At 42.7% G+C, this 57,671-nt stretch carries 51 protein-coding genes, 1 tRNA gene and 1 riboswitch (2 of these 53 running past the window's edge); of the genes, 26 read left to right on the top strand and 26 right to left on the bottom strand.

Features of this window, described 5'->3' with window-relative positions; translation table 11 throughout:
• From CVU62_06895 to CVU62_06875, 5 genes are all read right to left on the bottom strand, one after another.
• Positions 1-1,130, bottom strand: partial view of a peptidase U32 gene (locus CVU62_06895; GenBank protein PKN38554.1) — the 5' portion only. The gene continues 94 nt to the left of window position 1, outside the view; only the first 1,130 of its 1,224 coding nucleotides appear in the window; it begins with the start codon at positions 1,128-1,130; the stop codon falls past the left edge of the window.
• Positions 1,131-1,373: 243 nt separating this feature from the next.
• Complete coding sequence (recO, locus tag CVU62_06890; GenBank protein ID PKN38553.1) at positions 1,374-2,147, bottom strand: DNA repair protein RecO; 774 nt, start codon at positions 2,145-2,147, stop codon at positions 1,374-1,376.
• The gene (locus CVU62_06885) at positions 2,137-3,435 is read right to left on the bottom strand and encodes a dihydroorotase (GenBank protein ID PKN38552.1); all 1,299 of its coding nucleotides are present in this window, start codon (positions 3,433-3,435) and stop codon (positions 2,137-2,139) included. Before CVU62_06885 ends, recO begins: the two co-directional genes overlap by 11 nt.
• Positions 3,432-4,358 (bottom strand): aspartate carbamoyltransferase, encoded by a 927-nt coding sequence (locus tag CVU62_06880; protein ID PKN38551.1) that lies wholly within the window; start codon positions 4,356-4,358, stop codon positions 3,432-3,434. Before CVU62_06880 ends, CVU62_06885 begins: the two co-directional genes overlap by 4 nt.
• 24 nt (positions 4,359-4,382) lie before the next feature.
• Positions 4,383-4,931: a bifunctional pyr operon transcriptional regulator/uracil phosphoribosyltransferase PyrR gene (locus CVU62_06875; protein PKN38550.1), complete on the bottom strand. Its 549-nt coding sequence runs from the start codon at positions 4,929-4,931 to the stop codon at positions 4,383-4,385.
• A 239-nt stretch (positions 4,932-5,170) separates the two neighbouring features.
• Between CVU62_06875 and CVU62_06870 the strand changes: the two genes are divergently transcribed.
• Both CVU62_06870 and CVU62_06865 read left to right on the top strand, forming a co-directional pair.
• On the top strand, positions 5,171-6,433 hold the full coding sequence (locus tag CVU62_06870) for a hypothetical protein (GenBank protein PKN38549.1): 1,263 nt from the start codon (positions 5,171-5,173) through the stop codon (positions 6,431-6,433).
• A gap of 29 nt (positions 6,434-6,462) precedes the next feature.
• Positions 6,463-7,725 (top strand): Mn transporter, encoded by a 1,263-nt coding sequence (locus tag CVU62_06865; protein PKN38548.1) that lies wholly within the window; start codon positions 6,463-6,465, stop codon positions 7,723-7,725.
• Between the two features lie 229 nt (positions 7,726-7,954).
• Here CVU62_06865 and lepB read toward each other — a convergent pair whose 3' ends face one another.
• From lepB to CVU62_06820, 9 genes are all read right to left on the bottom strand, one after another.
• A complete protein-coding gene (gene lepB / locus CVU62_06860) occupies positions 7,955-8,587 on the bottom strand; it encodes a signal peptidase I (GenBank protein ID PKN38547.1) in 633 nt (210 codons plus the stop codon).
• Between the two features lie 15 nt (positions 8,588-8,602).
• Positions 8,603-9,121: a hypothetical protein gene (locus tag CVU62_06855; GenBank protein ID PKN38546.1), complete on the bottom strand. Its 519-nt coding sequence runs from the start codon at positions 9,119-9,121 to the stop codon at positions 8,603-8,605.
• Positions 9,117-10,025 carry a protein translocase subunit SecF gene (gene secF / locus CVU62_06850; GenBank protein PKN38596.1) on the bottom strand — a complete coding sequence of 303 codons (909 nt, stop codon included), beginning with the start codon at positions 10,023-10,025 and terminating at the stop codon, positions 9,117-9,119. Before secF ends, CVU62_06855 begins: the two co-directional genes overlap by 5 nt.
• 33 nt (positions 10,026-10,058) lie before the next feature.
• Positions 10,059-11,660 carry a protein translocase subunit SecD gene (gene secD, locus CVU62_06845; GenBank protein ID PKN38545.1) on the bottom strand — a complete coding sequence of 534 codons (1,602 nt, stop codon included), beginning with the start codon at positions 11,658-11,660 and terminating at the stop codon, positions 10,059-10,061.
• Between the two features lie 18 nt (positions 11,661-11,678).
• Positions 11,679-12,026: a preprotein translocase subunit YajC gene (gene yajC, locus CVU62_06840; protein PKN38544.1), complete on the bottom strand. Its 348-nt coding sequence runs from the start codon at positions 12,024-12,026 to the stop codon at positions 11,679-11,681.
• 181 nt (positions 12,027-12,207) lie between these two features.
• Positions 12,208-13,320 carry a tRNA guanosine(34) transglycosylase Tgt gene (locus CVU62_06835; GenBank protein ID PKN38543.1) on the bottom strand — a complete coding sequence of 371 codons (1,113 nt, stop codon included), beginning with the start codon at positions 13,318-13,320 and terminating at the stop codon, positions 12,208-12,210.
• 12 nt (positions 13,321-13,332) lie between these two features.
• A complete protein-coding gene (locus CVU62_06830) occupies positions 13,333-14,370 on the bottom strand; it encodes a tRNA preQ1(34) S-adenosylmethionine ribosyltransferase-isomerase QueA (protein ID PKN38542.1) in 1,038 nt (345 codons plus the stop codon).
• Positions 14,371-14,437: 67 nt separating this feature from the next.
• Positions 14,438-14,629, bottom strand: coding sequence for a DUF2065 domain-containing protein (locus tag CVU62_06825; protein PKN38541.1), 192 nt, complete (start codon positions 14,627-14,629; stop codon positions 14,438-14,440).
• A gap of 132 nt (positions 14,630-14,761) precedes the next feature.
• Positions 14,762-15,562: a nucleoside triphosphate pyrophosphohydrolase gene (locus CVU62_06820; GenBank protein ID PKN38540.1), complete on the bottom strand. Its 801-nt coding sequence runs from the start codon at positions 15,560-15,562 to the stop codon at positions 14,762-14,764.
• A 213-nt stretch (positions 15,563-15,775) separates the two neighbouring features.
• Between CVU62_06820 and CVU62_06815 the strand changes: the two genes are divergently transcribed.
• The 4 genes from CVU62_06815 to CVU62_06800 all read left to right on the top strand — a co-directional run bounded on the left by CVU62_06815 (position 15,776) and on the right by CVU62_06800 (position 17,530).
• Entirely contained in the window at positions 15,776-15,964 is a 189-nt protein-coding gene (locus tag CVU62_06815) for a hypothetical protein (GenBank protein PKN38539.1), read from the top strand.
• A gap of 237 nt (positions 15,965-16,201) precedes the next feature.
• A complete protein-coding gene (locus CVU62_06810) occupies positions 16,202-16,585 on the top strand; it encodes a hypothetical protein (GenBank protein PKN38538.1) in 384 nt (127 codons plus the stop codon).
• A gap of 63 nt (positions 16,586-16,648) precedes the next feature.
• On the top strand, positions 16,649-17,044 hold the full coding sequence (locus CVU62_06805) for a hypothetical protein (GenBank protein ID PKN38537.1): 396 nt from the start codon (positions 16,649-16,651) through the stop codon (positions 17,042-17,044).
• A gap of 123 nt (positions 17,045-17,167) precedes the next feature.
• Positions 17,168-17,530 (top strand): HNH endonuclease, encoded by a 363-nt coding sequence (locus CVU62_06800; protein PKN38595.1) that lies wholly within the window; start codon positions 17,168-17,170, stop codon positions 17,528-17,530.
• Positions 17,531-17,532: 2 nt separating this feature from the next.
• Here the strand turns inward: CVU62_06800 and CVU62_06795 are convergent, their stop codons facing one another.
• Genes CVU62_06795 through queD form a run of 4 tightly spaced genes read right to left on the bottom strand, consistent with a single transcriptional unit; the run spans position 17,533 to position 20,986 of the window.
• The gene (locus CVU62_06795; GenBank protein ID PKN38594.1) at positions 17,533-17,730 is read right to left on the bottom strand and encodes a cytoplasmic protein; all 198 of its coding nucleotides are present in this window, start codon (positions 17,728-17,730) and stop codon (positions 17,533-17,535) included.
• 9 nt (positions 17,731-17,739) lie between these two features.
• Complete coding sequence (locus tag CVU62_06790) at positions 17,740-19,809, bottom strand: NAD(+) synthase (protein PKN38536.1); 2,070 nt, start codon at positions 19,807-19,809, stop codon at positions 17,740-17,742.
• Between the two features lie 4 nt (positions 19,810-19,813).
• Positions 19,814-20,581, bottom strand: a complete 768-nt coding sequence (locus CVU62_06785; GenBank protein ID PKN38535.1) for a GTP cyclohydrolase I FolE2 — start codon at positions 20,579-20,581, stop codon at positions 19,814-19,816.
• A gap of 33 nt (positions 20,582-20,614) precedes the next feature.
• Positions 20,615-20,986, bottom strand: a complete 372-nt coding sequence (queD, locus tag CVU62_06780) for a 6-carboxytetrahydropterin synthase QueD (GenBank protein ID PKN38534.1) — start codon at positions 20,984-20,986, stop codon at positions 20,615-20,617.
• 350 nt (positions 20,987-21,336) lie between these two features.
• Between queD and CVU62_06775 the strand changes: the two genes are divergently transcribed.
• Positions 21,337-21,738 carry a pilus assembly protein gene (locus tag CVU62_06775; protein ID PKN38533.1) on the top strand — a complete coding sequence of 134 codons (402 nt, stop codon included), beginning with the start codon at positions 21,337-21,339 and terminating at the stop codon, positions 21,736-21,738.
• A 167-nt stretch (positions 21,739-21,905) separates the two neighbouring features.
• Positions 21,906-22,349 carry a hypothetical protein gene (locus tag CVU62_06770; GenBank protein ID PKN38532.1) on the top strand — a complete coding sequence of 148 codons (444 nt, stop codon included), beginning with the start codon at positions 21,906-21,908 and terminating at the stop codon, positions 22,347-22,349.
• 214 nt (positions 22,350-22,563) lie between these two features.
• Here CVU62_06770 and CVU62_06765 read toward each other — a convergent pair whose 3' ends face one another.
• Positions 22,564-24,234, bottom strand: coding sequence for a hypothetical protein (locus tag CVU62_06765; protein ID PKN38531.1), 1,671 nt, complete (start codon positions 24,232-24,234; stop codon positions 22,564-22,566).
• Between the two features lie 393 nt (positions 24,235-24,627).
• Here CVU62_06765 and CVU62_06760 point away from each other — a divergent pair, with 393 nt between their 5' ends.
• The 8 genes from CVU62_06760 (at position 24,628) to CVU62_06725 (ending at position 34,887) form a co-directional block, all read left to right on the top strand.
• Positions 24,628-25,341 (top strand): hypothetical protein, encoded by a 714-nt coding sequence (locus CVU62_06760; GenBank protein ID PKN38530.1) that lies wholly within the window; start codon positions 24,628-24,630, stop codon positions 25,339-25,341.
• A gap of 56 nt (positions 25,342-25,397) precedes the next feature.
• On the top strand, positions 25,398-27,824 hold the full coding sequence (locus tag CVU62_06755) for a 3-hydroxyacyl-CoA dehydrogenase (GenBank protein ID PKN38529.1): 2,427 nt from the start codon (positions 25,398-25,400) through the stop codon (positions 27,822-27,824).
• Between the two features lie 87 nt (positions 27,825-27,911).
• Entirely contained in the window at positions 27,912-29,105 is a 1,194-nt protein-coding gene (locus CVU62_06750) for an acetyl-CoA C-acyltransferase (GenBank protein ID PKN38528.1), read from the top strand.
• Positions 29,106-29,355: 250 nt separating this feature from the next.
• Positions 29,356-29,430, top strand: a tRNA-Val gene (locus tag CVU62_06745).
• Positions 29,431-29,571: 141 nt separating this feature from the next.
• A complete protein-coding gene (locus CVU62_06740; protein ID PKN38527.1) occupies positions 29,572-30,357 on the top strand; it encodes a gluconate 5-dehydrogenase in 786 nt (261 codons plus the stop codon).
• A 40-nt stretch (positions 30,358-30,397) separates the two neighbouring features.
• Positions 30,398-30,835, top strand: a complete 438-nt coding sequence (locus CVU62_06735; GenBank protein ID PKN38526.1) for a hypothetical protein — start codon at positions 30,398-30,400, stop codon at positions 30,833-30,835.
• 129 nt (positions 30,836-30,964) lie between these two features.
• A complete protein-coding gene (locus CVU62_06730) occupies positions 30,965-33,958 on the top strand; it encodes a formate acetyltransferase (GenBank protein PKN38525.1) in 2,994 nt (997 codons plus the stop codon).
• 104 nt (positions 33,959-34,062) lie between these two features.
• A complete protein-coding gene (locus tag CVU62_06725) occupies positions 34,063-34,887 on the top strand; it encodes a short-chain dehydrogenase (GenBank protein PKN38524.1) in 825 nt (274 codons plus the stop codon).
• Between the two features lie 3 nt (positions 34,888-34,890).
• Here the strand turns inward: CVU62_06725 and CVU62_06720 are convergent, their stop codons facing one another.
• The 7 genes from CVU62_06720 to CVU62_06690 all read right to left on the bottom strand — a co-directional run bounded on the left by CVU62_06720 (position 34,891) and on the right by CVU62_06690 (position 43,820).
• Positions 34,891-36,030: an enoyl-ACP reductase gene (locus CVU62_06720; protein PKN38523.1), complete on the bottom strand. Its 1,140-nt coding sequence runs from the start codon at positions 36,028-36,030 to the stop codon at positions 34,891-34,893.
• Positions 36,031-36,403: 373 nt separating this feature from the next.
• On the bottom strand, positions 36,404-39,484 hold the full coding sequence (locus tag CVU62_06715) for a hypothetical protein (GenBank protein ID PKN38522.1): 3,081 nt from the start codon (positions 39,482-39,484) through the stop codon (positions 36,404-36,406).
• 11 nt (positions 39,485-39,495) lie between these two features.
• A complete protein-coding gene (locus CVU62_06710; protein PKN38521.1) occupies positions 39,496-39,897 on the bottom strand; it encodes a hypothetical protein in 402 nt (133 codons plus the stop codon).
• A 67-nt stretch (positions 39,898-39,964) separates the two neighbouring features.
• Positions 39,965-40,663, bottom strand: a complete 699-nt coding sequence (locus tag CVU62_06705; protein ID PKN38520.1) for a hypothetical protein — start codon at positions 40,661-40,663, stop codon at positions 39,965-39,967.
• Entirely contained in the window at positions 40,654-41,094 is a 441-nt protein-coding gene (locus CVU62_06700; GenBank protein PKN38519.1) for a hypothetical protein, read from the bottom strand. The genes CVU62_06705 and CVU62_06700 overlap by 10 nt, the downstream gene beginning before the upstream one ends.
• The gene (locus CVU62_06695; protein ID PKN38518.1) at positions 41,069-41,539 is read right to left on the bottom strand and encodes a hypothetical protein; all 471 of its coding nucleotides are present in this window, start codon (positions 41,537-41,539) and stop codon (positions 41,069-41,071) included. The genes CVU62_06700 and CVU62_06695 overlap by 26 nt, the downstream gene beginning before the upstream one ends.
• A gap of 145 nt (positions 41,540-41,684) precedes the next feature.
• Positions 41,685-41,774: riboswitch (cyclic di-GMP riboswitch) on the bottom strand.
• A 252-nt stretch (positions 41,775-42,026) separates the two neighbouring features.
• Positions 42,027-43,820, bottom strand: a complete 1,794-nt coding sequence (locus CVU62_06690) for a hypothetical protein (protein ID PKN38517.1) — start codon at positions 43,818-43,820, stop codon at positions 42,027-42,029.
• 579 nt (positions 43,821-44,399) lie between these two features.
• Here CVU62_06690 and CVU62_06685 point away from each other — a divergent pair.
• From CVU62_06685 to CVU62_06640, 10 genes are all read left to right on the top strand, one after another.
• Positions 44,400-45,521 carry a hypothetical protein gene (locus CVU62_06685; protein ID PKN38516.1) on the top strand — a complete coding sequence of 374 codons (1,122 nt, stop codon included), beginning with the start codon at positions 44,400-44,402 and terminating at the stop codon, positions 45,519-45,521.
• Between the two features lie 113 nt (positions 45,522-45,634).
• Positions 45,635-46,123 (top strand): hypothetical protein, encoded by a 489-nt coding sequence (locus CVU62_06680; GenBank protein PKN38515.1) that lies wholly within the window; start codon positions 45,635-45,637, stop codon positions 46,121-46,123.
• A gap of 394 nt (positions 46,124-46,517) precedes the next feature.
• A complete protein-coding gene (locus CVU62_06675) occupies positions 46,518-47,000 on the top strand; it encodes a hypothetical protein (GenBank protein ID PKN38514.1) in 483 nt (160 codons plus the stop codon).
• Between the two features lie 179 nt (positions 47,001-47,179).
• Positions 47,180-47,581, top strand: a complete 402-nt coding sequence (locus CVU62_06670; protein PKN38513.1) for a hypothetical protein — start codon at positions 47,180-47,182, stop codon at positions 47,579-47,581.
• A gap of 97 nt (positions 47,582-47,678) precedes the next feature.
• Positions 47,679-48,701, top strand: coding sequence for a hypothetical protein (locus CVU62_06665; GenBank protein ID PKN38512.1), 1,023 nt, complete (start codon positions 47,679-47,681; stop codon positions 48,699-48,701).
• A 68-nt stretch (positions 48,702-48,769) separates the two neighbouring features.
• Positions 48,770-49,570 carry a hypothetical protein gene (locus tag CVU62_06660; GenBank protein PKN38511.1) on the top strand — a complete coding sequence of 267 codons (801 nt, stop codon included), beginning with the start codon at positions 48,770-48,772 and terminating at the stop codon, positions 49,568-49,570.
• Between the two features lie 3 nt (positions 49,571-49,573).
• On the top strand, positions 49,574-52,522 hold the full coding sequence (locus CVU62_06655; protein PKN38510.1) for a hypothetical protein: 2,949 nt from the start codon (positions 49,574-49,576) through the stop codon (positions 52,520-52,522).
• A 440-nt stretch (positions 52,523-52,962) separates the two neighbouring features.
• Entirely contained in the window at positions 52,963-56,799 is a 3,837-nt protein-coding gene (locus CVU62_06650; protein ID PKN38509.1) for a hypothetical protein, read from the top strand.
• A 126-nt stretch (positions 56,800-56,925) separates the two neighbouring features.
• Positions 56,926-57,405 carry a hypothetical protein gene (locus CVU62_06645; protein ID PKN38508.1) on the top strand — a complete coding sequence of 160 codons (480 nt, stop codon included), beginning with the start codon at positions 56,926-56,928 and terminating at the stop codon, positions 57,403-57,405.
• Positions 57,406-57,567: 162 nt separating this feature from the next.
• Positions 57,568-57,671: the 5' end (the start) of a hypothetical protein gene (locus CVU62_06640; protein PKN38507.1), read on the top strand. 1,060 nt of this gene lie beyond the right edge of the window; the window shows 104 of its 1,164 coding nt (coding positions 1-104); the start codon lies at positions 57,568-57,570; the stop codon falls past the right edge of the window.

Below are 57,671 nucleotides of genomic sequence, written 5' to 3'. Positions count from 1 at the left end.
GAAAAATTATTCCCGTTCCTGTCAGTTATGGAAATGATTTTTATGGTAACAATATCTGCGGGCAGTAGAATTTCCAGACAGTCACCTATTTTTATGCGATTTCTAACGCTAAACAAAATTCTTTTATTCTCTCTGTCATAATTTAGCACTTTCCCCGCCGGTTCATAAGTTTGAATATATTTAATCTCCGGATTGGTTTCGTTTATTTTTTCTTCAGTGAACGCGAAGCCGGTGGTATAGCCGCGGTTGGATATTTTTGTAAGCTCGTCAATCCATTCGTGTCGACATTTGTATTTTTTTGTTTGGCGCATTAACGTGTTAAGTGCCTGCCGGTATGTCCGGGTAACTACCGCCACATAATAAGCCGATTTCATCCGGCCCTCGATTTTAAGACTGGTAACGCCGGATGCCAGTACTTCGGACAGATATTCGATGAGGCATAGATCTTTGGAACTAAGAAGATAACTGTAGCGTTCGTCCTCTTCAATAATAAACGGATCGGATGGTCTTGTTGATTCGTAAAGTAAATATTCCCATCGGCATGGTTGACTGCAATCGCCTTCATTGGCGCTCCTGCGGTTGCGGAATGCCGATAAATAACATCGTCCGGAATAGGCCATGCACATCGCGCCGTGGATAAAAATCTCCAACTCCATTTCGGGAACAGCCGCGGCAATTTCTCTGACTTCATTTAAATTAAGTTCCCGAGCCAGAATAATTCTCCGCACTCCCTGGTCTTGCCAGAAACGGACAGCTTCGATATTTGTGGTGTTAGCCTGCGTGCTCAAGTGAATCGGCAACTGCGGCGCTAAACTTTTAATCAGCCTCAGCATTCCCGGTTCGCTGATAATCAGAGCGTCAACTCCAATTGCCGTAAGTTCGGGAATAATTTTCTTTGCCTGTTCCAAATCAGTATTGCGGGCGAACGTATTGGCTGCCGCGTAAACCTTTACGCCTTTGGCGTGTGCTTCATTCACGCCTGAGGCTAAATCGGCCATAGATATTTCAGACGAACTTGCCCTCAAGCTCAAACCTTCCACGCCAACGTATACAGCGTCAGCTCCATAGAGCAGGGCGGTTCGTAATTTTTCCAGATTACCTGCGGGAATCAGTAACTCCGGTTTGCGCATTTAAAACCTCATCAAAATATTTTCGTTAAAATATATTAACAAAAAAATTGACCTTACACAAATAAAGGTCTGCATCCTGTTATTTTATAATATGTTATGAATAACTTATTCAAATACATTGTTAACATTTTTTACATAAATATATATTTATATATTGAAATAAACATATAAAATCGAATACCGAAATTCAACCGGTAATCTTAAATTCTGAAAACTGCCCACTACTGAGACTTTGTGAAAGTATTATGTGCAGAGCTTCCTGACCTGTTCCATGACCTTCAGCGATTTGACTTCTCGTCCCAGCACATGAGCAATAAAATCAATGAGAAGACTGCGCGATTCCATGGCTAGAGAATTAGTAAACGAGATTAGTTTAATTTTATCAATATCCACATCTTTGCCCAGAAGCAGGGTGCGCACTGTGCCGGCGGAAATCGGCTGTTCAAATCTTTGAGGCTTGGCGCAGGCACTGCATTTGATTCCACCCTCATGAGCATGAAAATAATAAGAGTTGCCGTTGGTCACCGGTGTTTTGCAGACGATGCAACGATCAATGGTCGGTTCGAATCCCGCTAATTTCAGCAAACGCATTTCGAAAAAGCGCACGACCGCATCGGATGCTTTTTCTCTACCCAGCAACAGTAGAAAATCATGCAATAGCTGAAATACACACTCATTCTTTTTTCCTTCCGGGCTGAAGTGATCTGTGAGGTCGATAAAATAAGACGCCATCAATGTTTTTTCCATATCCTGACGAATGGCGTGATGATGGTCGATGATATCGCAGGATTCGATGAAAGCCAGCATGTCACGGCTTTTACGGGTAAAGATGATGTTGGTCAGAGAAAAAGGTTCAAAAACGTTGGCAAATCTTTTCTTGCTTCTCTTGGCGCCTTTGGCAATTCCCTTGAGCTTGCCGAAATCAGAGCTGTAGAATGTTACGATTAAATCCGATTCACTGTAGTTTAACGTACGCAGAACGAATCCGGTGGTTTTTATTTGTTCTCTAGCGACCATCAAATTTTATTTCACCGCCTACGATCGTAAGGATAGCTTTGCCCTGCATCTGGCGTCCATGAAACGGAGAGTTTTTCCCGCGCGAGCGAAACGCCTGCACATCAACAGTCCATTTGAGTTGGGGATCGATTACGGTGATATCGGCATCCGCGCCTGTCTCCAGCGTTCCTTTCGGCAAATTCAAGATGCGCGCCGGATTTAAGCTCATCTTGGCAATTAATTCCGGCCAATTAAGAATTTTGCTGTTGATTAGATTTAAGCTTAATCCCAGCGATGTTTCCAAACCGCTGATTCCGTTGGCAGCGTATTCGAATTCCACTTCTTTATCTGTACGTCCGTGGGGAGCATGGTCGCAGGCAATGACATCAATCGTTCCGTCGGCAAGACCTTCTTTAATTGCCGCGATGTCCTTTTCACTTCTTAACGGGGGATTGATTTTGAAGTTGGTATCATAGCCCTGAAGTGATTCTTCGGTCAGAGTGAAATAGTGGGGTGCGGTCTCCGCCGTTACTTTCAGACCTCTTTTTTTGGCATCGCGAATCAGGCGAACGGAACCGGCCGTGCTGACATGCGCTATGTGAACACAAGTCTTGGTAAATTCGGCAATTAGAATATCACGGGCAATCATTGCTTCTTCCGCGATGCCGGGGATACCGCGCAGTCCCAGGATGGTTGAATAATAACCTTCGTTCATCAACCCATCCGCAGAGAGGTTTGTGTCTTCGCAGTGCGAAATAACCGGTAATTGCAGGGAGAAGGCATATTCCATAGCCCTGCGCATCAGGGCGGCGTTCATTACCGGATTGCCGTCGTCGGAAAGCGCGACAATGCCCGCTTCTTTGAGGTCCCAGAATTCTGTAAGCTTTGAACCTGCTGAATCCATGCTGATGGCGCCAATCGGATAAACATTAACCAGCGCGGCCTCCGCTGCTTTTCTTTTGATAAATTCTGTAATGGAACGATTATCGTTAATCGGATTGGTGTTGGGCATGCAGGCAATAGAGGTAAATCCACCGGCAATTGCGGCAGCGGCTCCTGATGCTATTGTTTCTTTGTATTCAAAACCAGGTTCGCGCAGATGTGTGTGCATATCAATCAGCCCGGGAACGATAATCATTCCGGCCAAATCAATAATCTTCGATGTTTTTTCTGAATCTTTTGATTTTAATGACTTGGAAAGATTTGCGCCAATCTTGGCAATTTTACCGTCTTCCAGAAAAATATCCATTCGGGAGTCTATGTTTTGCGCGGGATCTATTATTCTCGCGCCGGTTAATAATAGTTTCATTCACTACCTCCGGTGAGCAGGTAAAGCAGTGCCATTCTTACGGCCACGCCTTTGTTCACCTGATCAAGAATTACAGAATAAGAAGAATCGTCGGCAATGTCGGGCGATATTTCCACGCCACGGTTAATCGGTCCCGGATGCATAACGATGACATCTTTTTGGGCTAGTTTAATGTTGTTGCGGTTAAGGCAGTAATGCTGGGAATATTCGCGCAGTGACGGGAAGATGCTTTGTTTTTGCCTTTCCAACTGAATGCGCAGCATCATTACTACGTCCGCGCCTTCAATAGCTTCTTCCATCTTGTTAAAAACTTTTACACCCATTTGTTCGATATCGCGCGGCAGCATGGTCGCCGGACCGGCCAGGACAACATCAGCGCCCATTTTGGACAGGCCGTAAATATTGGAACGGGCGACACGGCTGTGTTCGATATCGCCGATTATCGCCACCTTCAATCCGGCGATTTTACTTTTGTGTTCTTTAATAGTCATCATATCCAGCAGAGCCTGCGTTGGGTGTTCATGCGCGCCATCGCCGGCATTGATGATAGATTGTTTAACCAGTGAGGCCAGCATTTGCGGAGCTCCGGAAGCGCTGTGGCGGATGACAATGACGTCGGGATTCATGGCTTCCAGATTGCGGGCGGTGTCAATAAGAGTTTCTCCCTTGACCACGGAACTGGTTGAAGCTGAAATGTTGATAGTGTCGGCGCTTAATCGTTTGCCGGCGATTTCGAAAGATGTTCTGGTGCGCGTACTTGCTTCATAAAAAAGATTGATGATTGTTTTACCGCGCAGTGTGGGCACTTTCTTTATTTTACGGGTGGATACTTCCAAAAAAGATTCCGCTGTCTCCAGAATGAAATTTATCTCATCAACGGATAAGTCTTTTATTCCCAGAATATCTTTTCTTTCAAATTTCATAACAAGCCTTAAAAAGTTTTTAATTTATGGTCCTTCTTCTATGACAACCTCATCCACACCGTTTTTTTCCACCAGGTCGACACGGACGGCTTCCCAAAGAGAAGAGGGGAGATTTTTGCCGACAAAATCGGCTCTTATCGGGAGTTCGCGATGGCCGCGGTCGATTAAAACGGCAAGCTGAATCATCCTGGGGCGTCCGAAATCAATCAGTGCGTCCATTGCCGCTCGGATGGTTCGACCGGTAAAGAGGACATCATCAACGAGTATGACTATTTTATCATCAAGAGAGAAATTTATTTTTGTTTCCCCGAGGCGAGGTTTCTTGTTGGACGCGGAAATATCATCACGATAGAGAGTTATATCAAGTATTCCCAGAGGAATCTTTCCGTGTTCGATATCGGACATTTTCTTCTGTAGTCTTTGGGCCAGATAAACTCCACCGGTTCTTATGCCGACGAGTACAAGGTTTTCCATGCCTTTATTTTTTTCCAGAATTTCATAAGCGATTCGGGTGAGGCATCTTTCAATCCCGTCCTTATCCATTACTGTTTTGATGTTTTTATTGTTCGACATACGTGTCAACCTCGGGTAATGTTATAAAAAAAGCCTTCCCCCGAAAGGAGAAAGGCTTGATAATATCTTGATAAACATTTCATTATGTTTTCCTTTTTCAATCTCACCGGATTAAATTAAAAGGGTAAAATCTGATTTTTAATACAACTAAGGTGTTAAAATGTCAAGATGAAAAAATAATTCAAAAAAACTTTTGTTAAAAAAGAATAACTGATATAAATGAAAATTCGGAGGGGAAAATGGATATAAATCAGGATCCCGAAATTTTTTTATTTTTAAGCAGAATTCTGGGGAAAAAAATTATCGGAGCCGGAGGCGAAACCCTGGGCAAAGTTTATGATTTAGCCGCGGAGTTTATTGATCCTTTTCCTATAGTTACCGGAATAATATTCAGTTCCGCGCAAAAAGAAAATCCCGTTTTTCTTCCTTGGGGAAACGTAGTTGATTTTAATGGAGATGTATCCGTTTCCATACATTCAACAAGTGAGTTGCTTACTCTTAATTTGCGGCAGGGGGAACTGCTACTCAAGGACGCCTTATTGGATAAGCAGGTTGTGGATACTGATGGAGCCAAGATCAGAAGGGTTAATGATCTTCAGTTTTTAAAAACAAGCCAGGGGATGCATCTCGTCCACGTTGATGTAGGTTTTCGTGGTGTGATCCGCCGCATGGGTTTGATAAAACCTTTTGATATAATTTTTCAGGGGCTATTCGACTACAAATTACCCAATCAGTTTATTTCGTGGAAATTCGTACAGCCGGTGCATTCGCCGGATTTGCTGCGCTTGAATATAACTCAGAACAGGCTCGGTAAAATTCATCCGGCTGACTTGGCGGATATTCTCGAAGAAATGGACATTAAGCAGCGTGCTGCTGTATTTCAGGCTCTTGATGTCGAGACTGCGGCGGAAACTCTTGAAGAAACTGATCCCAAGGTTCAGGTCAGTCTGATTAATGATCTTAACTCGGAAAAAGCCTCAGATATTATCGAAGAAATGTCTTTATCTGAAGCCGCCGACCTTATTGCTGATTTGCCCAAAGCCAAGGCCGAGGGAATTTTAAACGAAATGGAAAAGGATATTGCCGATGATGTCAAGGAGCTCTTAACCCATCCGGAAAGAGAAGCCGGTGGTATGATGACAACGTCTTACTTAAGTTTCCGTCCATCAATGACTGTACAAGAAACACTGGAAAGATTTCGCCAGGAAGCGGCGGATATTGAAATGGTTTATTATGTGTACGTTACTGACGACGAAGAACATCTTTTGGGGGTAGTAACTTTACGTGATTTAATTCTGGCCGATCAGGACAAAAAACTCGAAGAGCTGATGGATGAGCGTGTCATTTCGGTAAAACTTGATGATAATGATGATACGATTGCCGAACATTTTGCTAAATACGGAGTAACAGCTATTCCTGTTGTTGATGAAAATGACCGGATGCATGGGACCATTATATTTAAGAATCTTTTGGAAGTTGTCGCTCCTCAGTTGGAAAAATAACAACTTAAGCTGAATTTGCAAGAAGAACTATGAATAAAATAAAACAGCTTTGGGAAAAAATATTACAAAAAGGCTTCTGGAAAATCGGTCTTTTTTTTGCATTGATTGGCCCGGGAATAATCACGTCCAATGTGGACAACGATGCCGGCGGTATTACCACTTATTCTTTGGCCGGTGCTCATTATGGCTTGAAATTAATTTGGATACTTATCCCCGTAACCGTTGCCTTAATAATTATTCAGGAAATGTGCGCCCGCATGGGCGTTGTTTCCGGCAAGGGTCTTTCGGATTTAATTCGCGAACGTTTCGGGGCAAAAATCACTTTCTATTTGATGATTGTTCTTTTCCTGGCTAATTTAGGAAATACATTATCCGAGTTTGCCGGAATTGCCGCCAGTATGGAAATATTCGGTGTTAGTAAACATATCTCGGTTCCGGTTGGCGCTATTCTTGTGTGGTGGATGGTGGTAAAAGGAAATTATAAATCAGTGGAAAAGGTTTTTCTAATCGCCTGTGTTTTTTATCTTTCCTATATTATTTCCGGATTTATTGTGCATCCCGACTGGTCGGCAATCAGTAAAGCTGCCTTTACACCAACCATGAACTTCGATACCGGAATGCTTACTATGGCCATAGGTATCGTTGGAACAACGATCGCACCATGGATGCAGTTTTACCTTCAATCATCCATCGTAGACAAGGGTTTAAAAGCAGAGAGTTATAAATATTCGCGAATGGATGTTATCTTCGGTTCGATAACCGTTAATGTGGTGGCGTTTTTTATTATAATGCTTTGTGCTGTTACGTTGTTTCAACACGGGTTTAAAATTGAAACAGCCAAGGATGCGGCTTTGGCGCTGGTTCCTCTGGCAGGGTCATACGCTGCTTCTTTATTCGCCTTCGGTTTGCTTAATGCCTCTCTTTTTGCCGCTTCCATTCTGCCGCTTTCCACAGCTTATACAATTTGTGAGGCGTTTGGATGGGAATCAAGCTTAAACAGCAAATTCGCCGAAGCGCCGCAGTTTTACGGCATGTATTCGTTAATGATTTTTCTGGGTGCAGGGTTTATTCTTCTGCCCAATGTGCCTTTGATCGGCATCATGTATTATTCGCAGGTTATTAACGGAATGCTGCTTCCCTTTATTCTGATTTTTATGCTTCTTTTGATCAATGATAAACGAATTATGGGTAATTATGTAAATGGCCGGTTGATGAATATTGTTTCCTGGGCAACAGTTGTTATTCTGAATTGTCTTTCCGTGGCTATGGTAATATCGGCATTCTTTGACTAAATATCTACTGATTACCATTTCTAAATCAGAGATGATATTAAGGCGGATGGGCAAAGACGACGAGGCGTATTTTATATACGTTGAGGAAGCTGACAATCCCGATGAATCGGGACCAACAAAAATAGCGCCTTGATCGGGAGCGCATTTCCGCAAGGCGTGCGTAATAAATAGAATCTTACATTACCGAGAATTTTCGCCAACAGGGCGAAAATTTCCTTTAGAATTGGTATTAATGTAACAAATTGCCCAGCCTTTGCCAACGGAGATTATGATCTTCGCGGTTCCACGACCAGTATATTATAAAAGCTTTTCCTTCAACATCTTTTAAATTGACAAATCCCCAGAAACGGCTGTCCAGACTTTCGTCGCGGTTATCACCCATGACAAAAATAGATTTTTCAGGAACTGTAACCGGTCCGAAATTATCGCGGTTCTGGATAGAAGCCGGATAAATTACGCTATCGCTGTATATACCATAAGAATCTTTATATTCTTTATCATTGATGAATATTTTTTTATTTTTTATTTCAATTTTGTCACCGGCCATGCCGATCACCCTCTTGATGAAATCTTTCGACCGGTCGTTGGGGTAAATGAAAACTACAATATCACCTCTTTGCGGGTTGCTAATAGGGACAATAGTTTTTCTTAAAAGAGGAATTTTAATGCCATAAATAAATTTACTGACTAAAATATGATCTCCAACCAACAGAGTCGGTACCATGGAGCGGGAAGGTATCTTGTATGCACAGATTATAAATGTGCGGATAAAAAGAGCGATCAAAATCGCTATGATGATTGATTCAACGTATTCTTTAACTTTCGATTTTCTTTTTTCTTTTGTTTTATTATTTTCAGCCATATTAACTAGAAACCCCTAAGAGTAAATATTGGATAGAGAAAAGGCGATCATAGAAAGGGCAATTATTCCTTTAAATATCTTTCCTCCTATCATAGTAAAAATAACGCGACCAGGCATTCGGAAAGGAGCCTTTAATTTTGATTGATGGATAAATTCTATTATCAATGTTCCGGCAAGGCCTCCTAAAAAAAATCCTATCCATATTCCTGGTCCTCCACAAAATGGCGTAAGCAAAAATATTCCCCCCAAAGCTCCTAATGCCGCCGCTCCAAAAGATTTTTTTGAAGCAACCGGTTGAAATGCCCCGCCTATAACAAAAAATAAGTCGATTGTTTCGGCAATTATAGTGAAAATGAGCAGAAACAGGATAATTTTTAACCCAATGTGATCAAAGCCGGTAAAAATTGCATAAAACAAAACATCAAAAAAAACAACTACAGTTCCGGGTAATCCAAACAAATTCAGGAAAATACCCGCGAATAATATTAAAATAAAAACCGTAAATCCTGCTGCTGCGAAAAAAGACAACTTAATTTTTCCTCTTCATTTTTGAAAGCTGCAGATTTTCAAAAAGCAGCACACTGGTGCAGGCAATATAAATAGTGGAATAGGTTCCAATAACGGTGCCGATCAGCATGGCAAAAGCAAAATCGCGGATAACCGCTCCGCCAAAAATGTACAGGGCTAAAACAGTAAAGAAAACAGTCAGAGACGTCAAGATGGTTCTGCTGAGGGTTTCATTAATTGCCAAATTGATGATATCGCCTAACTTCTGTTTGGGGTTCCGTTTTACAATTTCCCGAATTCGATCCAACGTAACAATGGTGTCATTAATAGAAAAACCGATAACAAATATGAGTACCGCGAGAATGTTTATGGTGAATTCCATGTTCATAACGGCGACAGCTCCGGTTACAATCAACGTATCGTGAACCAGAGCAAGAATTCCTCCTGCGGCGTAGCGGAACTCGAAGCGCCAGGTTACATAAATCAAGATAGCCAGCCAGGAAAAAATAACAGCAATAATAGCTTTTCTGGTAAAATCAGCACTGACTTTAGAACCGACAACTTCCACGCGCCGGATTTCGTAATCCTTGTTGAAAGCCGCAGAGAGCGGTTGTTCCACATTGGCGGCCAGTATCTTTTGATCTGAGAAAGATTCCGATGTGCGGATCAAAAATTCATTGGCGCCGAACTGTTGAATAGTGCTGTTTTCCAGCTTTGTTGACTTTAAAGCAGTACGAATTTGATCGGCGGAAATATTTTTTGAAAATTTTACCTGAATGATTGATCCGCCGGCGAAATCAATACCCAGATTAAACCCTCCATGATAGATAATCGATCCGATGCCGATGAGAATCAGGATGGCTGAAAAAGCAATCGCGTAATTCATTTTTCCGACAAAATCTATGTTAACACCTGGTTTTATCAACTCCATGCTCATTTTATATCTCCTGCCTGCGCTTTAATTTTAAATGCTCAATTTTTTAATATTGTAGTTCCCCATAACATAATCGAAGATTACCCGCGTGATAAAAATGGAGGTAAAAAGACTGGCCAGAAGGCCAATGATTGTTGTTACCGCGAATCCTTTGATCGGGCCTGTCCCGAAAAAGATCAGAACAACGGCAGCGACAATACCTGTGATATGCGTGTCAATGATAGTAATGAATGCCCTGTCATAGCCTGTATCAAGAGCCAGGCGAACGGTTTTCCCCGTCCGTAATTCCTCCCGTATTCTTTCAAATATCAGAATATTCGCGTCCACGGCAACGCCGACCGTGAGAAGCATACCGGCAATCCCCGGCAGAGTCAGGGTTGCCCGGAAGGCTGCGAGTACCGCCATAATCAACAATATATTAACGATGAGCGCAATATCGGCAACAGCGCCGGAAAGGCGGTAATAAACAATCATGAATAAAATAACCAAAAGCGAACCGATAATGGTTGCAAGAATGCCCTGCCTAATGGAGTCACTGCCCAGTGATGGACCGACGGTTCTTTCTTCCAGAATATTAACAGGTGCGGGCAGAGCTCCGGCGCGTAAAACAATAGCCAAGTCGCGTGCTTCCTCCATAGTGAAGTTGCCGGTAATCTGAGCTTGACCACCCGAGATACGTTCCTGAATGACGGGAGCGGAGTGAACGACGCCGTCCAAAACAATTGCCAATCTTTTGCGAACATTTTCTCCCGTTATTCTTTCAAAATCAACCGATCCCTGAGAGTTGAATGTCAAACTAACAGTAACATCACCGAAACGGTCAGCAATCTGAACCTTGGCGGTTTCCAGTGAAGCACCGGTCAACAATGATTTGTCTTTTAGCAAATACGGAGATGAGCCTCTCTCTCCTGTTGATTTATCAGCACGCAATCCGTAAGCAACAATATCTCCTTCCGGGAGATTGCCCCGGAGAGCTTCTTCCAGTGAATTTTCGTCGTCAACAATTTTAAATTCCAAAAGAGCTGTTTTACCGATGAGATTTTTGGCCCTCTCCGGGTCTTTAATACCAGGGAGTTGAATAAGAATACGATTATCGCCTTCCGGTATAATCTCCGGCTCCGCTATTCCGAATTGATCGACTCTGTTTCTGATTGTTTCCAAAGAGTGTTCAACGGTTAGCTTTTTCAGGTCAGCGGCTCTTTTATCGTTTATTTTTAAAGTAACAAGTTGTCCTTTATCGTGATGACTGGTTGTATCGATTTCCAGATCAGGATATTTGTCGAGTAACACTTTTTCCAAAACGGTTTTACCATCAGAATCTGTTAATTCCATGGAAATTGTAGCGCCTTTGGCTTTTTCCAAATTGCGGAAACGAACCTTGCTGTCCATCAATGATTCTTTTAACTCATTGGAAGTTCGCTCCATCATCGCCTCCAGAGCTTTATCCGTGTCAATTTCCAGAACAAGGTGCATACCGCCCTGTAAATCCAGACCTAAATGAATTTTTTCTTTGGCCAGATATTTATTCCAGGACGATGGAATATTTGGGAAAAATGTAGGTATTAGGAAATATAAAGCGCCAAGACAAACAATTAAAGTTATCGCTACTCTGAGCTTTAAAGATTTGAACATGCAATGCCCCTTTCTATATTATGACTTTGTTGGAGGTGTCGGAGTCGCTGCACCGGATTTCTGAATAATAGCTCCAATAGCGCTTCGTGCGACTTTTATTCTAACCTTGTCGGCAATTTCTAAGGTTATAACTGAATCGGCTAAACCTGTTATTTTGCCGTGAATACCTCCGGTTGTCATTACTGCGTCACCATAGGCAAGATTATCTAACATGGCCTTGAGTTCTTTTTGTTTTTTTTGTTGAGGGCGAATCAGTAAAAAATAAAAAATCACGAAAATTACTGCCATGGTTATGAGAAAACCCCAATCGCCGCCACCGGTTGCCGTTCCACCCGGAGCACCGCCCATTGCGTATGCTAAAGTCATCAATTTAACTTCCTCCTTATTGTAATGCTAAAAAAAATATTTTTGGCAGGACCTGTCCCATCTTTGCGGGAATATTAACTTCAGGAATATTTGTATAATTTGTCTTGCCTCTTCTTTCTTGCCGCTTCAATATCATTTTTGATTTAGAAATGGTATTAAATTTAATCTTTATCAGGATTTCTTATAAATTTGTTTTCTTTAATAAAAAATCATTCTTAAATTCTAAAAAACGACCTTCTTTTAATGCCGTTCTGATTTGCTCCATTAATCGCATATAATAACGGACATTGTGAATGGTATTCAGTACCATCGCCAATATTTCACCGGCGACATAAAGATGACGTAAATATGCCCGGGAATAATTCCGGCAAGTATAACAATCGCACGTTTGTTCAATAGGATTATTATCTTCCCGCCAACGGGCGTTTTTTATAACAACATTTTTCTCATTTGTAAACAATAATCCATGACGAGCACATCTGGTGGGAATAACACAGTCAAACATATCTATTCCGCATGATACCGCAAAAACTATATCTTCCGGAGTTCCTACACCCATAAGGTAACGCGGTTTATTAGCGGGCAATAAAGGAGTGATTGAATCAGTGATTTTATACTTTATTTCTTTAGGTTCGCCTACGCTGACTCCGCCTAAAGCGTAACCATCAAAATCAAGAGGTATCAATTGTTCCACTGCTTGTTTACGTAAATCCAGATAAGTTCCCCCTTGAATAATGCCAAAAAGCGCCTGCTCATTGTTTGTTTGCGCCGTTTTACACAAATCGGCCCATTTTACAGTCAGTTTCAGAGATTCTTCGGTTTGAGAGAATGTAGCAGGGTAGGGTGTACACTCGTCAAGGCACATCATAATATCCGAACCGAGCGCTTCCTGGATTTCAATAGCTTTCTGAGGACTTAAGAAATGTTTGGAGCCGTCAATATGAGAACGAAATATGACGCCTTCGGGCGTAATTTTACGTAGAGCACCTAAACTATATACCTGAAAACCGCCGCTGTCGGTCAGAATCGGGTCCGGCCAATTCATGAACCGATGCAGACCGCCCAGTTTTTTGATAGTTTCATGGCCTGGACGCAAGTATAAATGATAAGTATTGCCTAAAATAATTTCAGCGCCGCAATTTTTGATTTCTTCGGGCAGCATTGATTTAACTGTTCCCTGAGTGCCCACTGGCATAAACGTGGGTGTATTCACTATACCGTGAGGGGTGGTCATCTTTCCTAAACGGGCGGAAGTGGCAGAATCTTGTTTGATCAAATCAAATTGAAAAGGCATCTTTCATTTGTCCTAAATAATAAGCATGCAGTCGCCGTAACTATAAAAAAGATAACGGCTTTCTACGGCGTGTTGATAAGCTTTCTTAATTAAGTCTGTCCCGGCGAAAGCGCAGACAAGTAAAAATAATGATGATTGCGGCAAATGAAAATTGGTTAAAAGTCCCTTAACTCTTTTAAATTTATAACCGGGATAAATAAAACAATTGGTAGTGCCGGACTTTGCGGGGATATATCCATCATCATCGGCAACACTCTCTAATGTGCGGGTAGCGGTCGTTCCCACCGCAATTACCCGCTTTGAATTGTTAATTATTTGGCTGGACTCCGCATTTATCTCATAATACTCTGATTCCATAACATGTTTTTCCACTTCATTTACTTCGATAGGCATAAAAGTTCCATATCCAACGTGTAGAGTTATCGGAGCTATTTGAATACCTTTCTTTTGCAATGTTTGCAAAACATCAGCAGAAAAATGCAGTCCTGCGGTTGGGGCAGCAACTGAGCCCGGATTTTTCGCGTAAATAGTCTGGTAACGTTCGCGGTCGGTAATATTCGATTCAGCATTTTTTTTACGCTTAATGTAAGGGGGCAGGGGGACGCGGCCGTAAGTATTCAAATAAGCTTCAAAACCATATAGTGAAAAAAATTCCAGCAACCATTTTTTATCAGATATGCGGGCTAAAACCTTTGCCTCGCATTTATTGCCGAGGTCTATAACATCATTCTCCTGCAGTTTCTTGGCAGATCTTAGCAGCACTTCCCATGTTTGAGAATCTTTTTCATTTGCTTTCCTGGTTAAAAGCAATATTTCCAGAATGCCTCCGGTCGGCTTTTTACCAAAAAGTCTTGCGGGAATAACACGAGAATCGTTAATGACGAGAACATCACCGCTTTGTAAGAAATCAGGTAGTTGAAAAAAAGAGAAATCCGCCATTTTTTCTTTCTTCTTGTCCAGAACAAGCAAGTGTGATTGGTCCCGCTTTTGGCAGGGGTGCTGAGCGATGAGTTCATCGGGTAAAAAATATGAAAAATCTTTTAATTCCATATATCTCTTTGTGCAAAATGAAAAAGTTTTGGCAAATAATCAGATTACGATGTGGATGTCAATATAATTACTCTCGGTTTCGTCCGAAATACAGCAGAATCAGCCCGAAAATCATTGCGGATATTCCTAAAAATCGTAAAGCGGAGTCATCGATAGTTGTTATTTTAAGCAAATAGATTTTCAATTTTTCCGGGAAGAGAAAGTAAGGCAAACCTTCAATGATAAAAACCATGCCCACTACGCAGAGAAAATATTTCATATTCAATCCTTTGTTTGTGAAACTCCAGTTTCAGCGAATAACCTAAATACACTGAAGGGCACCACGGGGTCGCTATGGGCGTATCGGAGCCGGTAAGTTGAACCCCGATGAATCGGGACAAAGCTGAGGGATTCATACCCTTGATTTTGCTTCATTCCAGAGCGCATCCATTTGGGCTAAAGTTGCATCTTTAATGGGTATGCCTCTAGCGGATAATTGTTCAGTCAGATAAGAAAATCGGCGTAAAAACTTTTCTGTTGTTTTTGATAAGGCGTTTTCCGCGTCAACAGACAAGAAACGGCTTACATTGACCAGGGTAAATAAGATATCGCCTAATTCTTCTTCAATCTCATCTTCATTGCTGTTTTTTACGGCAGTTCTTAGCTCTTTAATTTCTTCTTTCAATTTATTTATTACATCCTGCGTTTTGGACCAATCGAAACCGTAAGCAGAAGCAATGGCTGTTATTTTTTGAGCTCTTTTCAAAGCCGGAAATGAAAGAGGAACGCCGGAAAACAAATCTTCTTCAACATTTTTATTTTTTCGTTCTAATTTCTTTATTTGCTGCCAGTTTTCCTTCACTTCCTGCACGGAGTTTACTTTTTTACTGCCAAAAACATGCGGGTGCCGCCGGATCATTTTTGTTATAATTCCGTCCAGAACATCACTCAGAGAAAAAAGGTTTGATTCGGAGCATATTTCAGTCAGAAATAATATTTGAAAGAGTAAATCGCCCAATTCTTCTTTTATAGCTTGAGGACTTCCCTTGTCAATAGAATCAACTACTTCATAAGCCTCTTCCAAGATATATTTCCTTATATCCTCCTTCTTTTGTTGTTGATCCCAGGGACAGCCGTCTGGCGCACGGAGTTTTTTGATTAATTGCTTCAATTCTTCCATTTTTTCTAAATACTTATGAGTATGTTTTTTCATATACAATTAAATTATAAAATTTTCGCAAAGGTTTCTTAATTATGAGTTAAATAGCATATATAAAACTTACTTACAATACATGCATACACCTTAAAGAATTGTTAAATTTGTTCTTGACAAGGTGAAAAAAAAGCGTATTCTTCCCCTTCAATACAAAGACTTGGCTTGTTTAAGCCGGGCATTACGAAATCTTTGAAAGGAGGTTAGGCGTTAATGAAAAAAATATTTGCTATTTTTGTCGCTATGCTTTTTGTTGCTTCTTTATCTTTTGCAGTCGTAGGCTGTAAAAAAGCTGAAGAGCCGGCACCAGCAGAGGCTCCTAAAGTCGAAGTACCTGTTGCTCCTGCACCTGCAGCTACTGCAGTACCTGCTCCTGAAGCCGCACCGGCACCTGCAAAATAATTGCTTTAAAATAAAGTCGCAGGACAAATTAATCGGACATTTACATTTTTGTGAATGTCCGATTTTTTATTCTATATAAGGCTTAAATTATTTTATTGTGTTATAATGCAAAAAAATTAAATTATTTGTAATTCCGGGTAAGATGGCATTGAAATATCTTGCTGGAAGTTTTTTCCTTTCTTATAAAAAATGTTACATGCAAAAGAAATTGAATATGAATAACTTTGGAGGTGTTTTATGTCCGAAAAAAGCGGTGATTTATTAAAAGGTTTATTTATTGGCGGATTGATTGGAGTTGCTCTGGGAATATTGTTTGCGCCCAAAAGCGGCAAGGAGACACGAGAGGATATCATCCGCAAAACAGATGAATTCTTAGAGCATGCCAAAGAAGGGTATGAAAATGCCATAGAAAAAGGTAAAGCGATTTGTGAAACAACTGTTAAGCATTTGAAGGATTTGGAAATATCGGCAAAAGAAAAAATGGAGGAAGTGGAAGGGCGGATAAATGAATTTGCTCAACAAGGCTCCGAAGTTATCGAGGATAATAAAATTAGGTTGAGAAAAGCGGTCGATGCGGGATTAGAAGCTTACAAAGAAGAAAGTATCAAAAAAACAAATTGATTATTAATTACAGCAGTTAAAAATAAATTATAAAAATAGAATAAATAATTAAGGAGAAAATCAATGGATTTAGAAATAGGCTTATTAATTTTAGTTGTTATTCTTATTCTGCTGATAATATTTTGTATTCCCGTTCTTTTACAGATATGGCGTGTATCGAAAGATTTGACAATCACGTTGCAAACTATGAATAAAAGTTTGCCCACCATATTGAAAAACATGGAAGAGATTACCGCAAATGTTAATAACTCCACATCGGTGATTAACAAAAAAATTCAGAATTTTTCTGATACCACAAACCGTTCCGGATCGGTTATAAATGATGTTATTGACAATATACAATACTTTGCACCTCTGGCCATGAAATTGCCTGTTTTTAGTTCCTTTAAAAATATTATTGCAATTATAAAAGGAATAAGCGTTTTTATAGATGTTCTTGTAAAAAAACAAAAAGCTTAATACGGGGAAATTATAATGGCAAAAGTAACATTCTCCAGTAAATGGGGCAGCGTTAAAGTTCAAAAAAAATCGGTCTTGCCTGTTGTGGAAACGGTAAAATCAGCGGAAGACTTAGTTCGGGAAATGAAAGATTCTCAAAAAACTACGGCAGGAGAGGATTACCGGGAAAAATCATTGGCAATTAATGGTCTTGTTTGCGCCCGTTGCGGCCGGGAGTTTCCCGGATCGAAAAGGAAACTTTTGACCGTTCATCATAAAGACGGCAATCACAGCAATAATCCTGCTGATGGAAGCAACTGGGAAAATCTTTGCGCCTATTGCCATGAAGATGTTCATAGCCGGGGAGTCTTGGCGGAATACCTCGGGGGTGATGCGCATAGTAAAGAGGTAAGTCTGGTGTATGATGATTCGCAAGTTTCTGTCGGTTCAGGAATGCTTGCCGAAAAATTGAAAAAAGCTCTACAAAAAAATAAACCGGAGAAATAATATCAGCAAAGTATAAGTTTTGAATTCATATTTGCTTTGACCAGTTTATCACCCACGGAAGTTCCGCAATAGACGCAACAATAATCATACTTTTCTCCTTCCTGGAGAATCAGCAACAATCTTTTTCTTACGGCAACAGCTCTTTTGTATCGAGGACAGAACAATTCTGTGGCATCAAAATCTTTGTAGGTTTCCCTCATTTTCAATTGTCACCCTCCGGAATCAGGAATATTTCCCCAATTTTTCAGCCAGATTTCGGCTTCGCTGTCACTGGGAGCGCGGTAGTCGCCGCGCGGTGAAAGCGATCCGCCGGAACCTACTTTAGGTCCATTGGGTACGCACGAGCGTTTATACTGAGAAGTTTTAAAAAATCTGTACAAATAAACATAAAGCCATTTTTTAATTTCTTTCAAACTGTAGGCGTTTCTTTTATCTGTGGCAATGTCCGGCCAGAGACCTTTTGTTTTATCCCTCCAGGCATGATAAGCCAAGAACGCTACTTTTGAAGGCAGATAGCCGAAACGGGTTATATAAAAATTATTAAAATCCTGAAGCTCATAAGGGCCAACAGTGTTTTCTGATTTTTGATTGGGTTGGCTGCCCGTTTTGCCGGGAATCAATTCAGGAGATATTTCCGTTTCCAGAACATCAATGAGAATTTTAGAAACTTCCCGTGAAAATTGATTGGTATTTACGACCCAGCGAATTAAATGTTGGATAAGAGTTTTGGGAACGCTGGCATTGACGTTATAATGCGACATATGATCGCCAATTCCGTAAGTACTCCAGCCTAAAGCCAGTTCGCTTAAATCTCCCGTGCCTACTACCAGAGCGTTACGCATGTTGGCGAGGCGGAAAAGATGCGCCGTACGTTGTCCGGCCTGAACGTTTTCAAAAGTAATATCGAAGGTTTTTTTACCCTTAGCGTATGGATGTTTAATATCTTTTAACATTTGCAGACAGGCTGGTTTGATGTCGATTTCATTTGTTTCCACGCCAAGTGCTTTCATCAGTTTTAAAGCATTGTTGTAGGTTTTCGCGGACGTTGCAAAGCCAGGCATGGTGTAGGCCTTAACATTCGATCTGGGTAAGTTCAGAGAATCCATTGTTTTTGCGGCTACAATAAGAGCGTGAGTGGAATCAAGGCCTCCGGAAACACCAATAACAATACTAGATATGCCTGACGACTTCAAACGTTTTGATAAGCCCTGAACCTGTATGTTGTAAGCTTCATAACAGCGCTGGTCGCGTTTGGAAGGATCGGCCGGAATGTAAGGAAAACGGGGATATTCTCTATTTAACAGAATCTTTCCATTGGGAACGCTTACATTAAATTCCGTTCTACGGAAGGATAAAACTTTTTCTTTATGAGCGGCGGCGTTCTGACTGAAGGAAGTTAAGCGCATCCTGTCCTGCGCCAGACGGTCAAGATCCAGATCGCTGTAAATTATTTGAGCCTTTTGCGCGAAGCGGGCGGATTCGGCAAGGATATTGCCGTTTTCGTAAATCATGGCATGGCCGTCCCAGGCCAGATCGGTCGTGGATTCGCCGGGGCCGGCGGCAGCGTAAAGATAAGCGGCGACTAAGCGAGCTGATTGATTAGAGGCAAGCTGATGGCGGTATTCGGATTTGCCGATGGTGATGTTGGACGCTGATAAATTGCCGATAACGGTAGCTCCGGTCATTGCCGCAAAACTTGATGGCGGGATAGGAACCCATAAATCTTCGCAAAGTTCGAGAAAAAAAATGAAATTATTAATATTGGCAGCTTTAAATATAATATCAGCACCAAAAGGAATATTTTTCTGCCCGGCTAATTCTATCTGGTAAGAAAATGCATTGACGGCGGGAGTGAATTGTCTGGCTTCATAAAACTCACGATAATTAGGCAGGTATGATTTTACGGCCACACCTAGTATTTGCCCGTGGTAAAAGACAACAGCGCAATTGAAAAGACGGCAATCAACTTGCAGTGGTGCGCCGGTTACGATAATGGTATTGATCTTTTCAGACGCTTTTTTAATTTCGGTAATAGCTTCACGAACGCCCCGCAGTAGAGCGTCCTGATGAAACAGATCTTCATTGGAATAAGCGGATAATCCCAACTCCGGAAAAATGGTCAGAATTGCCTTATGAGAAGATGCTTCCCGAGCCAGTTCAATAGTTCTTTGCGTGTTGAAAACGGTATCGGCAACCTTCAGTTCCGGAATGCAAACAGCGGTGCGAATAAAACCATGATTATACAAATTAAAGAACTCATTCTTTTTTCTTGCCGGCATGAATTTATCCTTTCTCTACATAAGCGTAAGCGCTGTGATTGTGAATGCTTTCAAAATTTTCCGCTTCAATGCAATACCAGGTAAAATTATCGTCTTTATTTAGTTTCACTGCAACGCTGCGAACGACGTCTTCAACAAATTTGGGGTTTTCATAGGCCTTTTCCGTTACGTATTTTTCATCCACTCTTTTTAAAAGGGAGTATACCTCACCACTGGCGGAATCTTCCACAATTTTTATCAAATCTTCTATCCAGAAAAATTTTCTGAAACGGACCTTTGTTGTTACGATGCTGCGCTGATTATGAGCTCCAAACTGGCTTATTTCGCGTGAGCAGGGGCAGACGGTTGTAACGGGAACCATGACTCCCACCTGGAAATCGGACTTTTCTGCGTTACTTTCTCCGCAAAATATACAGTGGTACTCCATGAGACTTTTCGCTTTGGAAACGGGGGCCGTTTTTTCCAGAAAATAAGCGAATTCAATTTCCATATGAGCGGAATGCGCATGCAGCTTTTGTCTTGTCTTCTCCAAAATTGACTGAAAAGTTTTAATGCTGATTTGGCCTTTAAATTCATTGAGCGCCTCTATAAAACGGCTCATGTGTGTGCCTTTGAAATGATGAGGCAAATTGACGTACATATTTATCGTTGCGTTGACAATCTGTGTTCCTTTAACCCGGTCAAGGACGATAATCGGGTATTTTATATTTTTCACGCCGACTTTTTTAATATCTATATTGCGAAAATCTTTCTGGTTTTGAATGTCAATCATAATAAAGCAATTATTTAAAAAGATGTTTTAACGTTATTGGGGTATATAAGTAACAGCTGCATTTTCCGATTCCCAGATTTTTATACGCGCCACTTTGACCCCGGATATTTTAACTTTTAGTGCCATTTCTTCGCATATATATTTAGCTATATTTTCCGCTGATGGATTGATTCCGGAAAAAAAGGGAAGCTCATTTAAGTGTTTATGGTCCATTTGATCCAGAATCTCATCCAGCCATTTTTTAACTATCCGAAAGTCGATCAGCAATCCCGATTCTTTTAAATCCATTGCCCAAACAGTCACTTCCACTTTGAAATTGTGGCCATGCAGTTCCTCGCATTTTCCGCCGATTTGGGACAGAAGATGTGCTGAAGAAAACGATTTTATAATTGTAACTTCGTACATTTCCACCTTCTTTAATTTTAAACTGGTAATTAATATCATATTTTATGACGAGGGGGAATAATTAATTAGTGGAAGGTGGAAATCACGGTAGTTTTGGTGAAAATAACCACTTTTTTGGCAGGCGGCTTTATCTATAGTTACTTTCATCCAGATGCATATTAAATATTTGTCTTTGATTTTACACAATAAATTATATTTTTATTGATGGATTCGATATGTCTGCTGTGTTTGGCATATATGTTGCTGTAACTTAAGATGTCGGAGAAATAAAGTATGATAGGGAAAATAAAGTTAATTAGTAACATGGCAAGCAACAAAAATTAAAATACTATTATAAAAGGAGGTCTATTATGTTAAAAATTTTCCGTAAAGAAGGACAGAAAGGTTTCACGTTGATTGAGTTGATGATCGTTATCGCGATTATCGGTATTCTGGCGGCTATCGCTATTCCGCAGTTCATACAGTATAGAAAAAGAGGCTATGTTGCCACCATCAATAGTGATTGTAAAAATGCTTACACTGCCGCTATCGCCTATAGTGCTGATCATAGCGGTGTAACAGTAGGAACCACAGATTTAACAGTTGGCGGATATTCTCAGTCTTCCGATGTATCAACTACAGTTGGTAGTTGGACTAACGAGAGTAATTTCGTTATTACATGTGCCGGTTCCGCAAACTGGGGTTTGGGTACACCTAATGCAGTCTATACTGTTACCAATGGTACGTTGGTGGTAACCCCGGCAGCAAAATAGAATTATTCAACTCATAACAGACAAAAAAGGGGCGTTTTATAACGCTCCTTTTTTTGTCTGAATAATATTCTTAACTTTGTTTTTGCAAAATAATTTATTGTGTTTTCTACTAAAATGAGTCAAACAATTCTCATATAAAAAAACATAATTGGTGCAGGAGGTAAAGGTTGAAGGTTTCTTTTTCCGGCATTTTAGGTGGACTTATCTGTCTAGGGATAGGATGTTTTTTCCTGGCTGGCAGCTGGGGCATCTATTTAGAACATACCCGTATAAAGGAGTATAGCGGGCGGGCCGGTGGCCATATAACTAAAAAACATTATCGGACGGCTACTGACGGCAGCGGCAATTATTATATGGATTATTGGTTTATGTCTTCCACCGGCAATAAAATAAACGCCAGCAGTATTATCGCCAAGCAACAGTGGGATGCTCTGCAGGTTAATGATAATTTGGAAATAAGATACAACCCCTCAAATCCCGATCGTAATATCCCCATGTATGGAGGTAGTCCTTCGCTTGTTTCGGCTTTTTTTATGCTTGTTCTGGGTTCTGTATTTACAATTTTTGGGGTTTTTCGTTTTCTTCCGAGTTTTAAAAAAAGACACATGTAATATAGTTTATCCAATTACGGGCTATATCGTTAAACAAGCTTTTGTCTGGAGAAGTCTTTAGATATTTAGTCTGTACTACAAGGAAAATCGGAAGAATTTGTAAAATGCAATTATTATGCGCAAAGAAAAATAGCCGGACGGGCATACTATAATTACATTCCTTTTAACTTATTTTAATCGAATAACATTCTTTGAATTTTCTATTTCCAACGGATTAGTTCGGGGATATTAACCTGTATACCACGTATCCATTGGCTTCATAAATCGTTTCTGTGGACCTTTTCATTTGCCGTGATAATCTGTTTATTTTTTCCAGAGAATAATTATCTTGCAGATATTTCCAATACAAATCAGTTCGCACAAGCAAATGCGTGCATCCGAGCGAATGGAGATACTTTTGAAAAAATTTATCGTCGTTGGATTTTGCGACAAGATTTTGAATAACATTCATTCCGAAAGAGGAATCGTCATCGTACAGGCGATCCAGATAGTATCCCCGTCCAGCCAGAAAGATAAGCCTGATTCTGGAATTTGGGGGTGTTTGTTTGTTAATATAAGACATGGCAGCATAGCTTTTCATGTGGCGGTTAATGTACTCATCTCTCGTTTCCATGTTGCAAATATATTTGAGGGGTTGAAGATTCTGAAAGTAATTGCTTAAGTACATGATGTTTTTAGCCCCGAACATTACCAGAAATAATAAAATGATTCCTGTATAGAAGTATTTTATTGGAGCAGCTTTTTCTGCAGACCAGGTTAAGACATTCATTATACCCATTACCGTAAGAATGGCGAGGATGGGTATGGCCGGAAGTATATAGCGGATCCGCAGTTGATCGAGTAAAAAGGCCATAAGGATGAAAAAAAAGGCAAAAAGGACAAAAAAGAATTTGTCCTTTTGAAAGGATCTGTTCATGAAGGCGAAAGGAATCATAATAATCAGTATTGGATTTAAGACGCCGTCAAAATAACGATCTGAAAAATCCTGTCCCTGGAAAAAAAATCGCAGGGGGATCATCAATGTCTCCCAGAAGCTTTCACCATAGAGCATTGCCCGGTATTTAAACATGCCCATGTAGCTGTTACCGGAAACCACGCTATAAGTATTTCCGTCATTGGCAATGCCGTTAACGTTTGTGTTAAAAAATCCTGTAAATAAAGGAAATAGAGGATTACCTGTCAGGATCAGATTTTTTATAAGCCAGGGAGAAAATATAAGAAGAGAAATGATAAAGAAGATGGCACCATACTTTACCGCCGGCCACTGTGTTTTTTCATCGCGGGAGTAGAAAAAAATAATTGCCATTAATAGTACAAACCAGGCAATCAGGGCGTTATATTTTGTTCCCAAGGCCAGACCCATGGCGATAGATGAAATAAAAAGCCATTTGTTTTCATTGTATCCGTTATTGCGCCAATGAAGATAGGCGAGAATGCTGGTTGTCGTAAAAAATGTAAGACCGAGATCAACATAGGCAACAGTTGACATCCGCATCACTATAGGAGTGCTGATAAAAACAAGAATTCCCAATAATCCCGTAACGCGATTAAATTTATCGCTGAGATAACGAAAAATCAGCCATGACGTTCCGATACCAAAACCCATATGAATAAAATTGGGAACTATATCATTATGGAAATAAAGTGGTATGAGATAAAGCAGGTCAACATTCATGGGATAATAAGAGAATACTGACCATTTGATTTCATAGAATCCGCCGTTTAATAGCCAGAGTTTGGGAATGGCTAAGTGGTGAATCAGTGCGTCGGTAGCGATGGGTGGCAGCATGCTTAGTATAATTAACGTAACTAACAAGAATAAAATTGTCATACCCAGAAGTATCTGGATAAGAAAGTTTAATCTGCTGACTTTATTAATTGGCATCTTTCGGCACGTACCTTTCTGAATGAGGCAGTTTGAAAAAGCAAATTTATTGAACCGACATAAGAATTTGATAATAAATTTCTTTTTAGAGAGGGAATATATAAAGAAGCGTTTTGTATGTCAATGAAATATAGGTATTACAACATGGGGGGATTTATGAATATGCAATGAATAATAATGCCAAGATGTTCGTAATAGTTGAGAAATATAAACACCAATTATTTTAGCATAAAGATAAATCTGATTCGGCCATTGGGCGCGATCGTTTATCCGTTAATATTATGTTTTGTTTCATAAATACAAATACTTGTAAAATTAACCTTATAATTATAGAAAAAAATTTCACTATTTTTATCTTAAAAATTATTTTATTTTTCTTGACTTTTAGGGTTTATTGTTTTACTTGTGTCTGACCGCTGGTCAGATATTGACCGTTGTTTTAAATATGCGCGTATTTCAGGCAGGAAGAAGGTTGCTTTGGGACTTCAGGAACGTAGAGGAAAAGAGAAAGATAACCGTAAGAAACTAATTCTCAAATCAGCGCGAACTCTGTTCTTTAAAAAAGGTTTTAATAATGTTACCGTAGATGAAATTGCCAAATCCTCCGAATTAGGTAAAGGATCAATTTATCTTTACTTTAATAGTAAAGAAGAAATTTACGCACAAATTCTACTGAATGATATTGATAACTTTACTCAGCATGTTTCTGTTTTATTTGATGAGAAAAAATCGGTGGATGACTTGCTGTTTGAATTCTCCTGTATCTATGTTGATTTTTTCCTCAATGAGCCAGAATTATTCAGGATACTTATGACCTACATGCTGCAACCAGCTAAAATAAATTTAACAGAGGAGCTTAACTCTCAAATTATTAACGCAAATGCCAGGTCAATAGATGTTATTGGAAAAATATTTCAGGAAGCAGCGTCAAAAGAATTTTCCGCAGATATTAATTTAAAGCAAAATCGAAATGCGATCTGGGGTTTGCTTAATGGAATTATCTCCCTGTATATTTTTTCGGGGGCGCAGGAAAAACGAAGAGAAAGAATTCATTCCACAATTAAATTAGCATTGGAGATATTTATCAAGGGCTTAAAAAAAGCGTGATGAATATTTAAGATAATCCAAAAGATTGAAGTAAGAAAAGGCAAAGGAGGAAAGTCATGTCATTGGAGATCAAGAAAGCTGCCGTTTTAGGCGCGGGAGTTATGGGTGCGAGTATCGCAGCCCATTTAACGAATGCCGGCATTGAGTGCTATTTGCTGGATATCATTCCTTTTGAACTTACCGAGGACGATAAGAAGAAAGGATTAACAGAGAAAAGCCCGGCGTGGCGCAACCGGTTTGCTGCAAACGGATTGGCTGGGGTCACCAAGTCGAAACCGGCTAGTTTTTATGCGAAAAGCAATGCTTCAATGGTTACAATAGGTAATTTTGAAGACGATTTAAAATTGCTGGCCGACTGTGACTGGGTTTGTGAAGTTGTTGTCGAAAACCTAAAAATCAAACAGGAACTTTTTGCCAAGGTGGAAAAAGTTGTTAAACCGACATGTATAGTTTCCACAAATACCTCCGGTCTTCCCATCAAAGACATTTCCGCTAAATTCAGCGCTAACCTGAAGAAGCATTTTTTGGGAACCCATTTCTTTAATCCGCCCCGGTACATGAAGTTAATGGAGATCATTCCCGGTGCGGATACGGATAAGGCAGTCGTCGATTATATGGTAAAATTCAGCGAGGAAGTCCTCGGTAAAGGCGTTGTTATATGCAAGGATGTTCCCAATTTCGTCGGCAACCGTGTCGGTGTCTATGATCTGTGTAATGCCGGTAAGGTCATGATGGAAAAAGGTATGAGTATTGAAGAAGTTGACGCCATTGTCGGTAAGGCAGTCGGCCGTCCCGGCACAGCAATCTTCGGAACAATAGATCTGGTCGGTCTCGATATCGGTACTCATGTTGCGCAGAACCTCTATGACGCTGTTCCCGACGATGAATGCCGTGATACCTTTGCCCCCACGGAATTTGCGAAAAAAATGATAGCCAACAAGTGGCTTGGTAACAAAACCAAAGGTGGTTATTACAAGAAAGTAAAGGACGAAAACGGCAAGAACGTTAAATACGCCATTAACTGGAAGACCATGGAATATGCCGTAGCCCAGAAACCAAAATTCGCGTCTATTTCCGAAGCAAAGAAGTGGGCCGATTCCGGTGTTGCAGTTAGTATGAAAGTAGCTTTCAACGGACAGGATGCCGCCGGCGATTATCTGCGCGAATATATGTGCAACAACTTCATTTACGCTACCAACCGCATTCCCGAAATATGCGATACAATCGTTGAGATAGACAATGCTATGAAGTGGGGCTACAATCAACAGCTTGGTCCTTTTGAATCATGGGATGCTGTAGGCGTTAAAGAAGCCGTTGAAGTAATGAAGAAACTCGGCAAAAAAGTTCCCGCCAAGATCGAAGAAATGCTGAAGAAGAAATGCACATCTTTCTACAAGGTCGATAGTAAAGGCGTCAAGTCCTACTATGATTTCAAGAAGAAGGGCTATGTGAAGATGGCTGAGAATCCTAAAATCATCGTACTGTCCGGTCTCAAGGAAAGAAAGAAAACCGTTAAAGAAAATGCGGCTGCAACACTTGTGGACATTGGTGACGGTGTCGCCTGTCTGGAATTCCATACCAAGATGAATTCTGTTAATGCCGATATGATTCAGATGATATCGGAGAGTTGCGATATCGTGAATAAAGATTTCCTTGGTATGGTCGTTGCCAACCATGATCAGCGTATGTTCTCTGCCGGTGCCGACATCTTTGCTGTATTGTGTGCCATTACTGAAAAACAATGGGTTGAATTGGAGAAAATGGTTGCAGGATTGCAGAATGCCAATATGAAGATGAAATATCTGCCCAAGCCCGTTGTTACGGCTCCAGCAGGCATGGCTCTAGGCGGTGGTTGTGAAATCGCTATGCATGGCGACTATTGTCTAGCTAACGGTGAAACATACATGGGTCTTGTCGAAGTCGGTGTTGGAGTTATTCCAGCCGGCGGCGGTTGTAAGGAAATGGCCTTACGTATGACGGAAGGAATTCCGGCTGGTGTTGTAGAGTCCGGATTGAATATGCAGTATCATTTTGGCAAGATTTTTGAAAATATCGCCACTGCCAAGGTTGCCACAAGCGCTCAGGAAGCTCAGGATTTAGGTTTTATCCGTAAGACCTGCATGATTAACATGAGCCGAGACATGCAGATTTTCGAAGCCAAACAGATTGTTCTGGGTATGTCCAAGTTCTATAAACCGCCGAAACCAGCTCTTATTCCCGTCATGGGAGAAAATCTGCGGGGCGTGGCTGGAGCTATCATCAGTAACATGAAGGCCGGTAAATACGCCTCTGAATATGATGCTCACATTGCTATGAAGATTGCTCATGTACTAGGTGGAGGAACCTGCGCGGAAGGAACTTTTGTGACGGAACAGGAGATTCTGGATCTGGAAAGAGAAGCTTTCATGAGCCTCTGCGGTGAACAGAAGACGCAAGATAGAATAAGTGCCATTTTATCAACTGGCAAACCCCTGCGCAACTAAAATAAAGGATATGCCGGCCGACTTGTGGTTGAAGCCTCAGGCCTCCGGCATTTAACATAACAAAAGCCTGTAAGGAGGAAATATATTATGAGTGAAGCTGTCATTGTCGCATCCGTAAGGAGTGCCGGTGGAAGATATAAAAGAGGCGGTTTGGCCGATACCCGTGCCGACGTCTATGGTGTTCAGGTTATTAAAGGTTTGCTGGCGAAAGTTCCCCAGCTTGATCCCAATGATATTGATGATCTAATTGTCGGTTGTGCGTTTCCTGAAGCGGAAGCAGGAATGAATTTCGGTAAAGTATTGGCTGTCGGCGCCGGTTTGCCCGAGCCGGTATCCGGTATGACCCTTAACCGTTTCTGCTCATCAGGTGTTCAGTCAATTGCTGACGCTACGGCGAAGATTCGCGCCGGCTGGTCAGAAGTAATTATCGCCGGTGGTTGCGAGTCCATGACCCATATCCCTATGGGCGGCGGTATCTTCCGCCCCAATCCTGACTGGGATTACGCCACTATGCCCAATGTATACATGAACATGGGAAACACCGCGGAAAATGTTGCGATGAATTACAATGTTTCCCGCGAAGATCTGGATAAGTTCGGTGTGGAAAGTAACCGTAAAGCTTATGAAGCCATCCAGGCCGGTAAATTTAAGGATGAGATTATTCCCATCAAAGCCTTCAAATATAAGAAAGATAAGGATGGAAAACGCGTCCGTACGGAATTCGTATTTGATACTGATGATGGTGTAAGATGGCCGGTCAGCATCGCGGATATGGCTAAATTGAAATCACCATTCAAACAGGGCGGAAACTGCACTGCGGCCAATTCTTCTCAGATGACTGATGGTGCCGCATTTACTCTAGTCATGACGGCAGAAAAGGCCAAGGCTATAGGTGTGAAGCCGATTGCCAAGTTGGCGTATTACGCTGTAGCCGGTTGCAAACCTGAAGAAATGGGTGTCGGTCCGGCATATGCTATTCCGAAGGTTCTAAAAATGGCTGGTTTGACAACGAAGGATATTGATGTGTTTGAAATCAACGAGGCCTTTGCATCACAGGCGCTTTACTGTATCCGCAAGATCGGAATTGAAGACCGTCTGAATGCAGGTGACATTAACCCTAACGGTGGCGCTATTGCCCTGGGTCATCCACTGGGCTGCACGGGTGCCAAACTGACTGCTCAGTTGCTCCATGAACTACAACGCCGAAAAGCAAAACGCGGCATTGTCTCCATGTGTATCGGTGGTGGAATGGGAGCTGCCGCTATATTTGAAATGCTTTAACAAACAAATTGTCCCTTCTAGCTTCAAGCTGTAACTCTATACAATTCCTCCGCTATCCTCATCATAGAGGATAGCGGAGGGGTTGGCCTTAAAAGTTTTTAATAAAAAATAAAATCAAAATCTTTAACGATCGCACACCTGAGCATTATCCGGATTTGCTTAAGACTGATTCTTAGGTATTTTGTGCTTGATGTAAAAAAACTTTTTTTCTTGAAATAAGGGATGCTTTAAGTTATAGCAAACTTCACTTGGGCGGTTAACTCAGCGGGAGAGTGCTACCTTCACACGGTAGAAGTCACTGGTTCAAATCCAGTACCGCCTACCATTTATTTCAAGGGGTTATGGTGCATGCTGTAATCCATTTTCTTTATTTTTGAGATTTTTAATCATCTATATTTTATTGACACAAAAGATCATTCTTCATATACTTTCAACGTAAATAACTACATTACTTAAGGAGCTTGTAATGAATGTAAAAGATTTGTTTGATTTAAAAGGTAAGGTTTCCTTAGTTACCGGTGGTGGTAGAGGTATTGGCAAATTCATGGCTACGGGGTTGGCTGAGGCGGGATCGAATGTGGTGATTGCCTCGCGCAAGCTGGAAAACTGCGAAAAAGAAACAAAGGAATTGGAAAAACTGGGAGTTAAGTCTCTTGCTGTTAAATGTGATATGGCCCAAAAGGAAGATATTGACAACCTGGTCAAAACCACAATGGATAAATTCGGTACCATTGATATATTGGTCAATAACGCCGGACTCACCTGGGGAGCACCAACTCTGGATTTCCCATTGGATAAATGGGAAAAAATATTCGACGTGAATGTCAAGGGCGTGTGGATCCTGTCCCAGCAGGTGGCTCGAATCATGAAAGAAAAGGGTGGAGGCAAGATGATTAATATTTCATCAATCTATGGCTCACGAGGTTCTAATGAAGAAGAACATCCGGCTATAGCCTATAATCCTTCCAAGTTTGCAGTAGAGGGTTTAACTAAGACGCTGGCTATAAAATTAGCCCGTTACAAAATTTATGTTAATTGCGTTGCTCCGGGATTTTTTAAGACCGATATGATGTCCTATATCTTCAAGCCGGAGAATAAACAGATTCTTGACCTTACCGTGGCTGCTATTCCACTCAAAATGTACGGCGATGAGGACGAGATCAAAGGCCTGACCGTCTTTTTGGCATCCAAAGCCTCGGACTACATCACTGGTAGTATTTTCCACGTGGATGGCGGATTGTCGGCTCAGTAAAATCTAAATTAATTGTAAATGAATTATAGGAGCTATAGTTATGAAGATTCCGCAGTATGTAACCGTCAGCGAGGTGAAAAGGGTTTGTAAAGAATTGGGTTTGAGGGATTGGACTAAAATTAAAGAGCCGAAAGTAACAGCAAAAGAAGCCGGTGTCATCCTCAAAATTGTCAATGTTAAAAAGATGCCCATTCCTCTCGAAGAATTTCGTATGGGATTGGAAGTGGAACTTGAGCACGGTACAATGTTCGATGACGCGAACGTGACGAACAATCATCCCATCCTTACAGGTATGATTGTTCTGGCGCATATGAAGGAAATGCTTGATTATTACGAACGGCTGGGTGTTGCCGAGGTAGAGGGGGACTTGCTCAAGGCTCTTCTGTCCAAGAATCTCAATAAGATCGATACAAAGTATAGAAAGCTTATCAAGGCTCAGGCTGTTCTGAACAAGGTAGTGACTGTCCAATTGAAATAGTCGTATCTCCGTTAACACCGATTAGTATATATTCTTTGGCTAGTTCGAACGGAAACCCTCACTACTAACTTTGGATTAACACAAAGGTGTCGTTTTCTTAGAAATATTGCAGTAAAGGGATGTCCTGTCATGCTAATTCATACTGAAATTGCTGATAAAGCAAAAATGTCTCCTACAGGATTGATACTGCATGGGCTTCTGAAGGTAATGGCCGCGAACTTCAATTATCGGTCCGCACTGAAAAGATATCTTATAACATCGGATGGTCCGCTGAATTTCGCTATCGGTATCCGTACCGAAAGCGGTTCGGTATTCTCGGGTATCGTTTTTCGGGAAGGCGCAGTGTCCATTGTACGCGGCATGCCCAACAGAGCCGATGCAGTGATAAGATTTCGCACCGACACCGCAGTGAGGAAACTACTTGGTGGTACATCCACTGATCAGATTTACATGATCCTCAAGAATGAGGCACGGGTTGATGGAAGCATTACCTATCTTAACCTCTTCGCTTTTCTTCTTTCCCTGTTGATCAACAAAAAACAAATAAAGCTCATGGAAAAAGAGAGGAATAATGCCCAAAAAAGCTTGCTGAAAAAGGCTCCTGATGCCCGCAAAGATTTGAGCGATGAACTTTCCTCGCGAAGAAAGTTACGACTCAAATGTGTGAAAATAGATGCGGGCGTACAATATCTCGAGGATCCCTATCTTCCGGACTACAGCCTCGATAGTTTTCCGCGTCTCAAAAAAATTCTCGACATTCACCTCACCGTAAAACCGGAGGTGTGTCCGGAAATTCCCCGACTTGTAACAGAGTGGCACAGAAAAAACGGTTTTGAAATTGACAATAACGGTCATCCTTATATTCCGGTCATGCGCAAAGCTTTGGCATACAAATATCTAATGGAAAACCGTAAGCCAATAATTGGCGATGATTCACTTATTGCCGGGACCACCACGAGTAAAAAGATAGGATGTCCCTTATACCCTGAGGGGAGCGCAGTTATCATATGGAATGAGCTCATCACCATGCCGTACCGTACGTACAATCCCTTCGACATTTCCGAAGAGACTCGCGAGCTCCTTCATAATGATATATTCCCCTACTGGATAAAACGAAATTTTCGCGAGTGGGTGCGGGGAAAATATAACAACCCTTTGTGCCAGCAAATTGATGAACGATTTGCGCTTTATTTTAATTGGAAGGTAGCAACGATATCCCACACTATTCCTGATTTCCCCAAGATATTACGCCTGGGCACTTCGGGAATAATTGCGGAAATTAAAACAGAATTAGAAAGAGAGACAAACCCGGAGAGAAAGGCGACACTTGAATCAATGGTACTTTGCCTGGAAGGACTTACGGCCTATTCCAAAAACCTTTCGCGTCAGGCTCTAAAAGATGCCGCGGCGGAAAAGGATCCGGGACGCAGGGCAGAACTCGAAACCCTTGCATCAATATGCGAGCACGTAGTGGAAAACCCAGCCCGCACTCTTGAAGAGGCAGTTAATTCTATGTGGATTACATGGGTGGGGCTCCATATGGAAAGCATGAACGCGGGGCTTTCGCTGGGAAGACTAGATCAGTGGCTTCAACCATATTTTGTTGCGGACATGGAAAAAATAAAATCGAAAAGCGCGCGTGAAGCGTATATACATCACGCGTTGGAACTTATTGGCCACTTCTATATGCGTTGTACCGACCATTTCCCGCTTACACCAGACCTGGCCAATTTCTATTTCGGCGGCAGTTCTTCAGATCAGGCCATAACTTTAGGTGGTATCACTCCCGAGGGCAAAGATGCCGTAAATGATATGACGTATATTTTTCTTAAGGTTACCGAAATACTCTCCATCCGTGACCCCAATGTAAACGCACGTTTTATGCCTGGTGTAAATAGTGATACTTACCTGAAACGGCTTTGCGAGGTTAACCTTATTACCGCGGCCACGCCTTCCATGCACAACGACGCCGCAATTATTTCTTCTCTTTCTAATATGAACTACGATATTCAGGATATCCGTAACTGGTCGGCCACGGGATGTGTTGAACCTACTTTATCCGGCAAACACATTGGCCACACCAACATGCAGATGATGAATATGGTTGCCGCTCTGGAAATGGCCATGAATAACGGCAGGCACCCGCTTACCGACTGGAAATTGGGTCCCGATACCGGCGTTGTAGCACGCGGTGATTTTAAAACATTCGATGATTTTTTCGACGCGTTCACGGAGCAATTCAAATTCATTATCGACCAATCCATTGAATATAACCACATGCTGGCTGAGGCTCACCAGTATCTGCGACCAACACCGCTTCTTTCGTCACTTATTGATGATTCTATTCGAAAAGGATTAGATGTCACCAAAGGCGGCGCGAAATACAACAGTTCCGGCACTGCTATAATCGGTCTTGCGGATGTTACTGACTCGCTTATGGTAATCAAAAAACTCGTCTATGATGATGAGAAAATTCCTTTTATGGACTTGAAAAGAGCCGTAGACACCAACTTTGAAAACGACCCGGCTCTGCTGGCGCTGGTGCAAAAAAAAGTACCCCTGTTTGGTTCCGGAAGTGAAGAAGCCGTAGCTATGGCCAATCGCATCGCAAAATGGGCGCATGATTATTATGGTGGTTTGCCGCACTACCGCGGCGGAAGATACACCACCGGATTCTGGTCAATGTCCACCCACGTGGCTTTTGGAACGCTCACGGGCGCTCTACCTTCTGGAAGGCTTGCCGGCAAGCCCTTTACACCTGGCCTTACACCGCAGCCGTTTGCATCAAAGAGCCTGCTCGACAATATACGTGATGTGGCTAAACTTGATCCTCTAAACCTGAACAATAATATTGCCTTCAATGTCAAGGTGGTACCCTCAGCGGGCGACTCACGCGAAAAGACAGTGGATGATATGTTCTCTTACGTTAAGACTTATTTCGAACTGGGCGGCATGCAGATACAACTAAACGTGGTTACATCAGATATGCTCAAAGATGCGATGGCGCACCCGGAAAATTATCGTAATCTTCTTGTACGGATATCGGGTTACAACGCCTATTTTGTAACACTAAATCGTGATATGCAGCTTGAACTTATCGAACGTGCGGAATACGGAATATGAAACTTTTCTTATCTTGATTTAAAAGAGACTCTTATTGATATATCGTCGCATATTATTTCCATTTAATGCTACGCTGAAAATGATAATTCCAAAGGAGAATAAACATGAACTATTATAAAAACAAGCATGTTTACATTACAGGAGGATCAAGCGGGATCGGCCTGGAACTCGCGCGAAAAATTTTCAGCTATGATGCCAATCTTACAATTATTGCACGCAATAGCGCGAAGCTCGAAGATGCACGCCGAAATATAGAGCAATTCAGAGTATCCTCCGCACAGTTTATCCGATGTCTGAGTGTGGACGTTTCCAATAGTGACGAGCTGTCCCATGTAATCCCACAGGCGGTGAAAGAATTCGGAACGCCTGATATTCTAATTAATAGTGCTGGAATTATCAGCTGTGATTATTTGGGGAATATTTCTTACGACACATTTGATGCTGTCATGAAAATAAACCTGTACGGTACTCGTAATATGATTGCTGAAGTTCTTCCCGCAATGAAAAAGGGAGCGCATATTGTCATCATTTCCTCAATGGCCGGATTAGTTGGTATGTGTGGATATACCGCTTACGGCACTTCAAAATTTGCGCTGGTTGGTTTAGCAGAGTGTTTGAGAGGAGAATTGAAGCAGAAGGGGATTTATCTAACATTGGTATGTCCTCCTGAGATAGATACGCCGATGCTGCTTGATGAAATGAAAACCATGCCCTATGAAAGCCGCATACTTAAAAATATGGCCGGTCAGGTAAAACTAGAATCTGTAGTCGCGCATATGCTGCTGGCCGTTGCGCGTAAGAAGTTTATAATGGTGCCCGGCTTCATGGCAAAATGGCTCTGGCTCACCCAACGTCTGACTCCTTCGCTGTTTCGACTTTCATCTGATATAATCATCAAATGGGCGTTGCGCAGAAAATCAGTCAAATAATTGCTATTTTGTTTTTGCCGCAACTTCTTCTTGAATTTTGAGAAATTCTTTCACGGTTCTATTAATCACCTCTGCTACTGTCGGTATATCATGGATTATGCCCTGGACCTGTCCTGAAAGATAAAATCCTTTATCCAGATCGCCAGTCTCCGTCGCATGCTGGATATCGACGTAAGCTTGAGCCATATGCATGAGATTCATTCCCGTTCTGGGGACTTTAAGCATTTTGTCCATTAAAGATTTCTTTTCTTTTGGCTTTGATGCGGAACCGGAATTTGCGCCGGATTCTTTAGGCCTCTCTGATTTTTCACCTTTAGGGCCGGATGAAGCTGCCGTTGCCAGTTTCATCCATGGAATGTCCACTGCCTTAGCAATTGCGAACGATGCCTTAAGACCTTTGCGAAGATTGCGGCCTTGTTTGAACGCTTTTTCAGCGGAAGGGGTTTTTAAAACTCTGCAAAATAGAGCATCGAATCTATTGGAATATATTGTGTCTTCTATTGTGCTTTCCAATTGCTTTTTCTTACAGAAATCATGAACAGGACTTTCCTTCGTGATGGAAAGTCTCGTGCCCATTCCAACACCTTCAGCACCCAAGGCAAAAGCCGCAGCCATTCCCCGGCCGTCAGCGATTCCGCCTATCGCGACCACAGGTATTTTAACCGCATCTACTACAGCAGGGACTAGAACCATTGTCGGAATCTGACTGCCGTGAGCCGCAGCTTCATAGCCGGTTACCTGCAAAGCATCCGCTCCTGATTTTTGAGCGGCAAGCGCGTGTTGAACGGTTGTCACCGTGGCTATTACTTTGCCGTTGTAAGCGTGAATTTTTTTTATCAAATCTTCACCCTTGCCGAGGGATATGTTGAGAACGGGAACTTTTTCTTCGATCGCGACCATGGCGTTTTCATGAGCTCCCGGCATCAAAAGGGTGATACCCACTCCGAAAGGTTTGTTCGTAAGCTTTTTAATTCGTTTGATGGATTCTCTGGTTTTGGCCGGACTTAAAGGGCCGGTGGCGAGATAACCTATGCCTCCGGCGTTGCAAACCGCGGCGACTAATTCCGGTACACTGATCCAACTCATACCGGGCAGAATGATAGGATATTCAATTCCGAATAAATCAGTAATTTTTGTTTTCATAAAAATCGCTCCTTTATTTTAGAGAGTATTTTTTAATCTTACAAAATCTAAATTATGAAAAATTAGCTGCTAGTTCCATAAATTATATTGAATAATATGTCAAAATTTAATTATCCGAATACTCGGGGCAAAGTTTCTTGATATGCTTGCCTACACCAGTTATTATGGTAGTAATTTAGACATGGAAATTTAGCAGGCGATGTTAAAGACAAAAAGGCCTCTTGTATTATCCGACAAGGAAAATCCAAGAGACTATATTGTAACAACTAAAAATGTTTCAGTGATTTTTTATCTGACAGATGATTTAATCCATCGATAGTAGTCGCTTGGCGTGATGGGGACATTTGCCACCCATCACGCCAAGATCTACCAGCTATTCTATACGTGTGTCTCTCCAGAAAAGAACGTTTGTCCTATTCACCAGGCTTTGGGGAGTTATATTGGCACGTTGAGTCTGACCGTCTATGCCGCCACCGCCGCTGGTAGTTACATAGAGATCAGGTGTAGCGTCAGTTCCAGGTCTCATCGAAACAACAGGAGCGGAAGCGATACCTGTTCCTATGGTCATTGAACGGGGCAACGTAGTTGAAGGCGTAGATCCTATAATATTAAGCGCTCCCGCGCCGGTCGTGTAATTGATTCCCCACAATTTTGCTGTTCCACCCTGAGCGCAGGGATCATTACTCGAAGCCGGCACGTAGGAGGTAAAGTAGACAACGCCACCAAATACCGTCGGTTCGGCAAGTATCTTCTCTCCCTGTCCGGTAAGATTAATGTAATAACCATAAGCGCTACCTGAATATGTTCCTCCCTCATCGGTAATATTCTGCATATCGCTGATGGTGCGGGTGCTGGTAAAGTCCGTATCCTTTAAAGCGTAAAATTTTTCCTGGGCGTTTGGGCTGGTGGGATCAAGTTTGTCCCCCGTTCCCCAATAGACCCAAATATTACCCACGCCGTCCTTGGCCACCGAAGCGGTGGTGAAAATCGGACGAATCCCCGAAGAACTGTTCGCCTGGAAAAAACGTCCACCTGTCCAGTTGGAAGTACCGCAGGAAGTGCCGCTCGTTGCCCTGCAAAATTTGAAACGCCACATATTGCCGCCGGTATCGCCTAAATAGGCCGTATCAATAAATCCGTCGTTATCTATGTCAACAATAGAGGGGGTTGCCGGCATGGGATTATCCAGATCAGAATTGTCTGCTTTGGTATAACTCCACAGTAGATTTCCATTGACGAGATCAAAAACAAAAATTCCTTTGCCGCTGTTTGCCGCGCCGGGTGAGGAAAATCCTCCGCCGATAAAGGCTACCCATTTTTCATTGCCGTTAACCATAACCCGGCCGATCATCGGCGAACTCCAAGGAGCTCCTATATATGTCTGGGAAGATGATAATCCTAAACGTAACCACTTGGTGGTGGTTGAGCCTGTTGGTCCGCAGTAGGTAGGGACCAATGGATTTGTTACATTGAGACAATGATAACCGCAATAGTATGGATAAGTAGTCGAATATGTCTGATTGAATCCCGCATCGCAATTCGTGGAGGTACTCCAGAGGTTTGTTCCGGCTCCTTGTCCTTCTCCGAATAACAGGATTGTTTGCCAGTCGGAAGCGCTTTTTGCTGTTCCACTGTTCGCTGTTTCAGGAACCCACGCGTCAGCGACACTTACCGGCCCGTCAACGTAGCTTTGATGTGTCAAGGTTGTCGGGTGAGTGTTGTGCGCGATCATCTTCAAACGTGATAAAAGATTGGGAGGAATGAAACTCCAGGCCTCGGTTCCATCGCTGGTTTTGAAGGAATGTAATTGTCCGTCATTGGCTCCGACGAGAACTACTCTTCCCGTATAACCCAGAACAGGATCATTGGTGGCACGTTTATGATTTGTCCTGTGCGTGGCAAAAGCGTGATTTGTGTCCCTGACGTCTTCAAAGAAAGAAGAAGGTGTGCCCACTGTAATCGGTTTGGAGCGGAAAATGTCACCCAGCTTCCAGCTTTCCAGATTATAGGCGCTTTCACCACGGAAGAAGCCGACCACCTTACTGCGAAGATCGTCCGTTGTAACGGCAAGATCAGCGTTGGTCAGGTTTGATGTTGTAAAATCGATTATTGTACCGGCTCCGGAAACCGTTTTGTACGTTTTCATATTACGGACGGAGTCACTTGTGTTCATTAAAACCGTTCCCGCGTCCCATAATTCGCTTCCCCTGCTGCCGTCTGTATTGATAGTGTATTTTCTCAAATGACCATACCAGAAGGGATCGTTGGAAATGGGTTGGATGGTGCCCTCATAAATGTAATTTTCATCAACGGTTCTGTTTAACTGTACGGAGGCTTGCGAAAAAGAGTAATTGGCTTCACGAATAATACTGAAAGCCAATTTAAGCTGGGTGGCAATCTGATCGCCGTCGGTGGCAATAAAGGCGTATCCGGAAAGAGCAGTATTTCCAGGATCATTGGAATTGGCAAAGCAGTTTGTACTGCTGCCGTCACAGGTGCCGGTTGTTTCCGAAGCCCCGCAGGAGGTGACTGCGGAAGGAACGTAGGCTGATGTGCTACCCGTGTTTGCGATCAGGGGGTTATCCGTTCCGCCAAAATAGGCCATCCAGTGTAAAGTATTTTCCAGATAATCAGGCATAGACTTGCCGAACCCGATGACAAAAAGTCGGTACCCGGCATCGGCCAGCGCCTTGGCTTTGGCAACGGATTCTCGACGTCTTTTATACATGTCGGCTTGTGTTTCTGTACCGTTACCGCTACAGGCATAAGTGTCTGCCCCGTCTGTGATTACAATGGCAAACTTCTGACGGCAGGCCCCGGAAGCGCCGTCCGCGGTTTTATGAACGTCGAGATAAAGTTTTGCTTCGTTGAGGGATGCGGCAAGAGGAGTGCCGCCGTAGGCACATTCGCTGTTGACGCAGGGAGAATACTCTGCGCAGGTTGATCCGCAGGAACATGTTCTGCATACGCTGTTGATAGAACAACTGGATGAACTATTGCAATAAATACGTCTGTAGGTGACTCCTATTGCCTTGGAAAGCCTATTGTATCCGGTTAGATAATCTCCGGCAGTGTCATTGCCGTTATAAAATCTCATATATCCTATTCTTACGCCCAGGCTGGTTTCATCAGCGGCGGTGAGGCTGTTGTCGCCATTGTCGTCCAAAATGCCGAAGATAGCCCGCTTGGCTATGGCCAGACGGCTGCAATTGGTTGTATATCCGGTGGTTGGTGAAGAGTAAAATGTTCCGCTACAGGAGGAATTCCCCCATATATTGGTGCCTCCTTCAGGGTTCCATTCCATACTTCCGCTCAAATCCAGAATTAAAAGAGTGTCCGGAGACAGCGAACTGGTAAATAGAGCCATTTCATCTGTGTCATCTGCGTGGGATATATTGACATAAAGACAAAGGACAATAATAAATAAGATTGTTATTATTTTCTTTATTAACATAAAAGCCCCCCTTATCTAAACATGGTGGTTATCTCAACAGGGCCGTAGCCCATTCCCACATCTATTTGTACCTGGCTTCCATAATAGGTGTTTTCACCAGTTACCCGGACATTAAAAAGCATCTGTCCCCATTGCTGGCCTCCTCCAATTGCGTAGCCTTTTAATGGCAGTGTATCAGCGCCAGAAGTCGGACGAGTCGCATTACTGATCGAATAAATTGACGCCGGGTCGGAGGAATCAACCACATGTCCGCTTACACTAGATGAAGTATCCGGTGCGAAACTATGTGAAAGCATGTTAATGCCTGCTTCAGCCGCAATCAATGCCTTCTTTTCTCCGACGATTCTGGTGGTAATCTGAAGATCATTTGTCGTGACGGAAATGGCCAGAAAACCTAATCCCATAAGGATCAAGATAGCAAGAAGTGCTACAACTAGAGAAAAACCACCTTGATGTTTCGTATTTAAAACGTCTTTTATTTTATTTAATGATAACATGGTTCCTCGGAATTATACTTGTAGAATAAAATGACTTTTTTCTTTGTCCTGTATTCAAATCGGCATTTTCCGTCTCTACCCATAGAGTAATGTCTATTCTGGCAACGTTCGGAATTCCTGCCGGTAATGACGAGGCTGCTATTTCGGCTCCCAGTGCATTAAAGTAACGGAAAACCGGGACTGCACTGGTATTAATTACGCGAACCGCCCGGAGATTGCCCGGTACATCTCCTAAAAAAGGCTGATTACCTCCTGTACAATTCGTCGAACGGCTGATGTATTGGTTGTTAGAATCGTAAGTATAGTTGATTACCTCATTGATAGAATCGCCTATACTGGCGCTTCCGTCGAGATTCATCTCGATGGTGATGGAAGAATCTGTCGCTGTCTGAATACCTTTATATATCTGATTAGTGGAAGCAGTGCAGCTCCCGGAAGATACCCAGAAGTTACTGCCTTCATAGTCGGGTCTTGGATTGTAAGAGGCCATCTGAATTTCCATGGACATCATTTCCAGAGCGGTACGGACATCCTGATGAGCCGCCACTCTTCTCTCAATATTGTAGGTAGACTTCTGCCCCATGTTTACCAATGAATAAATGGCGGAGAGGATTATAACACCCAAAGCAAGCGCAATTAAAACTTCCACTAATGTATAGCCTTTATGATTTTTCATATACATCCAAAACGAAAAGATTCCTGTCTGGTGACTATCATATTATCTGTAATGCCCCGTGTACTCAAAGGCGGCCAAGTTACCGTTACTGTAACTTTCCATGTATTTGCACTGCCGGAAACGGCACTTGTAACCGTTTGAACATTAAAACTTACATCGCCCGACTGAGCCGTTTGCTGGTCGCTGGAATATAAAACTTTATCGACCGTTCCCGTCGTTACGGTATTGCAGGGGTTCATGATCCAAAGTTCCTGGGTCATAATCTCATTATTGAGTACCATAATTGCTCGTCCGAGATAATCGGTACGAGCGCTGGTTTTCCAAGAAGTTGGTTGCAGAGACATGAAAGCAATCAGTCCTATGGAAACGAGCAGGACGGAAATGATTGATTCAACCAGTGATATTCCCTTATTATTTTTGCATATTATACTGTACATACGTTCTCGCTGTTATTTGGACAGTAATGGTAGCCTTTGATCCTATTAGGTTTGTCAGGACCAAGTTTCCCATTGTTACTGTTCCACGTCTTTGAAAACTAACTACGGAACCGTTATTAAAGTTGACGCTCTGTATGGAAATGCCACTTCCGTAAGATGTTAATGGTTTTGTCCAGTATGTAATTCCGGTGTCGGTACGTGAAAGGGTATAATTGTTTTCACCCACATTAAAAGTGATACGGTAAGTACTGAGATTCTCTTCAATTGCCCGCTGCCTTGCGTTGAGAAGATCAGACATTACTTCTCTTGCGGCTGTTTTTAAATTGATGTTGGACGAATAGTTCTGCCAGGCAGGAATAGCCAAAGTCGATATGATGGCCAGCAAGGCGATTACGATGCAGACTTCAACTAGCGTATAACCTTTTGGAATGTTTGTCCTTATCATACTGTCCCCTCATTTGCAGGCGCGTAAAGGAAATATCTGTTTCCCTTCAACACATATCAAAACGTTTACATTCAATACTTTTCGTTTTGTCTTTAATTGTTTAGGGATTTATTCCGCAGATATGCAGGACTACTTATTAGAGTCGCCCGGCTGTTCTGCCACCCTATCTTACAATTAAGACTTAGGTCAGTAACTTTGCGTCCCGTCTTTTCAGAACGGTTTGCCTTTATCAAGCTTTCACTTATATTTTAAGTAAAACAACTACTAAAGTCAAGAGATATTATGAAAAAAATCAACAATGATTGATCAACTGCGATAGCTTTTTGATTAGTGAGAATTGATTGTTTTTAGAGTGAAAATTGAAATTATCAGGTTTTTAGAGATTACGGTTAACATTCAGTTAATAAAGTTGTTGAAATTAATACATTTTTAAAATGCCTGGGAACATTTCTCTTGATGAGACTATGCGGTGTATCTTGTCTTTTTCTTATTCAGTAAATTGGTGTATGTAGTCTTTAAACAATTTTCTTACTTCAGGATTTTTTTCCGCGTCATAAAGCCTCTCCATGATTCCCCTGACACCATGTTTTGATTGCACTAAAGAATCACCCTGTTCTTTGTAAAGGGCAACAGCGGTCTGGGAAACTGCGGAGCACAGGGAATCAATAAAACGCTGCCAGATATGGAATCCTTTTCCGTTTTTCGTAGGATGAACAAAAGACCTGATAAAAATTATTGTAGAATTTATTACTGCTCTTAGAGGTGAGCCCACTTTACTTGATATATAAAAAACCATTGACGCGATGACCAGGGGGCTGTTGTAGAGGGAGTCGGGCGGTATCTTGTTCGTTTCGGCAAGGTCGGCAATGGATAAAGACAGGAAATAATCCATCGTGCCTTTCTTTCCATAGATGAACTGGTTATTTTCCTGACTTTCATTAAAAAACACAGAACCAGGAAGATCTACTATTGTACTTGGCTGAGCGCCAATCCTGTTCTTTATACAGAATTTTGTTATATCTACAGCGGTATTATCGGTTTTGGATTTATAATAGTCATAGGGCAGTCCCACTATAAAAGAAGCGTGTATGGAGATGCCATGCGCATGAATCTTCTTTATTTTGGATTCATAGTATTCTGAAACTGTCATTCCACTTTTTTCTATATTTCCGACGATGTGCTTATTGATATGCTTCAAGTTGCGCATATCAAGAGATTCAAACCCTACAAAGAAATGAGTACCTCCGGAAGCCCGAATCAAATCAAGCAGCTCTTCATCATCCGCAACTTCAATGGATATCTGGACTGCATAATTGATGCGCAGATCACTTTCTATGATTTTTTCTAAAAAAGGAATAAGACTGTTTCTGCTGGGAAACAAATTGTCCGGTGTAAAAAAATAATATCGGTTTTTAAAATTAACGGTTTCTTTTTGATAGTAACGCAATTCTGCCACGAAATCATCCGGATCACGAAATTGAACTGCTTTTTGTTTTTCCGGCAGGGTTGAAATTGAGCAAAACTTACAGGAAAACAAACATCCCGTGGATGGAGCTACAGGATTAATCCTAAAATCCTTCAATGGCGAGTGTTTTATAAACGGCAGCCTGTTTAAGAGATTTATTTTTAGAGGTTCTAAAGGCTCAAGATTCTGAAAATTTCCCCAGACACCGTTTTCAATCAGATTGTATCCGGAGTATTCGCTTTTTAGAGAATTATTTTTCAGATCATCTAGAATAGATGTGATAACGGTTGAGTCTCCGGCCCCTTTCACAATTGAAATCAATTCCGGGTGGGGCGAGTATTTTCTAATAAATGTATCCGCATCTTCTGGCATTGTGGACACATGTATTCCACCTATAACAACCGGTATTTTAGCGTGATTCAGTGCGATAGCAATGGAGGCGGCGGCAGGAAAGCTGGAGCTCATGGCGGAAATAAAGACGGCTCGCGGTAAACAATTTTTTTCTTTTATTACCTGAGCAAAATATCTCCTTTTGTCATCCACCATTACAATTAGATGGTCTTTAGCCAGCCTTGCCAATTGATTATGAATATATACACCGGCATACATTTCAATAGCCAGAGCGTCAACCATGGTCGCACGCTGTTTTTCCGGCTGAAAATCAACAAAGTCGAGAAAATTTTCAGACGTCATTTCATGCGCGTTTTTACCCGTGAGATAGGATATGACATCAATGGGAGTAATAGAATCGGCAGACAAAAGATCCATCAAGTTATAGGTAAGGGGGTTGTATACAATAAAATAGTTAATCGACATGTAATCTTTTATTCTTCCCAAAGAAAGTAATTTAAATCTTCTGATTTGTGCGCTACAGGCTTCTTATTACAGTGTCCTGTACCCTAAAAATAGTGCAAACGTTCAGACTTATACACTTCTTGGATGAAAAAAGGAAGTCTAATTTGCACGTCTTTTAAGAAATTATCCTTGGCTACAATTTTACTGGTTGTAATGATAAGGACTTTTTCCAAGCGGACTTTACAGTCTGAAGATCGTTTGTCCGTTTCCGCGTAAAGTTTGACCAAAACTCGGTTCAAGATGCAGCAAAATGGATTAATGGTAATTGATTTCTTTATCGATATTGTATCGAAATGTAATACAGTTTACTTCATTTATAAAAAAATATCTTTTTTACTCTTAATGTTAAGTTCTAGAAATTTAATGTATTCATAATGTAAATCAACATGTTATGTAATTCATGATATTAAACGATAATTGTTATACAAATTGATACACTATAAAAAATATGCTTGACAAACTGAAAGTGTAGTTTTATCATGGCATCGAAAAAAGAAGTAAAGATATACAGAACTAATCGCAGCCAAAGGGGGCGATGTGGTGGTTACAAAAAAGTACAAAGGTGTAGAAAAGCAGAAATTGCAGGAAAATATCCGTTATTCTCTGCCTGTCAAGCGTCCGCTGGGACGTATTCTGCTGGATGGCGCGTTTATAGAGCCTGAAGCTCTTGATGCCGCTCTTGCGGAGCAAATGCGCACAAATAAGCTCTTGGGTGATATCCTGGTTGATCTTGGCGCGTTGGATAAAGCTGAGCTTTATGCTGTACTGTGGATTCAGCGTGATTTTTCGACGGTCAAAGAAGCGATTATGGCGGCCGCCGGCATTCGTCACTTGTTGGGTGAACTGCTGTTGAAGGCTTTCTGCATCACGCAGAATCAGCTCGATACTGCGCTTGATGAACAGAAAAAATCAGGCGAAAAACTGGGCGAGATTTTAGTGCGCCTTGGTTTCCTCGATAAGCGTCAACTAGATGTCACTTTGTCCTTTCAATCCCGGCTGGGCGAAAGAAAGATTCCTTCCTGTCTGATGCTGGGAGAACTGCTTATTTCCGCCGGATACATCACACATGAACAGCTTGAAGACGGACTGAAACGTCAGCACGAAAGCGAAAGCGGAAAGAAAATCGGCGAAGTGCTGGTTGAAGCCGGCTATGCCAAACAGCGCCATATCGATCATGGCCTCAGGATACAGGAAAAGCTTGTTGCGGCGGCGTTGATCGCGGCCCTGTCTCTTGCGCCTATTAGTGCAGCGATTGCCGCGCAGTCATCTAAGCAGGTGATGAGTACGCAGATATCGGTGACCGCGAGAGTTCTGGCGCGGGCCAGCGTGCATGTGCTAAGACAACAGGCGGAAATCGTTGTAACCGATGCCGATATAAAAAGAGGATATCTCGATGTAAATGTTGGTTCTCTTCTGGAAATCAAAAATAACAGCAGGGCGGGAGTTAATATGACCTTCGAAACTCACGGATTGCCTTTTAAAGAAGCGCTAGTGAATGGTTTTGGCAGGGAAGTTGCGCTCGGGCCCAACGGCGGGATTATCACTCGTCAAATCGTTGGCACGTCCGTAGTAGCGTTAAACTATCGTTTTGTTTTTGACGAGTCTTCGCAGGCGGGAACTTATGCGTGGCCTCTTTCCATTTCCGTAAACCCTGTGGAGTAGTAGTGACATACAAAAAGGCAACAACCGCCCCAAATCAAATTCGACTTCGTGTTAAATATAGTAATTTTGTATGGTATAAACGTGCACGCGCTATATAAGGAAAGCAATAAATCATGAAAAAAGAAAGCCTCATATGTTTTCGTGCCAGCAAGGCTTTGCATAAAGCCCTGGCTCGAGTTGCAAAAGAAGACAGGCGGTCATTATCTTCAACGATTGAAAATGTCCTGAACAGTTACCTGAAAGAGAGGAAAGCATTTCCAAGTGTTGAAAAAGAAAAACGTCATTATCCGAGAAAGGATCTTTTTGTTTCAGCCGTGATTAATCAACCGGAGCTTGAAAAAATGGGAATAGTAACCATCACAAATATTTCTCTTGGCGGTGTAAGAATTTTAATTCCCAAGGATTTCAAGCAACATATCCGTATTGATGAGCAAAACTCAAGATTTGAGGTTGTTTTCAATTTGCCTGTTGAGAACAAGCCCATAAAGTTGACCTGTGAGTCCAATAGAGTGTTTGATGAAGAAGACGGCATTCATGTCGGAGCCGCCTTCGTTGATGCTGATTTTAAGAGTTATAAAACACTTCAAACCTACCTGACATAATATCAGCTTTAAATAAGAGAACATTTTCATCTTTAATTGATGCCATTTTTTAGCCTTTGATTGTATCTATAATAAAAGTGAAATTAATTTCACATAAATAATTAAAAATATTGATAAAAACCATCATGAACACTTCTTCTTTTTGCTTGACAAAGTTGATCTTTTTTACTACACGAGTGCCAATTGTCTAATCCAGTACGTTTTCTGTGCAGTCCGGTACGTTCTCAGAACGCCAAAATTTGTAACAAAAAAGTATGAAGTTTTAGGATGAATGAAGCTCAAAGCATCCACCCTGTCGGGAAATCCCTGTGCTTGGTTTACCCTGCAGGACTAAATTATTGTAAAAACTTTGATTTATTAAAAATAATATTTACTCAAACAAAAGGAGAAAATTATGAAAAAGTATTTAGTACTATTGGCGGCGATGATGATGGTTATTGCCATGGTAAGTGGAGCGTTTGCGGCGCAAGCAACTGTTAGCGTGAACGCAACAGCTACTGTTACATCGATTTGTAATGTTCATGGCGGGACATTACCGTTCGGAACGGTCAATGCAGACGGGGTGGACGTAACTGTTGATGCTGCCGGAGGAATCTCGATTCAATGTACTAAAGGTACCAGCGTTGCGATTACCAACGATGGAGGGCTGAATGGTGGGTCAGGAAAAAATCTATTTATGGATGGTGGCACGACAACAAAACTACCGTACTCTATCGACTATAATACACCGCTGACAGGCGATGGAGCGGCTGGTACTAATATAGGTGCCAAGGGTACCGGATTATTAAGTCTTACAGGCACCGTTACTCATTCAGCTGCTGAAGGCGTTATAGCAGGAAACTATTCAGACACTTTAGTGTTAACGCTTTCCTATTAATTTATGGCCAATTGTTAACGGGAATTTAATCAAACGAGTGGTGATCGTCCTTGAAGAAGATATTATGGCTAGTGGCAGCATTTGCTGCCATTAGCATAACAACAGGTGCGTTTGCGGCAACTCCTTCGGGATTTGCAAGTACGACCGTGACGGTGAGTGCGCAGATAGGAGCATCGTGCATGGAGGCCCAGCATGGCTCGTTCCCGAATCCGCTAACTATTGATTCACAGTCGGCGGCGGATCAGAACTTTTCACCGACTGCCGATGAATTGGTGAAGTGCACCAACGGCGTAGTCTTTACGGTTAATGTGTCCAGCGCCAACGGAACCGCCGTTAATCAGACCTGCACATCCGGTGGTGTCAGCGGAATGGCGCTCAGATCCATAAGTTGGCCGGCAGACGCAATCGCGTACACCTTTATGTGCGCCGGCGACACCGGAGGCACGGGCCATTTTACGGGTGCGGGATACACTACCGCGCGGGCTATGGGTATCAGCATAAAGGTTCCGGCGGCAGACGCACAGGCCGCTATTGCCCATACCGACTATTCGGACATGGTTACATTGACTCTTTCGTATTAGTTTGAAAAACGGCAACTCTTTAATTTGTTGACGCAGCCTGTTTGCCTGAAAAAGGATGATTGCAGAAGGCTGCGTTTTTTATTAAGGCATTCATTTGATGAAGCGTAAGAATCTGAAAGCAGGATATATTATTATTTCATTATTGCTGACAGGGCTGATCAGCACTGCTTATGCTGCAATTACGTGCCCGGGAACGCTCCCGCAAGGTACAGTGGGGAGACCCTATTTGTACACCTTTACTGGTACCAACGGGAATCAAACCCCAGGTTGGTACTGTTTGTTTTGCTGGTATCCGAACGGCCTGAGTTTACATAATAACTATATTAATTCAGTTGATCTGTCGGGTTCGCTGGCTGGAAACTCACAGGGTACTTACAACCTTTCGATAAGACATTACGAGGCCGGCATCGATCCGACCTGCGCGTACACCCTTGTGATCAATCGTGCCATTCGCCTTACGCTCACGAGCGGCACATTCTCTACTAATGCGACTCAGTATCAATCATATACAACATCTGCTGTTTTGACAGCGGACAGAGGGACGACCCCGTACTCTTGGACAGCCACGAATCTTCCCCCCGGGCTTAACCTGAGCAGCACTTCGGGCACCTCAATTACGATTACAGGAATACCGCAGGTTTCAGGACCTTTTAGTTTTACGGTTACAGTGACGGATGTCAACGGATCGCAAGCCTCCGCCACTTACAGTCTCACGGTCAATTCCGCAAGGGGATGCCATACGGGTGGTAACGGAGTGATAGATTTCGGCACTCTTAACGCAGTTGCAAATGCCGGAGGAGTTGCAGCCTCGGAAGCACTTGTAACAACCAAACCGGTCATTTATTGTACTGCTGCCGGGAACACGTATGCTGTTACAGCTGCCGGTGCTAATGGCGGAACAAATATGGGTACGGGGTACAGGCTTTTACATGGCACAAGCGATTATATCGCTTATAATATTATCTATACGACCCCCATTACCGGTAAGGGCGATACGATTAGCATAGGTGGTAGTGGAACTGGTAATTTAGCGCTGACACCTTCTATTCCTGCCGGAGCCCTTAACGACGCGCCGGCGGGCACGTATAGTGACACGATAACATTAACGATTAGCTATTAAGCGGTTTTTTGGTATACAACTTTAATAGTGAAGAATAAAAAATTTCAATTAAGAAATGGAGATAAGGCATGAAGAACATTTTTCGCGGGTTTAAGGCATCAATAAATAAATGCGTAGGATTGGTTGCCAGTTTGTTGTTTGTGGCCATATTCATTTCTCCTGCCTTCGCTAATTTTCAGGTACAGCCGACGACTATGGACTTGGGCCGCAATGTAAAGAGCGGCGTTTTCTCCGTAATCAATAACGGCGGCGACAAAGTTGATTTTCAAGTATCGGTTAAAGAGTGGAATCAGGACGAAAAAGGCAAGGATGTGTATGGGGACACGAAGGAAATAGTTTTTCACCCAAAGATCATGAGCGTGGAAGCGAACTCGCAGCGGGCAGTCAGAATAGGCCTCAAGACCCCACCCTCCGCCAAGGAAAAGACTTATCGCCTTTTCGTTGAAGAGATTCCCACATCGAAAAAGACAACTGACGTGGAGGCTAATAAGAACATAAAGGCAGGGCTCACGATAGCGTTTCGGTTCGCGATGCCGATATTCGTTAAGCCTCTACAGCCACAGGAGAGCTATGTCTTAGAAAAGATCGAAATGTCCAACGGCGCGGTGAAGGCGATTGTTAAAAACACAGGAAATGTTCATATTAAATTGCGCACCGTTAAGTTCGGCGGAAAAACCGCTGCCGGAAAGGAAATGTACACCAAGGAAGTTGCCGGCTGGTATATCCTCAACGGCCTGTCAATTCCGTACGAAGCGGCCGTCCCGAAAGAGATATGTGGACAACTGGCGACGATCGAGGTGAGCGCTCAAACAGAAAGCAGCAATATCAACGGGACACTGAATGTTCAGAAAAACATGTGCGCACAATAATCTTTGCGTATCCTCCGCTGGCGGAGGTGTCGCGCAGTGACGAAGGTGGATAAAGGACTTTGCACTCATAAATTGGGTGAGAATTACGGCGACATTAACGTCCACCCCCTATCCCCGCCAGCGGGGGACACGCAAAGCGCATACTCCTTGATCCCCCGCCGGCGGGGGACACTTCCTTCGAATGCGTTGAACGAAGGTTTATTTTTTTTTATCCTTGCGATAATCTTATTTATTTCCTTTTTTACTAATTCCGCATTTCCGGCGGATGAAAAAAATGTTGATCAAACTACTGTTTCAACAACAGCCACATCCGATAAGGAGAAGCCCAAAAATGGCGCGGCTGTTCCTGCCTCACAGAAAGACACAACTCAGATAGTTGTGAATGTCATTGTTAACACGGAATCAAAGGGAGATTTCTTTGTCGAACTCGACAATGAGCAAAAGTTGTTCATCCGGGTGGAAGATTTAAAAACCCTGAAACTGCAATACGCCGAAGATCGGATCAACATCATACGCGGGGACGAGCAGTACGTTCCTCTGAGCGCTCTGCTCGACGTTACTTACACTTTCGATGAGAACAAACTAACCGTTGCGATCATCGGCAAAACCACGGAATCCGGAAAAACTGCCGCCGATCTTTTTTCACTTCGGGCGGCGGCCAAGAATATCTATTATCCGCAGGAGACGAGCGCCTTTGTCAATTACGGGCTGAACTATATTTATACGAACACCGACGGGTTTAAGTCCTTTGCGGTTACAAACAAAGTGGGCTTCAGGACCGGGGACGTTTTTCTTACTTCCGATTCCGTCTATACGAAAACACCAACCGGCGATAATTTCGCGCGGCTTCAGAGCAGCGCCACCTACGAGCGCCGGGGTGATCTCCAGTGGTTAGTAATGGGAGATCAGTATGCCAACTCCGGAGATCTGGGCAGTACCGTCAACATGGGAGGCATCGGTTTTTCGAAGGTTTACAGGCTTGACCCCTATTTCATAACCCAGCCGGTTATGGACCTAAGGGGATCGGTCATTTTTCCTACTCAGGCAGAAATCTATCTGGACGGCATACTGATAGGGAAACAGACCATTACGCCCGGGTCGTTCGATTTAAAAAATATTTACTCATCCTCCGGTTCCCATAATGTTGAAGTCTTGCTTAAAGATCCCTTTGGCAATGTGCAGAAAATTTCCTATCTGGCGTATTTTAGTGCTCAAATGCTGCGGCAGGGTCTGCACGAGTACAGTTATCATGTTGGTTTAATGCGGAACAATTATGGAATCGCAAGCGATGATTATGGCAACGCCGCCTTTTCCGCGTTCCATCGCTACGGCGTAACTAATAACTTTAATATCGGAGTGCGGACAGAAGATTCTGATGGTGTCTATAACGGCGGACTATACGCGGCATTTGCCATTCCCCAGTTGGGCCAGTTGACTATGTCTCTTGCCGGAAGTTCCGCAAGCGGCAACGATTTGGGAGGAGCAGTATCACTCCAGCATTCCTATCAGCTCGGCAGTTTCAACACGAATGCTCTGTTGCGTGGATATTCCCGGGACTACGCGACCGTCGGCAATCCCCTGCAAACGGCTGACAGCAATCAACTGGAAATGAACGTGGGAGCGGGTTTACTGCTGAATCCTCTGGGGAGTTTTTCTGTCAATTACGCGGAGTCCGCAACGTTCAAGGGTGTTGATACGCGCGTCATTTCTCTAAACTATTCCCGAACGCTCTACAAATCAATCAGCCTCTTTGCGACCGGTTCGGTTACCCATACAACCACCGATACAACGAAGAATACAACTTACAGTTGTTATGTCGGTCTCAACTTTGATCTGGGTAAGGGTATTCGGGGTTCCGCACAAGCAAGCGCCGGCAGCGGCGACGTTAATTCGGAAACTCTGCAAATACAAAAAGACGTACCCGTCGGGGAAGGTGTCGGCTATCGTGCTTCCCTCAATCGTTCCGAAACTGCGACAAATACAACAACCGCGTTCAATCCCTATGTTCAGTATAATGCCAAATACGGCATCTATTCTGTTGATGCCACCATGCAGAACACCGCCGGTACAACTACCGAATCGTATAATTTTTCAGCCGCCGGATCGCTTGTGTATACCGGAGGATTTTTTGGTTTCTCGCGGCCGGTCAGCGATAGTTTCAGCATCGTGGTGCTTAATAAAGAAGTGCCTGGGGCCGCGGTGCTCAATAATGGTCAGGAGATTGGAAAAGCAAGTTCTTCCGGTACAATGGTTGTGCCGACACTTGCTTCCTACGGCCAAAACAAGATCACGCTCGATACAAAAAATATTCCGATCGATTACAGTATATCCGACGTGAACAAGTCGATCTCGCCTTCGTTATGGAGCGGTTCCTGCGTTTACTTCGACGCACGGCAGGTTCGGGCGCTCACAGGAACACTGGTTGTGCAAAAAGAAGGGAAAAAAGAACCGCTGGAATTTGTAGAAATATCCATGAAAACAGGTGAAAAGAATTTGTCGTACCCCACTGGAAAAGGAGGGGAATTTTATATTGAAAACAGCCTATCCGCAGAAACGAACGCAGATGCTGCCGATAGCCAGAATAACCAGAGTTGCAGCGCTATCGCGAAACTAAGAAAATCAGGTGGAAATACAATCTTGCCGGGCACCTATAGCGCCACTGTGGATTATGAGGGCGGCAAATGCGGGTTTACCGTTACATTTACCGAGGCAGGAGAAACTATTACCGATCTGGGAGAAATTCAATGCGTTGTTTCAAAAACCTCTATTTCAATACCTTCTGTTCAGACGCCACTATCACAAAAAGGTGTTCAAAAAGAAACCGACGGTGATAAGCGAATAAAAACCGTAATACCGAAGGATTTATATCAGGAAAACAGTGCCGATCAAAACGCTCCCGCGCAGAAACAGGCAGAGAGAACAGTTCTTTTTACTTTTCCCGACGCTGATTAAGCACCGTGCAAAAGGAAGATGAATCTTCTTCATATTTTCGTTCAATTGGATTGAACATTTCGATTAAGATTTTTTTGTATCTTGTAGAGAACACAGGCGGATGAGACTGTGCCGGAATAAAGAGATATTTCCATATCCTTCTTTTAATTTATCCCATATTCCACCGAACAAATCTTTTACGATAAATTCAATGATTTACCGCAACTAACAGTATTTGTAGATGAATCTACATATTATGATGTAAAAAAACCATTTGGCGATTTTATTGATTGCCAGAGGTATTGATACGCAGGCGTTTAACAAACGTATATCTATGATATTACTTGCTAATTTAAATTAGATTTAAATAGGGAAATATAGTAGTTGCCTTGGTATAAAAAATGCACTAAACTATCAATTTAATTAATGATTATAAAAGTTTAAGAGGCTGGAACAGATAAATGCAAAATCGGAGTGATCCAATGACGAAAAACCACGAATCTGAAAATTGTTCTTTACAGGAACGGCAACTGTTTCAATCCCCTGTCGAGAGCGGAATCTTAAGTCATGAAAAGAGCAGAAATGTTATAAGTAGACGATTCTCCATATTCGTGCTTTTCGTGTCGCTTATCTGGCTGTTTACGTTGAGTGAAAATGTTTACGCGGCGACGTGCCAATCGGATACGACCGGCAATTGGAGTACAGCTGGAAACTGGTCATGCGGACACGTGCCAACATCCGCTGACACTGTTGAAATCGTGGGCTCGTATTCAATAACCGTAGATGGAACTTATAATGCTTCCACCCTTTCAGTTGGTCCAAACGCAGCGTGGTGTTTCGCCACAACACTGAGTTTCAATAGCGGTTCTCAAGTTACGGTGACTGGTACAACAACACTTGGACGGGGTTGCATCATATCAAGTGCCACCCTCAACATGAGTAACGGTGGAACACTTATCACCAGTGGTCTTGCGCTTAACACATCAGGAGCGACATTAAATTGGACACCCGGAACCGGAACGGTTCAACTCACCGGAACCAATACTCTCCCCAGTACGATATTCACTTCATTTTACAACCTGATCATCGCCAGTAATACCACGACGATGAGCAGAGCTTTAACTATCAACAACAATCTGACTGTGAACTCCGGAGCAACTTTTTCCACCGGCTCTACAAATACCTGGACGCTTTCTGTTGCCGGTGCAACTTCAGTTACCGGCACGTTAACCCTTGCCAATACTGCCACCAAGACCTTTACCGGAGATGTAACAATTAATTCCGGTGGTGTCTGGAATGAAACCGGCGCTGCGGCGATTAACTTTGCCGGGAGCCTGACCAACAACGCAACCACTTTTACGGCAAATACCGGAACACATACTTTTAGTGGGACAAACAAAACCTTAAGTGGAACAACGGCTATTGTAATTCCAACAGCAACATTCACAGGGGCATATGCAAATAGCGGAACATTGACATCTGCAACATTGCTTACTGTTACCGGTACAACACTCACTAACAACGGAACTATTAATGCAAGTACTGCCCTATCGGGAACTGGCGGAGTAACTCAAGGTACCTCTGGTATTCTCAATATCGGTGGCACTTCGGGCATCACCACGCTGACCGCAACCGCAAACGGTAACACTGTAAATTATAACGGCGCGGCGCAAACTGTGCATAACAACAATTACTACAATCTCACGTTAAGCGGGAGCGGCGCCAAAACATTGCAAACAGGTACCACCGCGATCGGCGGTGATTTGACTCTGAGCGGGACAGCAACTACTTCAGGCGTAACCGGATTAACAATCGGCGGCTCTGTTATTTTAGGAAGCGGAACCACATTTACCTCCGGGTCATACACACATAATGTCGCAGGTAATTGGACTAATAATGGCGGTACCTTTACGCCAGGTTCGGGCACGGTAAATTTAAACGGAGGATCGCAGACAATAGGTGGAAGCAGCGCCAGTACGTTTAATAACCTTACTCTGTCCGGTTCCGGCACAAAGACATTTTCCGCTGCTGAAACAATTACCGGAACACTAACTATAAACAGCGGAGTAAATGCCGGCTTGGCAACCGGTACTAATAGCACGGCGGCTTGTCTAATACTTAATGGGGTTAGCTATCCTGCCGGAACGTACGGATCTTCCAGCTCCGCTGCTACCTACAAAAATGACACATTTTTTAGTGGCACAGGTATTGTGACCGTCAGCCCGGGGTGCTGTACGGGTGGAAGCTGGTTGGGTACCACGAGCACGGATTGGAATACGGCAAGCAACTGGTGCGGCGGCGTACCTACCGAAACAACAGATGTCACTATCTCTTCGGGCACTACATATCAACCGACTATCGGTTCGGCAGGTGGATTATGTCGTAATATTACGATAAATAATGGCGCTACTTTAACTATGGGTGGAGCATACAGCTTAACTGTAAGCGGAGATTGGACGTTAAATACGGGAGGAACATTCACGCCCAGCACCAGCACAGTCACGTTCAATGGCAGCAATGCGGTTAATATCAACGGCAGTGCTGCGACATCATTTTATAATTTGACGATCAATAAAGGGGCCGCAAGCACTACAGTTACAAGTACAAGTGCAGGAAAGGCATTTTCGGTTGGAAATGATTTGACTGTAACACAGGGAAATCTGATTCTGCAGGCTACCGACGCGAATTATACCGTTACAAACGATCTTATAGTTTCCGCCAACGGTACTCTTACGCACAGCGTTAATTGGGATACTTACGGAAAACAATTGACTGTTAGTGGCAGCATTGCCGTTGATGGAATATTTGCTTATACTGTCAGATCACATGTTCAAATGAACAGCTCCGGAACTGAAACGATCAGAACGGGAGCGAATTCTTCCTCGGCATTCAGCATTTTAACTTTAACAAACGGAACTTTTAATGCGAGTGGAACGCTCAAGATAAACGATAATTTTTGGGCAGGATTCAATTCCACGGGGGTGTCATTTCATACAAATGGATATAATGTTACGGCACTAGCCGCATTATTAAATGCCGGCGGTACTATATATATTGATGGGGGCAGTTTATCCGTAACCGGTGGTCTTGCAGCAGGAATTGATGCTAATAACGGGGCTGTTAATTTAAGCTCGGGTACGCTGAATACTGATGCCTTATATGTTGGAGACGGAACCAGAACAGGGACTTTCTCTCAAAGCGGAGGTACCTCCAATATTGGCAATCTTACAATATCTTCCACCGGAACTTATACATGTACAAATTCACCCGCGATCAATATCAGTGGCAATTGGACATTAAACACTGGCGGGACATTCACACCCGCTTCAAGCACGGTTACGTTCAACGGCTCATCCGCCCAGGCTCTGGGCGGTTCATCCAGCACCACATTTAACAATCTTACGATAAATAATTCAACTGGCGTTACACTTGGCGCGAATGAAACCGTAAGTAATATTCTTACATTAACCAGCGGTAAGGTAGCTACAACTTCAAGCTATTACCTTGCGGTTACTAACACTTCTTCCAGCGCCGTTACCGGTTATTCTTCATCGAGCTATGTAAACGGATCTCTACAATGGTCTTTGGTAACTGGCGGCTCATATTTCTTTCCCGTAGGCGACGATTCCAATTACCGTCCGTTTGAACTCAATAGCATTAACTGTTCTTCGCCCGTTGTGAGGGTTGCCATGTCCAGCACAGGCGCAAACACGGTAGATGCCACCATGTCGTCGGTTGATCCGCGCAACTGGTACGCGCAATTAGTAAGCGGCAGTTTTATAAGCGCGACGGTAAGAATAACCGAAAGCGGTTTGGGGAGTACGAATCTTGTGGCCAGTTCGTCGGCTCAATCCGGTAACTATACTAGTCGGGGAGGAAACAGCATTGGTTCGACGATAACTTCCAATGCGGGAATATCTTATACCGGCTCAACATATTTTGCCGTCGGCGATCTTCTTCCGCCCGCACTGACCGTCGTTAAATCATCAGACAAATCATCGGTAGTGACGGGTGATACCGTAACCTATAGTATAACAATTACCAATACCGGTTCCGGAACAGCCACCAACGTCATCGCGACTGATCCCCTGCCGCCCTATACCACCTATGTGAGCAACTCCACCCGATTGAACGGAATAACCGTGGCAGGAGACGGTAGCGCTTTGCCGCTGATTACGGGATTGCTGGTTGACGACAACGGCAGTCGTACTGCAGGGGCCGTAGCGACCGGTATTCTACCGCCGCATAGCGGAAGTGTCGGAGTTGCCACCATAACTTTTCAGGTGACGGTCAACTAACGGCAGGATCCTGAACGAACGCAGGAGAGGTGAGTTTAGATATGCATTATGAATTGAGCGTCAATAAGTCAGTCAACGCTAAAATAAGTAAACTTTTATAAAAAGATAAAAAAGAAGGAGGATATTATGAAAAAAATTATTCCATTATTAATTGCGCTGTTAATGCTCACGCTATCGGTGGAGGTATTTGCCAAGCCGCTTATTTCCGTCGGCATGAAAGCGGAAAAAGAGATTACTGTAAACAAAGAGAAAAAAATGGTTGTCGCCAGCAAGGTTAATCCGGGAGAAGTAATTTTCTTCACCATAAATTACGTCAATTCCGGCGACGAAGCGGCAATCAACGCGGTTCTTGATGATGCGATTCCGAAAGGAACGGTCTATCTTAACGGTAGCGCCTTCGGCAAAGATGCGGATATAACTTTTTCCATTGACGGCGGTAAAACCTTCAAGAAGCCTTCCGTGCTGAACTATGAAGTCAAACTGCCCAACGGCAAGATGGAAAAAAGAATCGCTTCTTCCGATCAATACACCAACATCCGCTGGACGGTCAGTGTGGTTCCGACCCGCGGCAGTGGTCAGGTCGGTTTTAAGGTACGGGTAAAATGACAGTAATTAATTGTCAAAAATATACAAAAAAACATTAGAGAACAGGAGGTCATATATGAACCGATAAATCACAGGCAAGATTACAGTAAACAAGAAATGTAATTAAATAATAATAAAAAATGAAAGAAATTAACAAACAAAACTAACAAAGGAGAAATGAAAATGAAAACAACATTTATCAACATCAGAATGGCAGTTCTGAGGTCTCTTGCCGGTAGCTTTGCTCTGCTGGTATTGCTGGCCTTTGTCCTGCCGCAGGCAGCGCA

It is taken from the genome of Deltaproteobacteria bacterium HGW-Deltaproteobacteria-2, from assembly GCA_002840505.1.
GTDB lineage: Bacteria > Desulfobacterota > Syntrophia > Syntrophales > Smithellaceae > Smithella.
Note: the sequence above shows the minus strand (reverse complement) of the source record. Positions and strands in the feature narration are given on the sequence as shown.

What these genes read in the sequence shown, in the direction of transcription:
- recO (PKN38553.1), bottom strand. Translation starts at nt 2,147, where the DNA reads ATGGTCGCTAGAGAACAAATAAAAACCACCGGATTCGTTCTGCGTACG.
- CVU62_06885 (PKN38552.1), bottom strand. Translation starts at nt 3,435, where the DNA reads ATGAAACTATTATTAACCGGCGCGAGAATAATAGATCCCGCGCAAAAC.
- CVU62_06880 (PKN38551.1), bottom strand. Translation starts at nt 4,358, where the DNA reads ATGAAATTTGAAAGAAAAGATATTCTGGGAATAAAAGACTTATCCGTT.
- CVU62_06875 (PKN38550.1), bottom strand. Translation starts at nt 4,931, where the DNA reads ATGTCGAACAATAAAAACATCAAAACAGTAATGGATAAGGACGGGATT.
- CVU62_06870 (PKN38549.1), top strand. Translation starts at nt 5,171, where the DNA reads ATGGATATAAATCAGGATCCCGAAATTTTTTTATTTTTAAGCAGAATT.
- CVU62_06865 (PKN38548.1), top strand. Translation starts at nt 6,463, where the DNA reads ATGAATAAAATAAAACAGCTTTGGGAAAAAATATTACAAAAAGGCTTC.
- lepB (PKN38547.1), bottom strand. Translation starts at nt 8,587, where the DNA reads ATGGCTGAAAATAATAAAACAAAAGAAAAAAGAAAATCGAAAGTTAAA.
- secF (PKN38596.1), bottom strand. Translation starts at nt 10,025, where the DNA reads ATGGAGTTGATAAAACCAGGTGTTAACATAGATTTTGTCGGAAAAATG.
- secD (PKN38545.1), bottom strand. Translation starts at nt 11,660, where the DNA reads ATGTTCAAATCTTTAAAGCTCAGAGTAGCGATAACTTTAATTGTTTGT.
- yajC (PKN38544.1), bottom strand. Translation starts at nt 12,026, where the DNA reads ATGACTTTAGCATACGCAATGGGCGGTGCTCCGGGTGGAACGGCAACC.
- CVU62_06835 (PKN38543.1), bottom strand. Translation starts at nt 13,320, where the DNA reads ATGCCTTTTCAATTTGATTTGATCAAACAAGATTCTGCCACTTCCGCC.
- CVU62_06830 (PKN38542.1), bottom strand. Translation starts at nt 14,370, where the DNA reads ATGGAATTAAAAGATTTTTCATATTTTTTACCCGATGAACTCATCGCT.
- CVU62_06825 (PKN38541.1), bottom strand. Translation starts at nt 14,629, where the DNA reads ATGAAATATTTTCTCTGCGTAGTGGGCATGGTTTTTATCATTGAAGGT.
- CVU62_06820 (PKN38540.1), bottom strand. Translation starts at nt 15,562, where the DNA reads ATGAAAAAACATACTCATAAGTATTTAGAAAAAATGGAAGAATTGAAG.
- CVU62_06815 (PKN38539.1), top strand. Translation starts at nt 15,776, where the DNA reads ATGAAAAAAATATTTGCTATTTTTGTCGCTATGCTTTTTGTTGCTTCT.
- CVU62_06810 (PKN38538.1), top strand. Translation starts at nt 16,202, where the DNA reads ATGTCCGAAAAAAGCGGTGATTTATTAAAAGGTTTATTTATTGGCGGA.
- CVU62_06805 (PKN38537.1), top strand. Translation starts at nt 16,649, where the DNA reads ATGGATTTAGAAATAGGCTTATTAATTTTAGTTGTTATTCTTATTCTG.
- CVU62_06800 (PKN38595.1), top strand. Translation starts at nt 17,168, where the DNA reads ATGAAAGATTCTCAAAAAACTACGGCAGGAGAGGATTACCGGGAAAAA.
- CVU62_06795 (PKN38594.1), bottom strand. Translation starts at nt 17,730, where the DNA reads ATGAGGGAAACCTACAAAGATTTTGATGCCACAGAATTGTTCTGTCCT.
- CVU62_06790 (PKN38536.1), bottom strand. Translation starts at nt 19,809, where the DNA reads ATGCCGGCAAGAAAAAAGAATGAGTTCTTTAATTTGTATAATCATGGT.
- CVU62_06785 (PKN38535.1), bottom strand. Translation starts at nt 20,581, where the DNA reads ATGATTGACATTCAAAACCAGAAAGATTTTCGCAATATAGATATTAAA.
- queD (PKN38534.1), bottom strand. Translation starts at nt 20,986, where the DNA reads ATGTACGAAGTTACAATTATAAAATCGTTTTCTTCAGCACATCTTCTG.
- CVU62_06775 (PKN38533.1), top strand. Translation starts at nt 21,337, where the DNA reads ATGTTAAAAATTTTCCGTAAAGAAGGACAGAAAGGTTTCACGTTGATT.
- CVU62_06765 (PKN38531.1), bottom strand. Translation starts at nt 24,234, where the DNA reads ATGCCAATTAATAAAGTCAGCAGATTAAACTTTCTTATCCAGATACTT.
- CVU62_06755 (PKN38529.1), top strand. Translation starts at nt 25,398, where the DNA reads ATGTCATTGGAGATCAAGAAAGCTGCCGTTTTAGGCGCGGGAGTTATG.
- CVU62_06750 (PKN38528.1), top strand. Translation starts at nt 27,912, where the DNA reads ATGAGTGAAGCTGTCATTGTCGCATCCGTAAGGAGTGCCGGTGGAAGA.
- CVU62_06740 (PKN38527.1), top strand. Translation starts at nt 29,572, where the DNA reads ATGAATGTAAAAGATTTGTTTGATTTAAAAGGTAAGGTTTCCTTAGTT.
- CVU62_06735 (PKN38526.1), top strand. Translation starts at nt 30,398, where the DNA reads ATGAAGATTCCGCAGTATGTAACCGTCAGCGAGGTGAAAAGGGTTTGT.
- CVU62_06730 (PKN38525.1), top strand. Translation starts at nt 30,965, where the DNA reads ATGCTAATTCATACTGAAATTGCTGATAAAGCAAAAATGTCTCCTACA.
- CVU62_06725 (PKN38524.1), top strand. Translation starts at nt 34,063, where the DNA reads ATGAACTATTATAAAAACAAGCATGTTTACATTACAGGAGGATCAAGC.
- CVU62_06720 (PKN38523.1), bottom strand. Translation starts at nt 36,030, where the DNA reads ATGAAAACAAAAATTACTGATTTATTCGGAATTGAATATCCTATCATT.
- CVU62_06715 (PKN38522.1), bottom strand. Translation starts at nt 39,484, where the DNA reads ATGTTAATAAAGAAAATAATAACAATCTTATTTATTATTGTCCTTTGT.
- CVU62_06705 (PKN38520.1), bottom strand. Translation starts at nt 40,663, where the DNA reads ATGTATATGAAAAATCATAAAGGCTATACATTAGTGGAAGTTTTAATT.
- CVU62_06700 (PKN38519.1), bottom strand. Translation starts at nt 41,094, where the DNA reads ATGTACAGTATAATATGCAAAAATAATAAGGGAATATCACTGGTTGAA.
- CVU62_06695 (PKN38518.1), bottom strand. Translation starts at nt 41,539, where the DNA reads ATGATAAGGACAAACATTCCAAAAGGTTATACGCTAGTTGAAGTCTGC.
- CVU62_06690 (PKN38517.1), bottom strand. Translation starts at nt 43,820, where the DNA reads ATGTCGATTAACTATTTTATTGTATACAACCCCCTTACCTATAACTTG.
- CVU62_06680 (PKN38515.1), top strand. Translation starts at nt 45,635, where the DNA reads ATGAAAAAAGAAAGCCTCATATGTTTTCGTGCCAGCAAGGCTTTGCAT.
- CVU62_06675 (PKN38514.1), top strand. Translation starts at nt 46,518, where the DNA reads ATGAAAAAGTATTTAGTACTATTGGCGGCGATGATGATGGTTATTGCC.
- CVU62_06670 (PKN38513.1), top strand. Translation starts at nt 47,180, where the DNA reads ATGGAGGCCCAGCATGGCTCGTTCCCGAATCCGCTAACTATTGATTCA.
- CVU62_06665 (PKN38512.1), top strand. Translation starts at nt 47,679, where the DNA reads ATGAAGCGTAAGAATCTGAAAGCAGGATATATTATTATTTCATTATTG.
- CVU62_06660 (PKN38511.1), top strand. Translation starts at nt 48,770, where the DNA reads ATGAAGAACATTTTTCGCGGGTTTAAGGCATCAATAAATAAATGCGTA.
- CVU62_06650 (PKN38509.1), top strand. Translation starts at nt 52,963, where the DNA reads ATGCAAAATCGGAGTGATCCAATGACGAAAAACCACGAATCTGAAAAT.
- CVU62_06645 (PKN38508.1), top strand. Translation starts at nt 56,926, where the DNA reads ATGAAAAAAATTATTCCATTATTAATTGCGCTGTTAATGCTCACGCTA.